63 protein-coding genes (1 of these 63 only partly in view) are annotated in these 57,005 nt (G+C 31.2%); 51 read left to right on the top strand and 12 right to left on the bottom strand.

What is annotated here, in order from left to right; all coding sequences use genetic code 11:
• The first annotated feature begins 13 nt into the window (after positions 1 to 13).
• Genes AC5SLN_RS06385 through AC5SLN_RS06375 form a run of 3 tightly spaced genes read left to right on the top strand, consistent with a single transcriptional unit; the run spans position 14 to position 1,603 of the window.
• Complete coding sequence (locus AC5SLN_RS06385; RefSeq protein ID WP_018413652.1) at positions 14 to 622, top strand: MarC family protein; 609 nt, start codon at positions 14 to 16, stop codon at positions 620 to 622.
• Positions 623 to 665: 43 nt separating this feature from the next.
• Positions 666 to 1,385: a type 1 glutamine amidotransferase gene (locus tag AC5SLN_RS06380; RefSeq protein WP_011281613.1), complete on the top strand. Its 720-nt coding sequence runs from the start codon at positions 666 to 668 to the stop codon at positions 1,383 to 1,385.
• On the top strand, positions 1,382 to 1,603 hold the full coding sequence (locus tag AC5SLN_RS06375; RefSeq protein WP_011281612.1) for a hypothetical protein: 222 nt from the start codon (positions 1,382 to 1,384) through the stop codon (positions 1,601 to 1,603). The genes AC5SLN_RS06380 and AC5SLN_RS06375 overlap by 4 nt, the downstream gene beginning before the upstream one ends.
• Here AC5SLN_RS06375 and AC5SLN_RS06370 read toward each other — a convergent pair.
• The 7 genes from AC5SLN_RS06370 to AC5SLN_RS06340 are packed head-to-tail and all read right to left on the bottom strand — an operon-like array spanning position 1,600 to position 6,992.
• Entirely contained in the window at positions 1,600 to 2,742 is a 1,143-nt protein-coding gene (locus AC5SLN_RS06370) for an FAD-binding domain-containing protein (protein WP_271616705.1), read from the bottom strand. The genes AC5SLN_RS06375 and AC5SLN_RS06370 overlap by 4 nt on opposite strands.
• 6 nt (positions 2,743 to 2,748) lie before the next feature.
• A complete protein-coding gene (locus AC5SLN_RS06365; RefSeq protein WP_027306873.1) occupies positions 2,749 to 3,129 on the bottom strand; it encodes a phosphate-starvation-inducible PsiE family protein in 381 nt (126 codons plus the stop codon).
• Positions 3,129 to 3,587 (bottom strand): membrane protein, encoded by a 459-nt coding sequence (locus AC5SLN_RS06360; RefSeq protein ID WP_011281609.1) that lies wholly within the window; start codon positions 3,585 to 3,587, stop codon positions 3,129 to 3,131. The genes AC5SLN_RS06365 and AC5SLN_RS06360 overlap by 1 nt, the downstream gene beginning before the upstream one ends.
• Before the next feature lie 56 nt (positions 3,588 to 3,643).
• Entirely contained in the window at positions 3,644 to 4,261 is a 618-nt protein-coding gene (locus AC5SLN_RS06355) for a DsbA family oxidoreductase (RefSeq protein WP_271627300.1), read from the bottom strand.
• 4 nt (positions 4,262 to 4,265) lie between these two features.
• Positions 4,266 to 5,453 carry an argininosuccinate synthase gene (locus AC5SLN_RS06350; protein WP_018413648.1) on the bottom strand — a complete coding sequence of 396 codons (1,188 nt, stop codon included), beginning with the start codon at positions 5,451 to 5,453 and terminating at the stop codon, positions 4,266 to 4,268.
• Between the two features lie 4 nt (positions 5,454 to 5,457).
• Positions 5,458 to 5,964: an invasion associated locus B family protein gene (locus tag AC5SLN_RS06345; protein ID WP_011281606.1), complete on the bottom strand. Its 507-nt coding sequence runs from the start codon at positions 5,962 to 5,964 to the stop codon at positions 5,458 to 5,460.
• A complete protein-coding gene (locus tag AC5SLN_RS06340) occupies positions 5,955 to 6,992 on the bottom strand; it encodes an aldo/keto reductase (protein ID WP_494593304.1) in 1,038 nt (345 codons plus the stop codon). The genes AC5SLN_RS06345 and AC5SLN_RS06340 overlap by 10 nt, the downstream gene beginning before the upstream one ends.
• Positions 6,993 to 7,052: 60 nt before the next feature.
• Here AC5SLN_RS06340 and AC5SLN_RS06335 point away from each other — a divergent pair, with 60 nt between their 5' ends.
• Positions 7,053 to 7,814: a Bax inhibitor-1/YccA family protein gene (locus AC5SLN_RS06335; protein ID WP_018413646.1), complete on the top strand. Its 762-nt coding sequence runs from the start codon at positions 7,053 to 7,055 to the stop codon at positions 7,812 to 7,814.
• A gap of 5 nt (positions 7,815 to 7,819) precedes the next feature.
• Here the strand turns inward: AC5SLN_RS06335 and AC5SLN_RS06330 are convergent, their stop codons facing one another.
• Together AC5SLN_RS06330 and AC5SLN_RS06325 are read right to left on the bottom strand one after the other, a co-directional pair.
• Positions 7,820 to 8,164, bottom strand: coding sequence for a DUF2794 domain-containing protein (locus AC5SLN_RS06330; RefSeq protein WP_011281603.1), 345 nt, complete (start codon positions 8,162 to 8,164; stop codon positions 7,820 to 7,822).
• A complete protein-coding gene (locus AC5SLN_RS06325) occupies positions 8,157 to 8,708 on the bottom strand; it encodes a septation protein A (RefSeq protein ID WP_006997623.1) in 552 nt (183 codons plus the stop codon). Before AC5SLN_RS06325 ends, AC5SLN_RS06330 begins: the two co-directional genes overlap by 8 nt.
• Before the next feature lie 78 nt (positions 8,709 to 8,786).
• On the opposite strand from AC5SLN_RS06325, the gene hspQ reads away from it, so the two are divergent.
• The 15 genes from hspQ (at position 8,787) to AC5SLN_RS06250 (ending at position 22,538) form a co-directional block, all read left to right on the top strand.
• Positions 8,787 to 9,107, top strand: a complete 321-nt coding sequence (gene hspQ / locus AC5SLN_RS06320; RefSeq protein WP_006997624.1) for a heat shock protein HspQ — start codon at positions 8,787 to 8,789, stop codon at positions 9,105 to 9,107.
• Between the two features lie 181 nt (positions 9,108 to 9,288).
• Positions 9,289 to 9,999 carry a heme ABC transporter permease CcmC gene (gene ccmC, locus AC5SLN_RS06315; RefSeq protein ID WP_494593302.1) on the top strand — a complete coding sequence of 237 codons (711 nt, stop codon included), beginning with the start codon at positions 9,289 to 9,291 and terminating at the stop codon, positions 9,997 to 9,999.
• A complete protein-coding gene (locus AC5SLN_RS06310) occupies positions 9,996 to 10,223 on the top strand; it encodes a heme exporter protein CcmD (protein WP_011281601.1) in 228 nt (75 codons plus the stop codon). The genes ccmC and AC5SLN_RS06310 overlap by 4 nt, the downstream gene beginning before the upstream one ends.
• A gap of 10 nt (positions 10,224 to 10,233) precedes the next feature.
• The gene (gene ccmE, locus AC5SLN_RS06305; RefSeq protein ID WP_494593300.1) at positions 10,234 to 10,653 is read left to right on the top strand and encodes a cytochrome c maturation protein CcmE; all 420 of its coding nucleotides are present in this window, start codon (positions 10,234 to 10,236) and stop codon (positions 10,651 to 10,653) included.
• Position 10,654: 1 nt separating this feature from the next.
• Entirely contained in the window at positions 10,655 to 12,532 is a 1,878-nt protein-coding gene (locus AC5SLN_RS06300) for a heme lyase CcmF/NrfE family subunit (RefSeq protein ID WP_494593299.1), read from the top strand.
• Positions 12,529 to 13,050: a DsbE family thiol:disulfide interchange protein gene (locus AC5SLN_RS06295; protein ID WP_494593297.1), complete on the top strand. Its 522-nt coding sequence runs from the start codon at positions 12,529 to 12,531 to the stop codon at positions 13,048 to 13,050. Before AC5SLN_RS06300 ends, AC5SLN_RS06295 begins: the two co-directional genes overlap by 4 nt.
• Positions 13,047 to 13,421 carry a cytochrome c-type biogenesis protein gene (locus AC5SLN_RS06290; protein ID WP_494593295.1) on the top strand — a complete coding sequence of 125 codons (375 nt, stop codon included), beginning with the start codon at positions 13,047 to 13,049 and terminating at the stop codon, positions 13,419 to 13,421. Before AC5SLN_RS06295 ends, AC5SLN_RS06290 begins: the two co-directional genes overlap by 4 nt.
• The gene (locus AC5SLN_RS06285; RefSeq protein WP_494593294.1) at positions 13,411 to 13,926 is read left to right on the top strand and encodes an acyloxyacyl hydrolase; all 516 of its coding nucleotides are present in this window, start codon (positions 13,411 to 13,413) and stop codon (positions 13,924 to 13,926) included. Before AC5SLN_RS06290 ends, AC5SLN_RS06285 begins: the two co-directional genes overlap by 11 nt.
• Positions 13,927 to 13,934: 8 nt before the next feature.
• Positions 13,935 to 15,086 carry an alpha-hydroxy acid oxidase gene (locus AC5SLN_RS06280; RefSeq protein ID WP_494593293.1) on the top strand — a complete coding sequence of 384 codons (1,152 nt, stop codon included), beginning with the start codon at positions 13,935 to 13,937 and terminating at the stop codon, positions 15,084 to 15,086.
• 72 nt (positions 15,087 to 15,158) lie between these two features.
• Positions 15,159 to 16,322 carry a pyridoxal phosphate-dependent aminotransferase gene (locus AC5SLN_RS06275; protein WP_006997633.1) on the top strand — a complete coding sequence of 388 codons (1,164 nt, stop codon included), beginning with the start codon at positions 15,159 to 15,161 and terminating at the stop codon, positions 16,320 to 16,322.
• A gap of 5 nt (positions 16,323 to 16,327) precedes the next feature.
• Positions 16,328 to 17,824: an FAD-linked oxidase C-terminal domain-containing protein gene (locus AC5SLN_RS06270; RefSeq protein WP_494593291.1), complete on the top strand. Its 1,497-nt coding sequence runs from the start codon at positions 16,328 to 16,330 to the stop codon at positions 17,822 to 17,824.
• Positions 17,778 to 19,058, top strand: coding sequence for an FAD-binding protein (locus AC5SLN_RS06265; RefSeq protein WP_494593289.1), 1,281 nt, complete (start codon positions 17,778 to 17,780; stop codon positions 19,056 to 19,058). Before AC5SLN_RS06270 ends, AC5SLN_RS06265 begins: the two co-directional genes overlap by 47 nt.
• A complete protein-coding gene (gene glcF, locus AC5SLN_RS06260; RefSeq protein WP_494576760.1) occupies positions 19,058 to 20,353 on the top strand; it encodes a glycolate oxidase subunit GlcF in 1,296 nt (431 codons plus the stop codon). The genes AC5SLN_RS06265 and glcF overlap by 1 nt, the downstream gene beginning before the upstream one ends.
• A 2-nt stretch (positions 20,354 to 20,355) precedes the next feature.
• Positions 20,356 to 21,309 carry a 2-hydroxyacid dehydrogenase gene (locus AC5SLN_RS06255; protein ID WP_494593287.1) on the top strand — a complete coding sequence of 318 codons (954 nt, stop codon included), beginning with the start codon at positions 20,356 to 20,358 and terminating at the stop codon, positions 21,307 to 21,309.
• 20 nt (positions 21,310 to 21,329) lie between these two features.
• Complete coding sequence (locus tag AC5SLN_RS06250; protein ID WP_494593285.1) at positions 21,330 to 22,538, top strand: MFS transporter; 1,209 nt, start codon at positions 21,330 to 21,332, stop codon at positions 22,536 to 22,538.
• 2 nt (positions 22,539 to 22,540) lie between these two features.
• On the opposite strand, the gene AC5SLN_RS06245 is transcribed toward AC5SLN_RS06250, so the two are convergent.
• Complete coding sequence (locus AC5SLN_RS06245; protein WP_494576754.1) at positions 22,541 to 23,623, bottom strand: GAF domain-containing protein; 1,083 nt, start codon at positions 23,621 to 23,623, stop codon at positions 22,541 to 22,543.
• Positions 23,624 to 23,784: 161 nt separating this feature from the next.
• Here AC5SLN_RS06245 and AC5SLN_RS06240 point away from each other — a divergent pair, with 161 nt between their 5' ends.
• The 13 genes from AC5SLN_RS06240 to AC5SLN_RS06180 all read left to right on the top strand — a co-directional run bounded on the left by AC5SLN_RS06240 (position 23,785) and on the right by AC5SLN_RS06180 (position 36,681).
• A complete protein-coding gene (locus tag AC5SLN_RS06240; protein ID WP_494593284.1) occupies positions 23,785 to 24,846 on the top strand; it encodes an NAD(P)-dependent alcohol dehydrogenase in 1,062 nt (353 codons plus the stop codon).
• Positions 24,847 to 24,867: 21 nt separating this feature from the next.
• The gene (locus AC5SLN_RS06235; protein ID WP_494593282.1) at positions 24,868 to 26,403 is read left to right on the top strand and encodes a type 2 periplasmic-binding domain-containing protein; all 1,536 of its coding nucleotides are present in this window, start codon (positions 24,868 to 24,870) and stop codon (positions 26,401 to 26,403) included.
• A 63-nt stretch (positions 26,404 to 26,466) separates the two neighbouring features.
• Positions 26,467 to 27,327, top strand: coding sequence for a carbohydrate ABC transporter permease (locus AC5SLN_RS06230; RefSeq protein ID WP_168606992.1), 861 nt, complete (start codon positions 26,467 to 26,469; stop codon positions 27,325 to 27,327).
• A gap of 2 nt (positions 27,328 to 27,329) precedes the next feature.
• A complete protein-coding gene (locus AC5SLN_RS06225) occupies positions 27,330 to 28,178 on the top strand; it encodes a carbohydrate ABC transporter permease (RefSeq protein WP_168606993.1) in 849 nt (282 codons plus the stop codon).
• Positions 28,178 to 29,257 (top strand): ABC transporter ATP-binding protein, encoded by a 1,080-nt coding sequence (locus AC5SLN_RS06220; RefSeq protein ID WP_494593280.1) that lies wholly within the window; start codon positions 28,178 to 28,180, stop codon positions 29,255 to 29,257. The genes AC5SLN_RS06225 and AC5SLN_RS06220 overlap by 1 nt, the downstream gene beginning before the upstream one ends.
• Positions 29,250 to 30,323, top strand: coding sequence for an ABC transporter ATP-binding protein (locus tag AC5SLN_RS06215; protein ID WP_494577965.1), 1,074 nt, complete (start codon positions 29,250 to 29,252; stop codon positions 30,321 to 30,323). The genes AC5SLN_RS06220 and AC5SLN_RS06215 overlap by 8 nt, the downstream gene beginning before the upstream one ends.
• Positions 30,324 to 30,450: 127 nt before the next feature.
• Entirely contained in the window at positions 30,451 to 31,608 is a 1,158-nt protein-coding gene (locus AC5SLN_RS06210; protein WP_494576746.1) for a TRAP transporter substrate-binding protein, read from the top strand.
• A gap of 92 nt (positions 31,609 to 31,700) precedes the next feature.
• Positions 31,701 to 32,285, top strand: coding sequence for a TRAP transporter small permease subunit (locus tag AC5SLN_RS06205; RefSeq protein ID WP_011281580.1), 585 nt, complete (start codon positions 31,701 to 31,703; stop codon positions 32,283 to 32,285).
• Positions 32,275 to 33,636 carry a TRAP transporter large permease gene (locus AC5SLN_RS06200; RefSeq protein ID WP_271564573.1) on the top strand — a complete coding sequence of 454 codons (1,362 nt, stop codon included), beginning with the start codon at positions 32,275 to 32,277 and terminating at the stop codon, positions 33,634 to 33,636. The genes AC5SLN_RS06205 and AC5SLN_RS06200 overlap by 11 nt, the downstream gene beginning before the upstream one ends.
• A 10-nt stretch (positions 33,637 to 33,646) precedes the next feature.
• Positions 33,647 to 34,984: an amidase gene (locus tag AC5SLN_RS06195; RefSeq protein WP_494593279.1), complete on the top strand. Its 1,338-nt coding sequence runs from the start codon at positions 33,647 to 33,649 to the stop codon at positions 34,982 to 34,984.
• Positions 34,974 to 35,153: a hypothetical protein gene (locus tag AC5SLN_RS06190; RefSeq protein WP_271625844.1), complete on the top strand. Its 180-nt coding sequence runs from the start codon at positions 34,974 to 34,976 to the stop codon at positions 35,151 to 35,153. The genes AC5SLN_RS06195 and AC5SLN_RS06190 overlap by 11 nt, the downstream gene beginning before the upstream one ends.
• Positions 35,154 to 35,165: 12 nt before the next feature.
• Positions 35,166 to 36,059, top strand: coding sequence for a DMT family transporter (locus AC5SLN_RS06185; RefSeq protein ID WP_011281578.1), 894 nt, complete (start codon positions 35,166 to 35,168; stop codon positions 36,057 to 36,059).
• 58 nt (positions 36,060 to 36,117) lie between these two features.
• Positions 36,118 to 36,681: a hypothetical protein gene (locus AC5SLN_RS06180; RefSeq protein ID WP_494593276.1), complete on the top strand. Its 564-nt coding sequence runs from the start codon at positions 36,118 to 36,120 to the stop codon at positions 36,679 to 36,681.
• Here AC5SLN_RS06180 and ftsY read toward each other — a convergent pair.
• On the bottom strand, positions 36,674 to 37,591 hold the full coding sequence (gene ftsY, locus AC5SLN_RS06175; RefSeq protein ID WP_494593274.1) for a signal recognition particle-docking protein FtsY: 918 nt from the start codon (positions 37,589 to 37,591) through the stop codon (positions 36,674 to 36,676). The two genes, AC5SLN_RS06180 and ftsY, sit on opposite strands and share 8 nt — an antisense overlap.
• Positions 37,591 to 38,415, bottom strand: coding sequence for a diaminopimelate epimerase (gene dapF, locus AC5SLN_RS06170; RefSeq protein ID WP_494593272.1), 825 nt, complete (start codon positions 38,413 to 38,415; stop codon positions 37,591 to 37,593). Before dapF ends, ftsY begins: the two co-directional genes overlap by 1 nt.
• A gap of 159 nt (positions 38,416 to 38,574) precedes the next feature.
• On the opposite strand from dapF, the gene ffh reads away from it, so the two are divergent.
• The 19 genes in view from ffh to sucC are tightly spaced (at most 26 nt apart) and all read left to right on the top strand, a layout consistent with a single transcriptional unit that may run on beyond the window.
• A complete protein-coding gene (gene ffh / locus AC5SLN_RS06165) occupies positions 38,575 to 39,933 on the top strand; it encodes a signal recognition particle protein (RefSeq protein WP_494593270.1) in 1,359 nt (452 codons plus the stop codon).
• Positions 39,934 to 39,947: 14 nt separating this feature from the next.
• On the top strand, positions 39,948 to 40,472 hold the full coding sequence (gene rpsP, locus AC5SLN_RS06160) for a 30S ribosomal protein S16 (protein WP_494593268.1): 525 nt from the start codon (positions 39,948 to 39,950) through the stop codon (positions 40,470 to 40,472).
• An 8-nt stretch (positions 40,473 to 40,480) separates the two neighbouring features.
• A complete protein-coding gene (gene trmD / locus AC5SLN_RS06155) occupies positions 40,481 to 41,167 on the top strand; it encodes a tRNA (guanosine(37)-N1)-methyltransferase TrmD (RefSeq protein WP_494593266.1) in 687 nt (228 codons plus the stop codon).
• 16 nt (positions 41,168 to 41,183) lie between these two features.
• Positions 41,184 to 41,708, top strand: a complete 525-nt coding sequence (gene rplS / locus AC5SLN_RS06150) for a 50S ribosomal protein L19 (protein ID WP_494593264.1) — start codon at positions 41,184 to 41,186, stop codon at positions 41,706 to 41,708.
• A gap of 11 nt (positions 41,709 to 41,719) precedes the next feature.
• Entirely contained in the window at positions 41,720 to 43,123 is a 1,404-nt protein-coding gene (gene leuC / locus AC5SLN_RS06145) for a 3-isopropylmalate dehydratase large subunit (protein WP_494593262.1), read from the top strand.
• 1 nt (position 43,124) lies between these two features.
• The gene (gene leuD / locus AC5SLN_RS06140; protein WP_011281572.1) at positions 43,125 to 43,736 is read left to right on the top strand and encodes a 3-isopropylmalate dehydratase small subunit; all 612 of its coding nucleotides are present in this window, start codon (positions 43,125 to 43,127) and stop codon (positions 43,734 to 43,736) included.
• Positions 43,723 to 44,829: a 3-isopropylmalate dehydrogenase gene (gene leuB / locus AC5SLN_RS06135; RefSeq protein ID WP_006997659.1), complete on the top strand. Its 1,107-nt coding sequence runs from the start codon at positions 43,723 to 43,725 to the stop codon at positions 44,827 to 44,829. Before leuD ends, leuB begins: the two co-directional genes overlap by 14 nt.
• A 26-nt stretch (positions 44,830 to 44,855) precedes the next feature.
• Complete coding sequence (locus AC5SLN_RS06130) at positions 44,856 to 46,619, top strand: acyl-CoA dehydrogenase C-terminal domain-containing protein (RefSeq protein ID WP_494593261.1); 1,764 nt, start codon at positions 44,856 to 44,858, stop codon at positions 46,617 to 46,619.
• Position 46,620: 1 nt separating this feature from the next.
• Positions 46,621 to 48,249, top strand: a complete 1,629-nt coding sequence (locus tag AC5SLN_RS06125; RefSeq protein ID WP_494593259.1) for an acyl-CoA synthetase — start codon at positions 46,621 to 46,623, stop codon at positions 48,247 to 48,249.
• On the top strand, positions 48,246 to 49,022 hold the full coding sequence (locus tag AC5SLN_RS06120) for an alpha/beta fold hydrolase (protein ID WP_494593258.1): 777 nt from the start codon (positions 48,246 to 48,248) through the stop codon (positions 49,020 to 49,022). The genes AC5SLN_RS06125 and AC5SLN_RS06120 overlap by 4 nt, the downstream gene beginning before the upstream one ends.
• A complete protein-coding gene (locus AC5SLN_RS06115) occupies positions 49,019 to 50,128 on the top strand; it encodes a dimethylsulfoniopropionate demethylase (protein WP_494593256.1) in 1,110 nt (369 codons plus the stop codon). The genes AC5SLN_RS06120 and AC5SLN_RS06115 overlap by 4 nt, the downstream gene beginning before the upstream one ends.
• 20 nt (positions 50,129 to 50,148) lie before the next feature.
• A complete protein-coding gene (locus AC5SLN_RS06110; protein WP_271564582.1) occupies positions 50,149 to 51,150 on the top strand; it encodes an aspartate-semialdehyde dehydrogenase in 1,002 nt (333 codons plus the stop codon).
• Positions 51,143 to 51,526, top strand: a complete 384-nt coding sequence (gene sdhC / locus AC5SLN_RS06105; protein WP_494593255.1) for a succinate dehydrogenase, cytochrome b556 subunit — start codon at positions 51,143 to 51,145, stop codon at positions 51,524 to 51,526. The genes AC5SLN_RS06110 and sdhC overlap by 8 nt, the downstream gene beginning before the upstream one ends.
• 1 nt (position 51,527) lies before the next feature.
• A complete protein-coding gene (gene sdhD, locus AC5SLN_RS06100; protein WP_018413620.1) occupies positions 51,528 to 51,854 on the top strand; it encodes a succinate dehydrogenase, hydrophobic membrane anchor protein in 327 nt (108 codons plus the stop codon).
• A complete protein-coding gene (gene sdhA / locus AC5SLN_RS06095; protein WP_494593253.1) occupies positions 51,854 to 53,626 on the top strand; it encodes a succinate dehydrogenase flavoprotein subunit in 1,773 nt (590 codons plus the stop codon). Before sdhD ends, sdhA begins: the two co-directional genes overlap by 1 nt.
• A complete protein-coding gene (locus tag AC5SLN_RS06090; RefSeq protein ID WP_011281565.1) occupies positions 53,626 to 54,399 on the top strand; it encodes a succinate dehydrogenase iron-sulfur subunit in 774 nt (257 codons plus the stop codon). Before sdhA ends, AC5SLN_RS06090 begins: the two co-directional genes overlap by 1 nt.
• 24 nt (positions 54,400 to 54,423) lie before the next feature.
• The gene (locus AC5SLN_RS06085) at positions 54,424 to 55,917 is read left to right on the top strand and encodes a CoA-acylating methylmalonate-semialdehyde dehydrogenase (RefSeq protein ID WP_494593251.1); all 1,494 of its coding nucleotides are present in this window, start codon (positions 54,424 to 54,426) and stop codon (positions 55,915 to 55,917) included.
• Positions 55,918 to 55,925: 8 nt separating this feature from the next.
• A complete protein-coding gene (gene mdh / locus AC5SLN_RS06080; protein WP_494593249.1) occupies positions 55,926 to 56,888 on the top strand; it encodes a malate dehydrogenase in 963 nt (320 codons plus the stop codon).
• A protein-coding gene (gene sucC / locus AC5SLN_RS06075; RefSeq protein ID WP_494593247.1) for an ADP-forming succinate--CoA ligase subunit beta crosses the window boundary here: on the top strand, positions 56,888 to 57,005 show its 5' end (the start). Its footprint extends 1,043 nt past the window's final position; only the first 118 of its 1,161 coding nucleotides appear in the window; its start codon is at positions 56,888 to 56,890; its stop codon lies off the right edge, out of view. Before mdh ends, sucC begins: the two co-directional genes overlap by 1 nt.

Raw genomic sequence — 57,005 nt, 5'->3', positions numbered from 1 at the left:
GCTAGAAAAGTGAATGCTTGAAATATTTATTCAAACTTTCTTTTTATATTTTATTGTTATTGATCCACTAGGAAATACACCATTATTCTTAGCAGTAACTCAAAATATGAGTAGCCAACAAAGAGTTAAAACTGCATTGAGTGCAACAATAATTGCATCAATCATATTGCTATTCTTTGCATTTCTTGGAAGCACTTTATTAAGTTATTTGAATATATCTTTTCCAGCATTTACAATTGGTGGAGGCATCATTTTATTAATAATTTCGATGGAAATGTTGTTTGATAAAAGACAACAACGAAAAGAAGATGACATTGATTTCAATTCTGAAAATGTAAGTGTGTTTCCTTTAGCAACACCGATTATAGCAGGACCGGCTGCAATCACATCTGTTATTGTTTCTGTTTCAGATATGGGAAGTAATTTTACAAACCAATCTGTCGGAATGATTGCTTTGGCTTCAGTTTTACTTTTAACTTTTATATTTTTTTTTACTGCTTCAAAATTTTCTCAGATAATAAATAAAAAAGTTATTAGTGTAATTTCAAGAGTAATAGCAATTATTCTAGTTGGATTAAGTGTTCAGTATATTTTAGACGGAATAAAAACCTTTTTAGCTTAAAGTATTGTTCAGTAGACTATTTTAAAATGCTATAAATATAGTAATGAACATAATTGTCTTACAGCATATAAAGATTGAAGACCCAGGCTATATCAAAGATTTAATGTTAGCTGATGGTTTTAACTTAACCACTATAGAGCTAGATGAAGGTGAAAAAATCCCAAGTGATCTAAGAAAATTTGATGGAATGTTTTGTATGGGTGGTCCAATGGATACTTTTATGGAACAAGAATATCCATGGCTAATTGAAGAAAAAAAAGCAATTAAAGAATTTGTTGTTAATTTAAAAAAACCTTATTTAGGTTTTTGTCTTGGGTGTCAGTTATTAGGTGAGGTAATAGGTGGTAAGGTAGTTAAATCAAATCCAGCAGAAATTGGAATAATGGATATAAATTTTACTAAAGAAAAAAAGGAGGATATTTTATTTTCAAAATTTCCAGATCAAATTAAAAGTTTGCAGTGGCATTCATATGAAGTGCAAGGAATAGATAATAATAAGGATGTAACTTTACTAGCATCATCTCCTATTACTAAATATCAAATTTTCAAATACCAAAATCACGCATATGCAATTCAATTTCATATAGAAATTAAAGACACAACAGTTAATGAGTGGGGGTGTGTGCCTGAATATAAAAAAGCTCTTGAAAGTCAATTAGGTGAGGGAGCTTTAGATAAATTTGATCAAGCTGCAAAAAATAATATGCCTGATATGAATAATTATTCTAAGATACTTTATGAGAATTTTAAAAGGCTATTATGAATAATAAATTTTTTGAATGGGCAGGGGTTATTACGGCAATCCTTTATTCTATGTTTGTAGCCTTAAACATTGGAATAGAGTTTTTAGGATTTTGTTTGTTACTGTTGTCTGCCATTTTAATTGGTATCTGGGCATATAGAGGAGGTCACAAGGGAATACTTGTGTTGCAATTTTTTTATGCAACAGCAGGTATAATTGGAATGATACGTTGGTTTTAATTAAAATTAGCAATAATTTTTGGAATATAGTTTTTAAAATTAAAAAAACCTTTATTACAATATTGCCAAGAAAACTGATCCAACTTTCTATATAAAAATTTTATATTTTTTAATTGATTATTTTGAATAAAATTTAAATTTTCACCAACAGTTGGATAAAGCGCATAAACTTCTTCGGTAATATTTTTTAAATCATTAATGTTAATAGTTTCACAATTTATTGATTTTTGTTTCAATCTTATTTTATGATCCTCTAAAAGATTTGCTTTAAATTTCAACACCTTTTCACTTAATTTGATAGTTCTATCTGTATTATTTGAGACTAACAAAATTTTTTTAAACTTATGTTCTTTAAAATCAGACAATTCAAATGTCATATTATTTTCAAATATTAATAAAGTTTTATCTTCCAAAATCTCAGAATTTTTAAAGCTTTTGTTAATAACAGAATATATCTTATCATTGGATATAGGTTTGGCATTTTCATTTAGTTTTATGTTTTTAAATCTATTATTTGTAAATTTATTTATATTCCATTCACTTACGAGGTAATGCTTGCCTTGAGTTTGAATGCCAGCAACCCATCTCCAACCAAGGGTATTTGATGCAGCATCCCCATCATATAGATGTTGCATAAAAAACTCAGCCCCCAACTGCCATGGTAATTCTAGTGTAAAAATCCAAATGCTAGCAAACCACATTCTAGTGTGGTTATGAAGATAATTGCTTTCTTTAAGTTCAATTACCCATTGATTAAAACAATCTACATTTGTTTTTCCTTCAATTGCATCCAAATAACTTTGATTGTTTTTAAATTCTTTTTTAATTTTATCTAATTCTATTAAGTAATCTGACCAAACATCAGGTCTTAATTCTAGCCAACCTTTCCAATAAACACGCCAAAGAACTTCCTGAATAAATTTTTCATTTTTTGCAAATGAAAACTTTTTAAGAGATTTATTAATTACTTCTAATTCATTAATTATTCCGTGAGTTATATAGGGGGATAAACAAGAAACATTAGATCTATTACTAGGCCCAAAATCAAAATTTCTTAGTTTTGAATAATCTGAAAGATTTTGTTCAACAAAAGTATTTAATTTATCAACGGCTTTAGCCCTTGAAGCTTCAAAAATCATTTTAAACTATTTAGATTTTCTTTTCTTTAGACCCAATTTATCACTGTGTCTTAATCTTAAAATAACTATTGCAGATGCAATTAGAACTATAGCTATAGCTTCATAGACTAATGCTGATGGATCCATTTCTTTTCCTTGTAATATAATAAATCGTGCGAGAGCTGTGATGGCAATTAAAAGAGGCAAAGTTATACTGATTGATTGCTGATTCCAAAAAACACGAACCATTGCTAAGACTTCTAAATAAAGAAACATTAAAAGTAAATCTGCTAGCATTACAGATTGATTTAGGAACATATTATTAATTTCCATACCAACAGCAATTACAGTGCTCACTAAAATAATGCACATTAGTGCAAGCTGTAAATTTTTTGCTATTTTATCCATTACTTATCTTTACTAAATGGTAGCCATTTTTCAAACACTGATTTTACTGGTCCATCATATGGAATTGAATAAGAGCTAGGGTTTGGACTTGTTAAAATTTCTATTCCCTTAGAAAATACAAAGATGAATACAATTACAAAAACAATAACCATAATCTTAAATGGATCAAAGTTTTTAGTTTTGAATACACTGCTAGATTGCGCCTCTGCTTTATGAAAATGTTTGAATGTCATATAAACTGCAAATATCAATCCAATATGAGCAACGTATAAACCGGCCCAACCAAATGCAAAAGTTGTATAAGAAAATATGTATAAACTAAAAACAGTTGTCCAAACGAAACTCAGAACTAATAAAATTTGCAATCTAACAGATCTTGGTAAAGACCTTAGATCATTTTTGCTATCATCAAATAAAATGTTAGCAGCATCTTTCATCCAATTTTTTAGTGCTTCCATATAGCTAGAATAGATATTTATATGTTAAAGGCAAAGGATAAAGTGTCCTTTAATTTTTAGCTTAAATTGGACTTTATTACACTTTCTAAATTTGCAGAGCTTTGAGCGCCTGAAATAAAATCTGTTCCTATTTCAAAGAAGGGTACTCCATTAATTTCTTTCTCTCTTGCGACTGAAATATATGAATTAATTTCTTCAATATTTTTTAAATTAAAAAAATTATTGATTGTATCTCCATTAATATTAAATTCTTTGCCAATATTAATTAAGATTTCTTTATCTCCAATATCAAGACCTTCAATAAAGTATGATTGATATATTTTTTCTTTAATTTCGTTGTGTACATTAGATTGTTCGGCTAATTTTATTAATAAGTGAGAAAATACTGTATTAGGTGTTTTCTTTATCTTATCTAGATTAAAATTAAGATTTTCTTTATTCGCCTCTTCCGTCATTCGATCATACATTGGTTGAGCAAACTCTTTTCCACCAAACTTTATTTCTAAGTACTTGTTTCTTTCAATTCCTTCTTTAGGCATGTCAGTATTTAGTTGAAATGGAACATGCTCTATCTCAAACTTAGTCTCAGGAAAATTTTTTAATGCTTTATTTAATCTTGTCTGACCAATAAAACACCACCCACAAATTGTGTCAGCAAATACTTTTATTTTCATTAATTTATGAACGAAGCTTTTGTTTATGAAAGTTAATAAATCTTTCTACATTTGATTTATTAAAGGTTTTATTTTCTTCAAAAGAAACTTTTTTCATTGAGTAAGCATTACTTTTTGTCTGTCTAGACATTATAGTGATATTGCCTTTGTATAATTTAAGCTTAACAGAGCCATTAACTTTATTCTTTTTAAGATCGACAATTTTTTGAAGTTTAAATCTTGCTTTTGAGTACCAGTAACCATTGTAAATAAGTTCAGCATATTTAGGCATAATTTCATCTTTTTTATGCATAGTTTCTTTGTCCAAAGTAACAGACTCAATTGCTCTGTGCGCTGACATTAAAAGTGTTCCACCAGGCGTTTCATAAACACCTCTAGATTTAATCCCAATAAATCTGTTTTCAACTAAATCAACTCTACCTATTCCATTTTTGCCGGCAACATTATTAAGTTTTTCTAACAAATTTCCAGGCGATAGTTTTTTACCATTAACAGTTATGGGGTCTCCATTTTTAAATCCTATAGTTACAAATGAAGCTTTGTTAGGTGCTTTTTCAGGAGATACTGTTCTTTGAAAAAGAAACTCAGGAGCTGAATTTTTTGGGTTTTCTAAAACCTTACCCTCAGTTGATGTGTGGTATAAATTATCATCAATAGAGAAAGGAGGAGCACCTTTTTTATCTGTTGGAATTGGAATATTGTTTTTTTTTGCATATTTAATTAAATCTGTTCTAGAGTTTAATTTCCATATTCTCCATGGTGCAATAATTTTTACTTTTGGACCAAAGTAATGATATCCTAATTCAAATCTCACTTGATCATTTCCTTTGCCAGTTGAACCATGAGAAACTGCATAAGCTCCAAATTTTTTAGCGGCAGCAATTTGACGTTTTGCAATTAAAGGTCTTGCAATTGAAGTACCCAATAAATAAACACCTTCATAAATTGCATGCCCTCTAATCATTGGAAAGACATAGTCTTTTACAAATGTATCTTTTAAATCTTCAATAATGATATTTTTAACACCTAGTCTTTTGGCATTTTTTATAATTTTTTTTCTATCAATTTCTTGCCCAACATCTGCAGTATAACAAATAACTTCTGCATCATAATTTTCTTGAAGCCATTTTAAAATAATAGAAGTGTCTAGTCCGCCAGAATATGCGAGTACAATTTTCTTTTTAGATTTCATTTAATTAACTGCAGCTAGTTTTTGCAGCATTATAGGCTTTCGTAAATCCTAACAATGAATAATGGTCTATAGTTTGAGAGCCTTTTTGATTATGACCAGTGATCATAATTCTTGATCCTTTCTTCATGGTCTTAATCATTTTGTTTTCAAGTTTGTTATCAGCAATCCAAGCAAAACCTTCTTGAGCAATATCAAATTTGTATTTAGATTTACCTGAAGTAGCTATAATTGAGTTTTGATTATTAAATTCATAGCCACCAGTAACGCTTATTTCATCATTTATTTTTTCGGCAGGTCTAAATGAAACAAACATTCTTGCTTCTCTAGGGTTAGATTTTGGGGCCTGCAACACAGGAACTGATTGAGCAAAACAAACTTTACCGGTTTGTTCAGTTATAATAATTGTTTCCCAGTCTTTAAATTTACCAACTTTTTTTACTTCTTGTGAATTTACGCTAACAGCAAATAAGCTTACAAGAATTAGAATTATAAAATTTTTAATTATGGACATGGGTTAGGGTAAATTTTTTGTACTTCATTTATTTCTTTAATTACGTCTTCACTTAAATCTATACCTATACTTTCTATATTAGTTTTCAACTGTTCCATTGTCGTTGCACCAATGATAACCGATGTTACAAACGGCTGAATTTCTAAAAATTTTAAAGACATTTGAGCTAAATCCAGATTGTGTTTCTTTGATATTTCATAATATAATTCAATAGCTTTTTCAGCATTTTGATTATTATATCTAGACCAAAAATCACCATCTCTTTCCATTCTAGAATTTTTTGGCAATTGTTTATTTCTGTATTTTCCAGATAAATAACCACACGCGAGAGGAGAGTAAGCTAGCAATCCGGCTTGCTCCCTAATAGACATTTCTGCAAGTCCAATTTCATAAGTTCTATTTAATAAATTATAAGGATTTTGAACTGAAAGCATTCTTGGTAAATTTTTATCTTTTGAAAGCTCTAAATATTTAGATAATCCCCACGGTGTTTCATTCGATACACCAACGTATTTAATTTTTCCTTGATCAATAAATTTTTTTAAATTTCCTAGAATATCTTCAAACCTAGTCCACTCATTGCTATCATCATGTTCATAACCTAGTTTGCCAAAAAAATTTGTTTTTCTTTCTGGCCAATGTAATTGGTACAAATCAATACAATCCGTTTTTAATCTTTTTAAACTTCCTTCAAGTGCTTCTGTAATATTCTTTTCTCCAAATTGATTTCCACCACCTCTTACATACTCTCTCATTGGGCCACAAACTTTTGAAGCTAAAATTACTTTGTCTCTCTTTTTTGTTTTTTCAAACCAATTACCAATAATAGTCTCAGTATGACCAAACGTTTCTTGTCTTGGTGGAACAGAATAAATTTCCGCAGTGTCCCAAAAGTTTACACCCTGATCTAAAGCATAATCCATCTGCTCAAAACCTTCATTTTGGGTATTTTGTTCACCCCAAATCATAGTACCGAGACAAATAGTGCTTACTTTTAAATCTGTATTTCCTAATTTTTTATAATTCATAATTATTTAATCTTATTAAGACATCTTGAAATAATAGTAAAAGGCTATTATATATGTGTCATGGAATTCAATAAGCAAAACATATTAAATAAAGTAAAAGAAGCTCAGCAATCAACAGTAGTAATGGATGAGGGCTTAAGAGCCTACATGCTAAAAGTCTACAACTACATGGCTTCTGGTATTTTGTTAACAGGACTTATATCTTTAATATTTTTCAAACTATCTGTAGTAACAGATGCTAATGGATCAATTACAGCATTAACAAGCTTAGGAAATACAATATTTCTTTCAGGTTTTAAATGGATTGTAATGCTTGCTCCACTTGGAGTAGTTTTTTACATGAGTGCTAGAATTAATAAAATGACAGCTTCAACCGCTCAAACAACTTTTTGGGTTTTTGCGTCTTTAATGGGGTTATCACTATCCTCAATATTCTTAGTTTATACTGGAGCGAGTATCACTAGAGTATTCTTTATTACCTCTATTACTTTTGGTGCAATGAGTTTGTATGGTTACACAACTAAAAGAGATCTTACAAAATTAGGATCATTTTTAATGATGGGCTTAATTGGAATTATTGTTGCATCAGTTGTTAACATGTTCTTAAAATCTTCAATGATGGATTTTGTAATCTCAATTCTAGGTGTTTTAATTTTTGTAGGTCTTACTGCTTATGACACTCAAAAAATTAAAAACATGTATGTATCAAGCGATACGGGTGAGTTGATGGGTAAAAAAGCTGTAATGGGTGCTTTAACTCTTTACCTAGACTTTATAAATTTGTTTATAATGTTGTTAAGATTATTTGGTCAAAGACGATAGTCTTTTTATTTCTTAAGGTTCTTCCAATTAGTATTTTTAAGTAAAATTTCTAGATCAAAGGAATTTTTTAAAACTTTCCCATTAGAATCTGTAATTAAATACTTTAAATTTTTATTGCTAGGTTTAAAGTTTTTACAAATTTTATACAAAGCATTCTCTGCTGCATTTTTAAAGACACTAAAACTAACCTGCCTGTTAGAAATGTTTAGACCATAGTCTTTCCATGATCCTTCAGAGACCATTTTTGCATATAGATCTAAAATGATTTTAAGTTCATTTTTTTCAAAAAATTGTCTTTCTTCTATTTGTTTGTGAGGATTATTTACAACTAGCTTTAAGTTTCTATTCATCAAGCTTGTATTTATTAATCAATGATATTTGAAATGCTGTAAAGACAAGGGTTATTGGTAACATGCCCCATACCTTAAAATTAACCCAAAACTCTTCTGTTTGCGTTCTCCAGACACATTCATTAAGGATTGCAAGGAAGAAGAAAAAGTACATCCATCTTTTGTTTAATAATTCCCAACCCATATCAGTTAGAGCAATTGACTTACCCATAATCTTTTTAAGGACAGGTTCTTTTGTAAAATATTTTCCAAAATATAAAGCAAGGGCAAATAAAATATTAATGATCGTTGGCTTTACATAAATAAAAACTGGATCATCAAAATAAATTGTTAGACCCCCAAAAAATGTAATTAAGATACCACTTATTAATGGCATCATAGGTATTTTTTTTTCAAAAAACCAAACAACAGCTAGCGCAGTTAATGTTGCAACTATGAGTGGAGGAATCGCAACTGCTAGATTCTTATCATTATTATAATAATAATAAAAAAAAATGGCTAAAGGCCCAAAGTCAGTTGCAAATTTAAGAAAAGATTTATTCACTTGACAGATATTAACATAATAAAAAAAATATAAATGTTTTTTATTGATTTTTGTTCTTAAACCCCCATATTAATAGTAATGGCAATTCAAAAAGCAAAATTTTCAATAGGAGACATTGTAAAACATAAACACTTTGAGTTCAGAGGTGTAATTTATGATGTTGATTTCGAATTTAATAATTCTGAAGAATGGTATCAATCTATTCCAAAGAATGTTCGTCCTAGAAAAGATCAGCCTTTTTATCATTTGTTAGCCGAAAATGATGAAATTACATATGAAGCATATGTTTCAGAACAAAATCTATTAATGGACGATTCAGAAGATCCAATTAAACATCCTTTAATTGAAGAGATTTTTTCTGGCAAAAGAGGCTCTAGCTACTTTAAGCCCTCTAATTAATTCTTTTTTTAAACACAATTAATTCAAATCTTCGACATATATAGTTGCTATCTATATTTATGTTCTGATCAAGAGTGTTAAATAACGTTTTTATCATTATTGACTCCCTCTGCATTCTTGATCAGGATGATCTTCCATAAAAAAAATTAAATTATCTTTTTTTAATATATATAATTTAAAAATGTTTAAATATTTTGAACCTAATAAAATTTTTGCAATAACCTCTAAAGCACCAAAGTACGTTTTATTTTTATTTATTATTGTCTTAACAATCGGTTTAACAGAAGCGCTTATACTTTCACCTGAAGATTATAAACAAAGTGATGCAGTAAGAATTATGTATGTTCATGTGCCAGCTGCATGGACATCACTTGGAATATTTACAAGTTTAGCTTTTTTGTCTGTTGGAAGTTTTGTTTTTAAAAATAAAAATTTTGCATTAATTGCTAAAAGTTTAGCACCTTCTGGATTCATCTTTAATATTATAGCATTAGTTACAGGATCAATTTGGGGAAAACCAACTTGGGGTACTTGGTGGGCTTGGGATGCAAGAATAACTTCTATGTTAATTTTAGCTTTGTTTTATGGAATGTATTTATTGGCTTGGAGAATTTATGAGGACAAAGAACAAGTAATAAAGGTTACGTCTTTAATTGCAATTTTAGGAGTGGTAAATGTTCCCATCATTAAATTTTCTGTAGACTGGTGGAACACGTTACATCAACCAGCTTCAATTAATATTTTATCAACCAACACAGCAATTCACCCATCAATGTTAGTCCCATTGGGTATTATGACTGCGGCATTTGCTCTTTTTTCATTACTCATTTTTTTGATGAAATATAATACCGAACTGATAAAAGTTAAGAATAAAGGATTAGATAGATTATGATAAATGAAATAATTTCAATGAATGGATATGGAGCTTACGTTTGGTCAGCTTTTTCATTTACATTGATTAGTTTTACAGCCCTGTACTTTGTAACTAAATTACAACTTTCAAAAGAGCAAAAAAGATTTGCTTCTAAATTTGGTTCTCTAAATGTTGAGAAAGCTAGAGCTGCAAGATCACAAAATATTAATAGAGAAATATTATCCAATACATCAAATATTTAACTAATAAACCATGTATGGTAAAAAGGTTAAATTACGATTTATATTCTTAGCTTTAATCTTAACCTCAGTAATTTTAACAGTTTTTTTAGTTTTACAATCATTAAAAGAAAACGTTGTATATTTTCAGTCTCCGTCTGAAATAAAATCTTTAATAGAATTAAATAAAAAAAAAATAAGAGTGGGTGGGATGGTTAAAGAACAATCAATTTTTATAGATTCTGATAAAGTTAATTTTGTTATTACTGACTTTCAAAATGAAATTAATGTTGTCTATACAGGGGCAGTCCCCAATTTATTTGCCGAAGGAAAAGGAGTAGTTGCTGAAGGTTTTTTAAAAGATAAGAATTATTTTACAGCTACTAAAATTTTAGCAAAACATGATGAAAATTATATGCCCCCAGAAGTTAAAGAAGCCTTAGGAGATAAATAAATTGCTAGCTAATCAGATAGGTTATTATTCTTTAATTTTAGGGTTGTTACTTTCGGTATTGCTTTGTGGAGTTTCGATTAAAGACTTTAATAAAACTAATAAGCAAATTAACCAAACTATATTATCTCTATCATTTCTACAGTTAGTTTTTGTAATTGTGAGTTTTTTGAGTTTGATTATATCTTTTATAAATTCAGATTTTAGTAATGAGACAGTTTTTAATAATTCTCACACAACTAAACCATTATTCTATAAAATCTCAGGAACTTGGGGAAACCATGAAGGAAGTTTATTGTTATGGTTGTTAGTATTAACTTTGTTTATTTTTTTGTTTTTAATTAAATCAAGAGAGCAGCCTAAAAAATATAGAATTTTAACTTTATTATTTCAGCAAATAATAATTATTGGGTTTTTCTTATTTGTATTAATGACATCTAATCCTTTTAATTATTTATTTCCAATTCCCAATGAAGGTCTTGGTCTTAACCCAATTTTACAAGATCCAGCTTTGGCAATTCATCCCCCAATTTTATATTTAGGGTATGTTAGTACCTCTATAATATTTTCATCATCCCTTGCTGCAGTTACACAAAATTATGTCACCAAAGAATGGGGGCAGCATATTAAAAAATGGGTTTTAGTTTCTTGGATTTTTCTAACTATTGGAATTATGCTTGGATCAATTTGGGCATATTACGAACTAGGATGGGGAGGTTTTTGGTTTTGGGACCCAGTTGAAAATGTTTCTTTAATGCCATGGCTAACACTAACAGCATTGTTGCATTGCATTGTAGTGTTAGAAAGAAGAGCATCACTAACATCTTGGGTGGTTATACTGTCTATTACAACATTTACCCTAAGTATGTGTGGAACTTTTTTAGTAAGATCCGGAATATTAAATTCTGTACATACATTTGCTAATGACCCTGCAAGAGGTATTTTTATATTAATATTTCTATTTGCACTAATTGTCTTATCGTTAGGAATATTTTTTATATTTCACAAAGAAAATAATAAAAGCTCAAATAATTTTTTTTGGCTTAGTAGAGAAACTTCTATCTTAATAAACAATTGGTTTATGATGTATTTTTTAGCTGTTGTTTTAATAGGTACGGTATATCCAATTTTTCTAGATGTAATATCTAGTGAAAAAATATCAGTAGGGCCTCCTTTTTATCATAAATTAATTGTTCCTTTTTTAATACCATTTCTATTATTCATGTCTCTTGGACCAAGACTTAAATGGATTAAATCAAAAATTGAAAATAAAAACTCACTTATTATCACATTTACAATTTCGGTAATGTTAACTTTTTTTATTATTAAAAATTTAACTGCTGACTTACTTTTTTATACAGTTTTAATTTCAGCTGCTTTTTTTTTATTCTTTACAACTTTAAAAGAATTATTTATTAAAAAATTTAATAATATTTCTCAAACGATTTCACACTTTGGTTTTAGTATATTAATATTAAGTATTCTGTTTAACAGCATTTTATCCTCAGAAATTATAACCAACATAAAAATTGGCGAAAGATATGATTATAATAAAGGTGAAATTTTTTTTAAAAAGATAGAAGAAAAAAAAGAAAGTAATTTCAACTCCATCATTGCTTCTTTTGAGATAAAAGACAAAAATGGAAAAACTATTGAATTAAAACCTGAGATTAGAATTTATAATCAGCCTGTAATTATTACCAGTGAAGCAGATATAAGAACAACACTATTAGAAGATAAATTTTTAGTAATGAACCTTGTAAAGGATAATGAGTATTTTAATATCAGATATCAAGTAAAGCCATTTATGGTTTGGATATGGATCTCAGTTTTACTATTATGCCTTGGTGGATTAATGAGTTTATTTAAAAGAAAGATATGAAAAATAAGTTTAGCTTATTTGTTGTAGTTATTTTTTTAAGCTTTTGTTTTGTTATTTTTTATAAAGGATTAAATACTCCAAACACTTATACCCCAAAGGTTAATGAGAAAAAAAATATCCCAACTTTTAAAGCTAAGGACTTTTATTCAAATAGCTATATAAACTCAGATAAAATTTTTGAAGATAACACATTTTATATTGTAAATATTTGGGCATCCTGGTGTGTGCCTTGTAGAACAGAGCACCCCTTATTAATGCAACTAAGTAAAAATCAATCGATTAAATTAATTGGATTGAATTATAGAGACAATTTTAATAATGCAAAAAAATTTATTGATGACTTTGGCAACCCATATTCTAGAATTTTAATTGATAAAGATGGAACCTTAGGAGTTGAATTTGGAGCATATGGAGTTCCAGAAACTTTTTTAATAGATAAAAATAAAAATATAATTAAAAAATTTGTTGGTCCAATCAATCAAGAAATTGTTAATGAGATTAAATTAATTATTAAATGAAAATTTTAAAAATATTTATAATCCTATTTTTAGCCACAAGCCTTTTTGAGTTAAAATCAGATGAAGTAAATGATGTTTTAAAAAATAAAATTTTAAAAAATATTCGTTGTTTAATTTGTCAGGGTCAGTCAGTATACGATTCTGAATCTGAATTTGCCTCCAGTATTAAACTAATTGTTGATAGAAAAATTAATGAAGGATTAAAAGAAAAGCAAATATATCAATTTTTAAGAGAAAAGTATGGTGATTGGGTTATTTTTGATCCTCAATTAAACAAAAACACTTATGTTTTATGGTTATTACCATTATTGTTATTTTTATTTGGTGGTGCAATAATGTATAAAAAAATTCAAAAAAAAAATGAAAAGTAACTTTTATATTAAAATTTTATCAGCAGTAATTTTAACACTATTTTCTTTGACTGTTAGTGCTGAGGAAAATGTTAGTGAACATCAATATAATTTTTATACTGGCAATTTTGATTTCAGTGATGATAAACAAAAAGCTATACTTTTTGGATTTCAACATCAAAATGAAAATTTAGAAAGAAATACTTTCCTTGGAAATGCATCTCCTATCACAGGAGGATTTATAACTGAAAACTCAGCTGCTTATGTGTATACAGGTGTTGAGTGGAACTACGCAATGGGAGACAAAATTAAATTTACTCCAAGTTTTGCCCCAGGATTTTACCATGAAGGTGATGGTAAAGACTTAGGTCATGCTTTAGAGTTTAAAACTGAGGTGCAATTGTCTTATTCAATTTCAGAAAGTACAAATTTAGGAATGTCATATAATCATATATCAAATGCAAGTTTAGGAGATAAAAATCCTGGTGCCAATAGTTATATGTTTAATCTTCTTAAGAATTTTTAATTTTAGTTATGAACTTAAAGAATTGTCATAATTTTAATGACTTTAGAAAATTAGCAAAAAAAAGATTACCTTCTCCAATTTTTCATTATATCGACGGTGGTGCAGATGATGAAAAAACTTTAAAAAGAAATACAGATTCCTTTGATGATTGTGATCTAATTCCAAATATTCTTGCTAGTGTTGGTAAACCAGATCTTTCAACGACTGTTTTTGGAAAAAAAATTGATATGCCGATCTTTCTTTCCCCAACTGCCATGCAAAGACTTTACCATCATGAAGGTGATAAAGCTTCAGCAAGAGCTGCAGAAAAATTTGGAACCTTTTATAGCATGTCTACTATGGCCAATAATACTATTGAAGAGGTTGCTGATATTTCAAATGGTCCAAAGTTATTTCAATTATATGTGCATAAAGATCAATCAATTACTGATGATCTAATAGATAGATGTAAAGTGTCTGGTTTTAATGGCATGTGTTTGACAGTTGATACATTGGTTGCTGGAAACAGAGAAAGAGATCACAGAACTGGTTTTACTACTCCTCCAAAATTGACACTTCAAAGTTTAATTAGTTTTGCTATGAGACCTGAATGGGTATTTAATTATTTTACTCATAAAAAATTTGAACTATCCAATGTTAAAAATAAAACAGATAAAGGAACAAATATTTCAAAATCAGTTATCGAATATATTAATGAACAATATGATCCAGCTATGAATTGGAAGGATGCCGAATACTGTGTAAAAAAATGGAACGGCCCATTTGCTCTTAAAGGTGTAATGTCAGTTGAAGACGCAAAAAGAGCAATAGATATTGGCTGTACAGCAATAATGATTTCAAATCATGGGGGTAGACAATTAGACGGTTCAAGATCACCCTTTGACCAAGTTAATGCAATTAGAGAGGCTGTTGGTGATAAATTAGAAATTATTTTAGATGGCGGTGTAAGACGTGGAACTCATGTTTTAAAAGCATTAGCAGCTGGGGCAACAGCATGTAGTTTTGGAAAAATGTTTTTATTTGCTTTAAGTGCTGGGGGTCAACCTGGTGTTGAACGTCTATTGCAAAACATGCATGATGAAATCAATAGAAATATGGTATTAATGGGCTGTAAGACTTTAAAAGAATTAAATAAATCAAAATTAATTTATAGAAAATAGTTTTACTTATCAAAATTATATATAAAAAAAATAAATTAAATTATAAAATATTGATATTAGAATTAAGTTATTATGAAATTAGCAAAAAATTTACAAAGACTAGGAACTGAATCTGCATTTAGTGTTTTAGCTGAAGCAAAAAAATTAGAAGCACAAGGCAAACCAATGATCCACTTAGGTCTAGGTCAGCCTGATTTTAAGACACCCCAACACGTAGTAGATGCTGCAAAAAAAGCATTAGATGAAGGTCATCATGGATATGTTTTATCAAACGGAATTTTAGAGTGCAGACAAGCTGTTACTAGAAAAATTAAAAAACTTTATAATAAGGATATTGACCCTGAAAGAGTATTGATAATGCCAGGTGGGAAGCCAACAATGTATTATGCGATACAATGTTTTGGTGAACCAGGTGCAGAAATTATACATCCAACACCAGCATTCCCAATATATGAATCAATGATTAATTATACAGGTTCAACACCAGTCCCTTATGACTTAACAGAAGACAAAGATTTAAAATTTGATCCAGAAAAAATTCTATCTTTAATTACAGATAAAACTAGATTGTTAATATTAATTAACCCGAATAATCCAACGGGAAGTTTTGTTGAAAAATCTGCAATAGATGTTTTAGCAGAAGGGTTAAAAAAACATCCTCATGTAGCAATCCTTAGCGATGAAATTTATAGTAGACAAATTTATGATGGAAAAGAAATGCCAACATTTTTTAATTATCCCGATCTGCAAGATAGATTAATTGTTTTAGATGGTTGGAGTAAAGCTTATGCAATGACAGGATGGAGAATGGGATGGAGTGTGTGGCCAGAAGAATTAATACCACATGTAAATAAACTAATTATTAATAGTGTTTCATGTGTTAATGCTCCGTCACAATTTGCAGGAATTGCAGCTTTAGATGGACCAGATGATGCAATTCATGAAATGATGGTAAAATTTGACCAAAGAAGAAAATTGATTCACGAAGGTTTAAATAGTTTACCAGGTGTGGAATGTAGCCTTCCAGGAGGAGCCTTTTATGCATTTCCTAAAGTTATTGGAACAGGAATGAATGGTTCAGAATTTGCAAAAAAATGCATGCATGAAGCAGGAGTAGCAATAGTTCCAGGAACAGCTTTTGGTAAAACTTGCCAAGATTACGTAAGATTTAGCTTTGCAGCTTCACAAGACAACATATCTAACGCATTGGAAAATATCAAAAAAATGCTAGGCTAAGACTAATGAGTGAATTAGTTCTGCCAAAGATTGACAAAGAAACGATCAATAAAAAAGAATATATTTTTAAAAATCTTGCAAAGATTATCTATCCAGAAAATGTTTTAAGTCATGCAGATGATATTAAACCATATGAAACTGATGCATTAGCAGCTTACACGCAAACACCACTAGCTGTTGTGATGCCAGAAAACACTGAAGAAGTAAGTAACATTTTAAAGTTTTGTCACAAAGAAAATATTAAAGTTGTCCCAAGAGGGGCAGGCACTGGTCTTTCAGGGGGAGCTCTACCTTTAAATGATGCAATCTTATTAAGTCTTGGAAAATTTAACAAAATTATAGAAATTGATTTTGAAAATAAATGTGTAGTAACCCAACCGGGTGTAACAAATTTGGGAATAACACATGCCGTACAACATAAAAATTTTTACTATGCGCCAGATCCATCAAGTCAACTTGCATGCTCAATAGGGGGCAATGTTGCTGAAAATTCTGGAGGCGTCCATTCTCTAAAATATGGAACGACAACTAATAATATTTTAGGTGTTGAAATGGTAATGATGGATGGAACAGTTTGTAGAGTTGGTGGAAAAACTCTTGATCAAGAAGGGTATGATCTAATGGGATTAATTTGTGGTTCAGAAGGATTATTAGGAGTGATTACTGAAGTGACAGTAAAAATTTTAAAAAACCCTCAAGTAGTTAAAGCAGCGCTAATAGGCTTTCCAACAATTGAAGAAGGTGGAAACGCAGCATCAGAAATAATTTCAAGTGGAATTGTTCCAGCAGGTATGGAAATAATGGATAAAGCTTTGATAGAAGCAACAGATAATTTTAGTAAAGCAGGTTATCCACGAGATGCGGAACTTTTATTAATTGTAGAATTAGATGGAACTGAATCTGAGGTAGATGAATTATTAAAACAGGTGAGAAGTATTTGTGAAAAAAATAATTGCTCAAGTTTAAAATTAAGTAAAAATGAAAAAGAAAGACTATCATTTTGGGCGGGAAGAAAAGCAGCATTTCCAGCGTGTGGAGCTATGGCACCAGATTATTATTGTATGGACGGATCCATACCAAGAGGAAAACTTGCGGAAGCTTTACTTGAAATAAAAAGACTTTCTGAAAAATATGAGTTGCCAGTAGCAAATTGTTTTCATGCAGGAGATGGAAATTTACACCCATTAATAATGTTTGATGGAAGTGATAAAGAGCAATTAAGAAAAACAGAAGAATTTGGAGCTGAAATACTAAAGACGTGTGTGAGATTAGGTGGAGTGATCACTGGAGAGCATGGAGTTGGAGTTGAGAAAAGAGAACTAATGTGTGAGATGTTTAATAATACAGATATTCAACAACAATTAGATATTAAAAAATCGCTAGATGAAAAAAACTTACTAAATCCTGGAAAAGTTTATCCAATATTAAGAAAATGTGCAGAGGAAGGAAGGGTACATGTCCATAGAAATGAAGAAAAATTCCCAGATCTTCCAAGATTCTAATAATACTTATTATCCAGAAGATGAACTTCAAGTTTCAAATATAGTTCAAGAGCTTTATAAAAAAAACCAACCAACAGAAATAATTGGTACAGGATCAAAAAATTTTATTGGTAATAGAATACAATCTGCGAAAAAATTATCTCTTTCTAAGGTATCAGGAATAGTCGAATATTTACCTGAAGAACTCTACATTAAGGTTAAAGCCAACACTCCATTAGAGATAGTTGAAAAGGAGTTAGAAAAAAATAATCAAGAACTTGCTTTTGAGCCTATTGATTTTGGATTTATTGAAAATGGAAAATCAAACAAGGGCACTATAGCAGGTCATTTAGCTTGTAATTTTGCTGGCTCTAGAAGATTTAAAGTTGGAAGTATAAGAGATCATATTTTAGGATTTAGAGGTGTGAATGGTAAAGGAGATATAATTAAATCAGGTGGCACAGTTGTAAAAAACGTTACGGGTTACGATTTATCAAAGCTAGTTACAGGGTCTTTTGGAACTTTAGTTGCTTTAACAGAAATAACTTTAAAAGTTTTACCAAAGAAAAAATCATCTAATACAATTACAATTCACACTGATGATAAAAAATTAATTAAAGATTTATTCGAGAAGATATCTAGTTCAAGCAGTGAAGTCTCTGGTGCTGTTTATATTCCTGATGAACCCAAAGATGAAAGTTATGACCAAAATAAAGAAATGGTTTTTAAGTTTAATGATCTAAAATACAAAGGTTCATTTTTAGCGTTAAGAATAGAGGGAGATAAAATTGCAATAGATGAAAAAATAAAAGCTCTAACAATTGAGCTTGAGCTTAGTAAGCTGAACACAACAGTTTTAGATGTTCATCAATCAACACCATTTTGGAAAAAAATAAATAACCTTGAATTATTCAAACAAACAAAAAATAATCTTTTAAGAGTAGTAGTGCCCCCTTCAAAAGGCCCTAAGTTGATACAATTTCTAGGCAATAAGTATAAATATTATATTGACTGGTGTGGCTCATTATATTGGATAGAGGTTCAATCAAAGAAGAACTCTAAGGTTAGTGATATTAAAAAATTAACTAAGGAATTAGGTGGTTATTTAACTATTATAAAGACATCGGATGAATATGATTACGAAGAAACAATTTTTACAGTAGATGATACAAGACTTTTAATATCAGAAAAGATCAAAAAAAGTTTTGACCCTAAAAGAATTTTTAATCCTGGAAAAATGTATAGAGGAATTTAATGCAAACAAATTTTACAGAAAAACAATTAAAAGACAGTGATAACGCTGCAACAGAAAAAATTTTTAAAAAGTGCGTTCATTGTGGTTTTTGTAATGCAACTTGTCCAACTCATCAAATATTTGGTGATGAATTAGATGGACCACGGGGAAGAATTTATTTGATTAAAGACATGTTGGAAAATCAAAAAAAGCCAACAGCAAAGACAGTAAAGCACATAGATAGATGTTTATCTTGCTACAGCTGTATGACCACTTGTCCTGCTGGAGTAAATTATATGCACATCATTGATCATGGTAAAAAATATATTGAAAAAAACTATGAAAGATCTTTTTTTGATAGAACAATTAGAAACTTTTTATCAGTAGTATTACCGAATACTGGATACTTTAGATTAGCAAGTTATATGGTTAAATTAGCTAAACCCTTTCAGTTTTTAATGCCAACAAAAATAAAAGATATGATCAGCTTGATGCCAACAAGTTTTCCTAAAAAAACTATAAAACAAAAAGAAGTTTATTCTGTAAGTGCTAAAAATAAAATCGCAAGAGTTGCTCTTTTAACTGGCTGTGTTCAAAAAGAAATTTCTCCTCAGATTAATGAGGCAACCATTAGACTTTTAAACAGACATGGAGTTGAAGTGGTTGTGCCTAAAAAGATTAGATGTTGTGGATCATTAAATCATCATTTAGGAAAAGAAGATGATGCCCACCAAGATTTTAGAAATAATATTAATACTTGGTATGATGAACATCAAAAAGGTAATTTAGATGCTATTTTATCTAACACTTCTGGCTGTGGAACCACCATGAAAGATTATGGTTTCATTTTTAAAGATGATGAAGAAATGAAAAAGAAAGCAAAAGTGATTTCTGATTTAACAAAAGACGTTTCTGAATATTTAGATACCAATTTAAAATTAAACTTTAAAACAAAAGAAAAGAAATATAAAATTGCTTATCATTCTGCATGTTCAATGCAACATGGACAAAAAGTACACAGTCAACCCATGTCATTACTTTCAAAAACAAATAATGAAATTATGGAAATTCCAGAAGGACACATCTGTTGTGGGTCTGCTGGAACTTATAATATTTTGCAAACTGAAATTGCCAAAGAACTATTAAGTAAAAAAGTAAAAAATATTGAAAGTTTGAAACCAGATTTTATATCAACTGGAAATATAGGTTGTATTACCCAAATTTCTAATGGAACCAAAACTCCAATTTTACATACCATTGAGATATTAGATTGGTATACTGGTGGTCCAAAACCAAAAATATTACAAAAGAATTAACTATGAAAAAAATTATAATTACACGAAGATTGTTAAAAGAATCTGAAGACAAAGCTTCTAAAACATTTGATGCAAAACTTAATGGTAATGATGAATTATACTCTCAATCTAAACTTGTTGAATTAAGTGAAGGCCATGATGCAATCTTAACTTCTTTAACTGATAAGATGGATGAAGATACTATAAGTAAACTACCAGATAGTATTAAGGTAATTTCTAATTTTGCAGTTGGTTTTGGAAACATTGATTTAGATGCAGCTAAAAAAAGAGGAATAGCTGTAACTAATACACCAGAGGTTTTATCTGATGCTACTGCAGAGATTGGAATTTTATTAATTCTTGGAGCATGTAGAAGAGTTCCAGAGGGTATTCAAGCTGCAAAAGAAAGTAGCTGGAAGTGGTCTGCAGATTACTTGATCGGAAAACAGTTAACAGGTACGAGGCTTGGAATTTTAGGAATGGGAAGAATAGGTCAAAAGATTGCAAAAATAGCAAAATCTTTAGGAATGATAATTCATTACCATAATAGATCAAAACTAAGTGAAGAAAAAGAACAGGGTGCCATTTACCATGATGATATTAAAAGTCTTTTTGGGGTTTCAGATGTATTGTCAATTTGTTGTCCAGCAACAAAAGAAACAGAAAATTTAATTAATAAAGAAACATTGGAATATTTTCCAACAGGTGCGGTTATAACAAATGTAGCACGTGGAGATATTGTTGATGATGAAGCTTTAATAGATGCATTAAATAGAAGAAAAATTTATGCAGCAGGTCTTGATGTTTACAAAGGGGAACCAAATTTAAACCCAGGTTATTTAAAAATTAAAAGTGTTTTTATTTTACCTCATCTTGGAAGCGCTACTAAGCACACAAGAATTGCTATGGCCAATCTAGCTATAGACAATATTGATGAGTTTTTTAAAACAGGAAATTGCAAAAATAAAGTAAATTAATTTCTTTATAATTTTAGATTATGAATAAAGTTATTTTACCAAAACAAAAAGCAATTAGTATATTTTTAGTATTTGCCCTTGGTTATTATATCTCTAATTTATTAAGAGCAATTACAGCAACTATTTCGCCCAATCTTGTATCTGAATTTAATCTATCAGCTGGTGAGTTAGGACTTTTGGGTGGTGGATATTTTTTAGGTTTTGCTTCTGTTCAAATTCCACTTGGCTATCTATTAGACAATAAAGGCCCAAAAAAAATAGTTTCATACTTTTTATTAATTGCAATTGTAGGAATAATTTCATTTTCTTTGTCACAAAATTTTACTTCTCTTTTAATTTCAAGAATTTTAATTGGAATAGGAGTTGGAGCATGTTTGATGGGACCGTTAACTGCTTATAGAGTTTGGTTTCAAGACGAGACCCAACAAAGAGCAAATTCGTGGATGTTAATGACTGGTGCAATAGGAATGTTATCCTCTAGTTTGCCAGTACAATTTTTTTTACCAATAATAGGATGGAGATTAATATTTGGAATTTTAGCAATTCTAACTTTTTTTAGCATTGTTTTAATTCTTATTTTTATTCCCAATTGGGACAAAGAAAATATAGATAATGAGAAAGGCTCCTTAAAAGAAGTATGGCAGAATGAATTTTTTAAAAGTTTAGTGCCAATGGGTTTCTTTAATTACGGTGGTTTATTTGCTATCCAAACTTTATGGGCAGGGCCATGGATGGTTAAGGTGTCTGGATATACTCCAGAAGAAAGTGCAAACGGTTTGTTTATTATTTATCTTTCCTTACTTTTTTCTTTTTTAACTTGGGGGTATTTTGTACCAAGATTTTCTAAAAATGTTTCTGATGCAATAAGGTTATTAAAATTTGGTGCACCATTAAACTTAATGGTATTAGCCTTCATAATTTATCTAGGTCCAAAAGCAGGAGCATTTCATTGGGCATTTTTCGCAGTAAGTTCAGTATTTTTATCATTAAGTCAGCCTGCTGTTGGGATGGCTTTTTCACTTTCAAATGCTGGAAAAGCACTGACTTCTTTTAATTTACTTCTTTTTATTGGGGCATTTGCACTTCAATGGATTATTGGTATCATTATTGATATCACAATGAATTTTGGCTTTTCAGAAATTTCAGGTTTTAGATTTGCAATGATATTTTTTTTATTAACCTCTTTATTTTCTTACCTATTTTTCTTAATAAAAAATTTAAAGAATTAATTCTATTGTAAGTGTTTGTAAATTGTAGTTCGCGAAACACCAAGTCTTCGAGAAACTGCACTAATATTTCCGTTTTCTAAAAAAGTAGATTTAATTAAAATACATCTATCTTCTTTAAATTTTGATCCCTTACATTTTTTACATGCATAATTTTTTATTTTTATTTCTTTAGATATTTTTTTCTTAAAATTTTGACTTTTTATTACAAAAACAGATGAGCCTAAATGATCAGAAATTTTCATTATTTTATTTTGTAAAAGTTCATTTGCTATTGAAGAAAATGAAGTTGTAAAAATATTATTAAAATTTTCATTCTTTAATGTTACGAGTCCATGCAACATTATTCTTGCATTAGAATTTGAGCCAACAACAAATCCGTCACCATTAATTGCAAGTAGACCAACACTATTGGTACTTAAGTATTCTTGACGTGGATGGAATGATAAAATTAATTCATTATTAAATTGATTTAAAAATAATTTTGTTTCAATGCTTTTTGTAGCAAGCTTAACTAGTGCTAAGGTGTGCTGTTCTCTTGAATGCACATCAGTAGAGGCATCTATTATACCAATAGTTTTTCCCTCATGATTTAGTATTGGACTTGCAAAACAAGATAACTTTCCATGTGACTCAAAAAAATGTTCCTTACCTGAGACTATGGAATCTTTATTCAGAGTAACAACTTGTCCCAATCCATTTGTACCTCCAATTTCTTCTCTCCAAATTGAACCTGGTATTACAATTTTTCCAACATCAGTTCTAAGGCAGGTTTTATCATAAATAGTATCCATAACTGATCCAGTGTTGTCAGAATATGCTACCATAAAATTTGTCCCTGCTATTTGTGAATATAGAAGTTCAAGTTCAGGGTTTACTAGTCTTCTAATATATTCATTTTTTTCTTTAAGCTCTTCAAGCTCTTTAGAAGTAAGAATTGTTCTCTTTGGGTTTTTAAGTGGATCTAGTCCAGTTGAAATACATCTCTTCCAGCTATCAGATATATCTTTATCAATCAGAGAAGGTAAAAAGCCTCTTCTCTTAGTTAGGTCAGAGAATTTTTTTTCAACAGAAACTAAATTTGACATATCTTATTTTACGAGTTTATTAAAAATGAACAACCAACCAGGAGTTGTATTTTGTTAACTTTATGAACACTTTTTTGCGCAGTTGACTCTCTGTTGACCTCAATATTGGATAGGGTTTGTTATTAAAAAATATTAACAAACTAAAAAAATAGAGAGAAATTATGAAGGCACAGGTTTTACATAAGTACAATCCAAAAATGGATGAAAAAGTTTGGGTTACAGAACAAGAAATGCCAGATCCAAAATTAGAAAAATCATCAGATGTTATTGTTAAAATTGGTGCTGCGGGAGTTTGTAGAACTGATTTACACATTATCGAAGGTGTTTGGGAACATATCCAAGATCCTAAAGGAGATTTATTACCTATGGTTATGGGTCATGAAAATGCAGGTTGGGTTGAAGAAGTAGGCAAGGATGTTGTTGGATTTAAAAAAGGTGATCCAGTAATTTTGCACCCAATCATTTCTGGAACAGATGGAACTTGTTTAAGTTGTCGTAGAGGCTTAGATCAGCATGCTGAAGAAGGTGCTTTTCCAGGACTAAACATTAAAGAAGGTGGTTATGCAGAATTACTTAAAACAAGTGTTCGTAATTTAATTAAACTACCAAAAATATTAGCGCCAAAAGATGTGGCACCATTTTCTGATGCAGGACTTACCGCTTATAGAGTTGTTAAAAAAGCTACTAGACATTTATTACCAGGTCAGACTTGTGTAATTATTGGAGCAGGTGGACTGGGTCATATAGCAATTCAATGTTTAAAAGCAATGTGTGCTGCAAATATTATTATCGTTGAAAAATCTGCTCAAGCCTTAAAACATGCAATGGATTTAGGTGGTGATGAAGGAGTTTTAATTGATGGAAATGAAGTTGAAAGAGTTCTAGAGCTTACCAAAGGTAAAGGTGGTGAAGCTGTAATCGATTTTGTTGGTGAAAAAGGATCCACTGCAATGGGTATTAAAATGACAGCAGGAAGTGGATATTATTATATCGTAGGTTATGGTGAAGAAATCAGAGTTCTAGCTGTTGATGTAATTATTTCAGAAAAAACAATTGTTGGAAATTTAGTGGGAACGTGGTCTGAGTTATATGAGCTGATGGAGTTAGCTAACAAAGGGTTAGTTACACTTTCTATGCAAGAATATAAATTAGGTGATGCTAATAAAGCGCTTCATGATCTTAACGAGGGTAAAGTTAAGGGAAGAGCCGTTTTAGTTCCATAATAATAAATAAAGGAGAGAGTAATGAAAATAATAAAAACTTGCCTAAGCGCTATGATATCAGGAATTTTGATATTTAGTCCAGCTTATGCAGATAAGTGGAGTGATCAATTTCCACATATCAAAGCAACAGGAGATATTTCTGGTGACTGTTCTTATGAAGAGATTTCAAAAAAGAACTACAAAGGAAAAACTCTAAAAATAAATACGCATGCCGTTCCAGTAATCGGACAGCCTACAGCTCTTCATGCTGAACAGTTTGCAAAACTAACGGGCGCAACAGTTGATGTAACACATACACCTGCAGGTGATTTGTACGCAAAAGCTATGGTTCCTTTTAAAGCTGGTCAAGCTCCATACGATATCGTATTTGGTTTTTCTAACTTTATAAATGACTGGAGACAGTATTTAGCACCAGTTCCAAAAAAATACATGAACACAAAAGAGATGAAAGACGTTACAAAATCTCATGTGGGTGTTTCTTCTTGGGATGGAACTATGTACCAATATCCAGTTGATGGAGACAGACATTATCTAAAATACAGAAAAGACGTAATAGATAATCCTGAAATGCAAAAAAAATATAAAGAAGCTACAGGGAAAGAGTTAAAAGTTCCTACGACTTGGAAAGAGTATGGCGAAATGGCTAAATTCTTTAATGGTTGGGACTGGGATGGAGATGGAGAAAAAGAATACGGTTCAGCTGAAGTTATGAAAAAAGACGACTTAATGTTCGCAGCTTTTTTCAGTAGATCAGTAGCGTATGCTAAAAATCCTAGAACTCCAGGTGGTTTCTTTTTTGATTTAGAAACTATGAAACCAAATGTTAATAATCCAGGGTTTGTTGAAGCTTTAACTGATTGGGTAGAAGCTACTAAGTATGTTCCTCCAGGAGGAATTAACTTTGGACTAGGTGATGAAATTGGATCATTTGGTGGTGGACAAACTCTATTTAGTTTTTCATGGGATGATGCTTTTATTGCAGCGATGCAAGATGATAGTCCTATTAAAAATAAAGTAGGTACAGCTCCTCTTCCAGGTGCAGATAAAGTTTGGAATAGAGTATCTGGAAAATGGGATAACAAATATAACCAAGCACCGTACATTGTATGGGGTTGGGCAGTAGGTGTTGCTAAGAAAAGTAAAGTGCAAGAGATGGCGTTTGATTATCTTTGTTTCTTTTCTAATGGAGCAAACCACCAAGCTGACTTAGCTATTGGTAACTTTGGTGTTAATCCATTTAAAAACTCTGATTTCGATCCAAATCTTTATATAGATACAATGGGTTGGGATGCAGACATTGCAAAATCATACACTAAGACACTTAAAGATATGGAAAAAAGTAAAAATAGAGTTTTCCCTTTAAGAGTTCGTGGTGTGTTTGAATTCACTAGTGCAGTTGCAACTGGAACTTCTAAGGCTTTAGCTGGTCAGCTATCTCCTCAAGAAGCTTTAGATGAAGTTGCTAAAGAGTGGGAAGCAATTGTCAAAAGAGTTGGTAAATCAGCAGTACAAGAAGACTATGCTGTTGGTGTCAAAATGGAAGACAACAAGTTATAAAAATAACTTTATGTGGCCACTTTTAATTAGTGGCCACATACATTATATTCAAAATCCAATTACATGAACTTTAAACATAAATACGTTTTTTTATTCCCAGGTTTATTTGTTCTTATAGGTATCTTAATTTTCCCAATAATATTTGTAGTTCGTTTAAGTTTATCAGGCTGGAATAGTTATAATGGTTTAAACTTTATAGGTCTTGAAAATTACATAAGATTATTTACTGATGATCCACGGTTTTGGGAATCATTTTTTAGATTGAGTTTTTTATCAGTTACAACTGTTGTTCTTCAATATGTAATTGGCTTTGCACTGGCTCATATGGTTTGGAAAGAAATTAAATTTCAAAGATTTTTTAGAGTTTTGTTTTTAATTCCTATGATGACTACTCCAGTTATTATGACTGTTATTTGGAGAACTTTTTTTCATGAGTCTCTCGGCCCAGTAAATGATATTTTAGGGAATTTTGGTTTTTCACCAAAATGGCTTACAGATCCTACCTTAGCTAAATTCACAGTTATTATTGTTGAGGTTTGGCAGTGGACACCATTTATGTTTTTACTATTGTTAGCAGGTCTTTTATCACTTCCAAAAGAACCCTTTTTGGCAGCTGCAATTGATGGAGCTAGCCCAATTAGAAAATTTATTTATGTAACATTTCCATTAATGGCACCTATATCTATTGGTGCAATTATTATCAGATTGATTGAAGCCTCAAAGATAATGGATACGGTTTACGTATTAACCTCTGGTGGTCCAGGAACTTCAACTGAGACTTCAAGCTTTTATATTTTTATTAAGGGATTGAGAGAGTTTCAAATGGGCTATGCAGCTTCAATGTCATTCACATATTTAATAATAATGATCATAAGCTTAACTGTTATTGCAAAAGTATTAACTAAATTATTACTCAAAGATTAGATATGGGAAAATTATACACATTCTTAAAATATTTTTTTATAACAATTTGGACAGTATTTGTTGTGGCACCTTTTCTTTGGGCGCTTACAACTTCCTTTAAAGACTTTAATTCAGTTAATGGAGGTGTTACTTATATTCCATGGGTTGATTTTGAACCTAACCTAGAAGGTTGGAGGGTCTTAATTAAATCACCAGCACAAGGAGGGGTAGATATTGTTGAGCCTTATTTTAATAGTCTGTTTGTAACATGTACTGCTAGTTTAATAAGCATAATCCTTGGAACTTTATCTGCCTATGCACTTTCAAGATATACTTTTAAAGCAGGTCCCATAAAAAATAACGACATTACTTTCTTTTTTATTTCTCAAAGAATTATGCCACCAATTGTTTTATCAATACCTTTCTTTTTATTTTTAGGAGCGGTCAATTTATTAGATAGTCTAATCGGGTTGATAGTTGTTTATATTGTTTTGTTAATGCCTATAGCAGTTTGGATTATGGTTGATTTCTTTAACAAGGTACCGAGAGAAATAGATGAAACAGCATTAATAGATGGATGTAATCCTTACCAAGCATTTTTTAAAGTTGTATTACCAAATTCAATACCAGGTTTAATTGTTGCTGGAATGTTTTGTATAATATTTGGTTGGATTGATTTCTTTTTTGCATTCATTTTAACTTTTACTGAAGTACAATTACTACCAGTTAAAATAGTTGCCTTAAACTCTTCAATTACACCATGGTGGAGTTTATCTGCTTCAGCATTAGTTTCTGTTGCACCATTAATTGTAGTTGCATTTATTGTTGAAAGATATTTGTCAAAAGGAAATTTGTCTGGAGCAATTAAATAATGAATTTAGTTGGAGAAAATTTATCATACAAATTAACTGAAGAGCTACAGTTGCGAAAAATCTCTTTTAACTTTGAAAAGGGAAAATTATATACGATTTTAGGAAGAACACTTTCTGGGAAAACTACCTTATTAAAAACAATAGCTGGACTACTTATGCCAGACAGTGGAACAATTAAATTTGAAGGTAAGAATTTTTTAGAGATACCAGTGTGGGAAAGAAATATTGCTATGGTTTATCAGCAATTCATTAACTACCCTCACTTAAATGTTTTTGAAAACATAGCTTTTCCATTAAAACAGAGAGGTTTAGCTCCTCAAAAGATTAATGATGAAGTTTTTAATTCTTTGAAATTAGTAGGGTTAGAGGGCTATGAAAAAAGAAAAATTCAAGAATTATCAGGCGGTCAACAACAAAGAGTTTCAGTTGCAAGATCACTGGTAAAAAATGCAAAAATTTTATTATTAGATGAACCACTAGTTAATTTAGATTACAAGCTAAGAGAACAGTTACGTGAAGAGTTTAAAAATATATTCATTAATGGCCTATCAGAAGAGAGTATTGTAATTTTTTCAACAACTGATCCTAGAGAGGCAATGGAACTCAATGGTGAAGTCATTGTTCTTGATGAGGGTAGAGTACTCCAAGTGGGAGCTGCAAAAGAAATATTTGAAAACCCTAAAAATTTAAAAGTTGCAGCTATTTCAAATGACCCACCAATGAACATTTTAAATGCTGACATAGACTCTAATAAAATAAAATTTGAAGATATTGAAATAGATATTCCAGATCATTTATCTAAAATAAAAAACAAAAATTTTAATTTTGGTATAAGAGCATCAGATGTTGAACTAAATAATAACGGGTTTGAGTTTGAAGTAGAGCTTGCAGAAATTAGTGGCTCAGAAACCTTACTCCATCTTACTAGAGGAAATGCAAAAATTATAACCAGTATAGAAGAAGTTATGGATTTTAAAATCCACGATAAAGTTAAAATTAATTTTAAATCAAATAAAGCTTACGCATTTGATGAAACTGGAAATTTAGCTTCATCTCCATTTGGGGGCAGTAATGTCTAAAATTAATTTAAATAAGATATCTCATTCATATAATCCAAACGATGCTAACCCAACTTATGCACTAAACCCTTTTTCAATGACTTGGGAAGATGGAAAGAGATATGCAATTTTAGGCCCATCTGGATGTGGTAAAACAACAATGTTAAATATTGTATCAGGCCTAGTAAGGCCTTCATCTGGCAAAATATTATTTGACGACAAAGATGTTACAGATCTTAAAACTGAAAGTAGAAATATTGCTCAAGTTTTTCAATTTCCAGTGATTTACAATACTATGACAGTATATGATAATTTAGCTTTTCCACTTAGATGTAGAGATTTTTCTAAAGAAATAGTTGAGGAAAGAGTTAATTCTGTTGCAGAAACATTAAATTTAAAATCTTTCTTAAATTTGCCTGCTAGAAAACTTACCGCCGATCAAAAACAATTAATTTCTCTTGGTAGAGGACTTGTAAGAGAAGACGTAGCTGCAGTTTTAATGGACGAGCCATTAACAGTTATAGATCCTGATTTAAAATTTAAATTAAGAAGAAATCTTAAAGAAATAAATGAGCAATATAAAACAACTTTAGTTTATGTAACTCATGATCAAAATGAAGCGATGACTTTTGCAGATAATATAATAGTTATGAGTGAAGGTGAAGTGGTTCAAACAGGAACTCCCAAAGAATTGTTTGAAAGACCAAATACTACTTTTGTTGGATACTTTATAGGATCTCCTGCAATGAATTTATTTGAAACAGAAGTATCATCTAATAATAGTGTTAAAATTAATGATACTTTAATTAAAACAACAACAGATCTAACAAAGTTAAAAAATAAAAATGTTAAATTGGGAATAAGATCCGAATATATAAAATTAGCAGAAAAACAAAAAGACAATGTGTTATCTGCAAAGGTGGATAAAGTAGAAGATCTTGGAAACTATAAACTTCTAACGGCTAAAGCTGGAAATCTTACAATCAAATCTAAAATCAATAGAGAAACTGAAGTACCTTCAGACAGTATAAGCTTACATATTCCTGCTGAAAGATGTTGTGTATATGAAGATGAAAAATTGATTTAAATTTAGCATTATTTTTCTATCTCAGATTGTAAAATTACATTAAAGCGTCATTTTCTCCCTAGACTCCTAAGCTCAATTATAATTAAGTTCACATTGTTAATTAACAAATACTAATAGAGGAGAAATAATGATTAAAGATAAAAAATCTTTGAAGGCTACAACACCTTCAAGACGTAAGTTCTTTAAGGCAGCAGCAGTTACAGGTGCAGCAGCAGCCACAGCTGTAGCAATGCCTAATATTGCAACTGCAGACGGACACGTTACATTAAAGATGCAAGCAGCTTGGCCTTCAGGCGCAAACATCTTTTTTGAAATGGCGCAAGACTACTGTAACATGGTTAGCGATATGTCAGGTGGATCACTTAAAATTGATCTTCAGCCTGTAAACGCAATCGTTAAAACTTCAGAAATCGGAGCAGCGGTAAGTGATGGAATCGTTGATATGGGTCACTGGGTGACTGCATATTGGTACGGTAAAAACGCTGCAGCTTCACTTTTTGGAACTGGTCCTTCATACGGAATGTCATCTCAAGAAGTTATGGGATGGATGGAGTATGGTGGAGGAAGAAAACTATATGAAGAAGCAGTAGCTAGTGTTGGATTTAACTACACAGGTTTCTTTCATATGCCTATGCCAGCACAACCTTTTGGTTGGTTCAAAAAGAACGTAACTAAAGTATCTGATGTTAAAGGTATGAAGTATAGAACAGTTGGTCTAGCGACTAACGTTTTAACTGCTATGGGAATGGTCGTAAGACAATTACCAGGTGGTGAGATTCAACCAGCAATGAAAACTGGTTTGATTGATGCTGCTGAGTTTAACAACCCAACATCAGACTCACAGTTTGGAATGCAAGATGTCTCTAAACACTATCACTTAGGAAGTTTCCACCAATCTCAAGAGATGTTTGAAATTCCTATGAACACGAAGAGACTGAACAGCCTTTCACCTGCTCATCAAGCTATCTTAAAAAACGCTGCTTATGCTGCGAATACAGATAACTACTTCAAAGCGCTTGTTAGATATTCTGACAGTTTAGCTGATTTGATGAACACACATAAGGTTAACGTTTACCAAACGTCTGATGCCATTTTAGCTGAACAGTTAAAAGGTTGGGATAAAATTGTTGGAGAATTCTCTGCAAAAGATGCATTCTTCAAGAAGGTAATCGACTCTCAAAAAGCATATGCTAAGAAAGTAATGAAGTACTTGCTGATGAATCAGCCTAATTACAAACTAGCTTATGAAAATGAGTTTGGACCAATTGGAAAAGTTAAAATCTAATTAACTTTTTAATAATTTAAGAAGGGGGTTTCGGCCCCCTTTTTTTTATAGTACAGTTTTTAACAAAATTAGAGTATCCTATTCAAATCATGATGAGAGCCTACATAAAATTAGCTGACACGTTAAGCACCTCAATAGGTAAGGCTTTTTCTTGGTGTATAGTTATTTTGATGGGTGGAACTTGTTATGAAGTTATGATGGCCTATGTATTTAATAAGCCAACACTTTGGAATTTTGACTTTAGCATGCAGATGTATGGTGCAATATTAATGATGTCGGGTGCTTATTGTTTAGCAACTGAATCTCATGTTAGAGGAGATGTAATTTACAGATTATTTAAACCAAGAACACAAGGCTATATTGATTTAGTACTTTATTTTATTTTCTTTTTTCCTGGTGTCGTGTCTTTAGCATTTTATGGTTATGAATATGCTGCACTTGCTTGGAAGATAAAAGAAACTAGTTGGAGTAGCCCAGCACAAATTAATATTTATATGGTAAAATCCTTAATACCAGCTGCGGGAGTATTTTTAGTTATTCAGGGAATAGCTGAAGTATTTAGAGCAATTATTTGCATTAAAACTGGACATTGGCCAGCAAGAATGGTTGTTGCAGAAGAAACAGAACAAATTTTAATGAGAACAGCGCAGGACGAGGATCAAAAAGATGTTATTTAGTTTAACAAATCCAGAAGTTGCCATCTTCATGATGGGGTTATTTTTATTTGCTGTGCTATTAGGTTTTCCAATTGCCTTCACCTTAATGGCTATGGGAATAGGTTTTGGATATTATGCTTATTACGATCCTGCTTTAATGGATCACATATTTGATAATAGGATATTTTCTTTATTTGTAAAAAATACTTATACCGTTATGGATAATAACGTGCTCACCGCCGTCCCACTATTTTTATTTATGGGGTATCTAGTTGAAAGAGCTGGAATTGTATCAAAATTATTTTTTGCAATAAGACTTGCAGCTCACAGATTGCCAGCTTCGATGGCAGTAGCTGCTCTAATAACATGTACTTTATTTTCTACAGCCACAGGAATTATTGGAGCCGTTGTAACCTTAATGGGTCTACTTGCTTGGCCTGCAATGGTTAAAGCAGGATATGATAAAAAATTTGCTTCAGGAGTAATTTGTGCGGGTGGATGTTTGGGTATTTTAATACCACCTAGTATTATGTTAATTGTTTATTCAGTAATAGCTCAGTTGTCTCCTTTGAGATTATTTGCTGCAGCGATTTTTCCAGGACTTTTACTTGCAGGACTTTATATAGTTTATGCAGTAGGTAGAGCTTGGCTCCAACCATCAATTGCACCTAAGCCAAGAGCAGAAGATATTCCGCCACGAGCTGAAATTTTAAAAGAAGTATTAGTTTCTTTTGTTCCTCTTTTTGGATTAATTATGTTAGTTCTTGGAACAATCTTAGCAGGTATAGCAACGCCAGCAGAGGCAGCAGCAGCAGGAGCATTTGGTGCTATATTGTTATCTTGGTTTTACAAAACACTTAAATGGCAAAGTTTTAAAGAGTCTGTTTTTCTAACAGCAAAAACTACAGCAATGATTATGTGGTTATTCATTGGTTCTTGGACTTTTTCGTCTGTATTTTCTTATCTAGGTGGTCATGAAATTTTTGAACATTTTTTTACATCAATTGAAATATCAACTTGGCAATTTTTAATTATTACTCAAGTAATAATTTTCCTTTTAGGATGGCCATTAGAATGGACTGAAATTCTAATTATATTTGTTCCAATATTTTTACCCTTACTTGAGGTGTTTGATGTTAATCCATATTTCTTTGCAATGTTAATCGCTCTAAATTTACAAACATCATTTTTAACGCCTCCTATGGCAATGTCAGCCTATTACTTAAAAGGTGTTCAAAAGAAGAATGTTGAATTAATGGAAATATTTGCAGGAATTATGCCATTCTTAGGAATAGTAATATTTGCAATGTTTTTAATGTACATGTTTCCAGGCATTGCTCTTTGGCTGCCAGAAACATTATTTGCAAACTAGATAAATTTAAATGCTAAATATATTTACAGTCACAGCTAATAAATTGGCTGAACACTTAAAATCTGGTCAAATTTCATCTGTGGAAGTTTGTACACAATATATTGAAAGAATTGAAAAATTTGAAAAAGATGTAAAGGCTTGGGAATATTTTGATAAAAAAAAGCTCTTAGAAAAAGCGGCAGAGGCGGATGAATACAGAAAATCAGGAAAACCATTGGGATCTTTGCACGGCCTACCAATTGCAGTTAAAGATATAATAGGTACCTTTGAAATGCCTACAGAATGTGGCTCTCCTGTTAGAAAAAAAATGCCAAGCTCACAAGATTCTGAAGTTGTTAATCTACTTAAAATTGAAGGTGCGATTGTTATGGGAAAAACTGTAACAACTGAACTTGCATATTTTCACCCAGGTAAAACTACTAACCCACATGATAATTCAAGAACACCTGGAGGATCTTCAAGTGGATCTGCGGCTGCTATAGCAGCACATATGGCGCCACTATCAATTGGATCACAAACTAATGGTTCAGTTATTAGACCCGCTTCCTACTGTGGAGTTGTTGGTTATAAGCCATCTTATGGATTGATTTCACGAAGCGGAGTGATGAGACAGTCTGATAAATTAGATCACATTGGAGTATTTGGAAAAACAGTTGAAGATGTTGCCCTGTTTGCAAAATCATTAATTAAAAAAGATTTATACGATTCATCAACTATTCATTATGCGGCAGATGAAATGTTAAATGTTTGTAAAAAAGGACCACTATATGAGCCAAAATTTATTTTTTATAAAACTAAAAACTGGAAAAATATTGATAAAGAATCACAAAACTCTTTTGAGTTCTTTTTAAAAACTTTTAAAAAAAATATTGAAGTATTTGATACCCCCTCTTATTTTGATGACATTCCAAAATACCATAAAATAATTCATGAAACAGATATGGCAAATAATTTTCAAGGTTATTATAAAAAATCAAAAAAACATCTTTCTAAAGAAATGGTCAGTGCAATTGAAAGAGGACTAAAATACTCAGCCAAAGAATATGCTGAAGCGATAGATTTTATGAAGAGAAGTTATGAGTCTTATAAAGAGGTTTTTGAAGATTATCATGGGGTGTTAACTCCATCATCAGCAGGGGTTGCACCTAAGGGTCTTAAGAGTACTGGAAGTCCAGAATTTTGCACTGTTTGGACTTATATGGGTCTACCATCTATTTCATTACCTTTACTTGTTGGAGAAAATAATTTACCATTAGGTGTACAGTTAATTGGAGACAAGCTAGATGATTTAAGATTTCTAGGTGTAGCTAACTGGCTAGAAAAAAATTGTAAAAAATATGCTAAATAAAATAACAACTCTATTAGGATCAGGTCTTGCAACATTATTTCTTATAGGTCTTGCAACAACTTTAACTAGATCTTCAATGATAGGATTTTGGGATATATTACCAGTATATATTTTAATGGCAGTAGCAATTTTTATGATGTTCTACGAAGCTTTTTTCGATAAGAATTAAATCTTCCTTTAAGTGAATAATTCTAAAAATAGCTATTTACCTTTTTTATTATTATTTATTCAACCAATTTTTATGGCTAGCAACTTAATCGTTGCAAGAGGTGGGGTTGAGTATGTTCCTCCAATATCTTTAGCTTTTTGGAGATGGACTGCAGTTTTTTTAATATTACTACCATTTACCTACAGTTCTTTAAAAAAAAATTTTAAGTTTGTAAAACAAGAATATAAAAGAATATTTTTCATTGGATCGATGGGTTGTGGAGTTTGTGGAGCTTTTCCATTTTTAGCTGGTCAAACAACCACGGTTACCAACATGGGAATTATATATTCCTCTTCTCCAATTTTTATAATCATAATCTCAAGTTTATTTTTTAAAGAAAAAATCAATCTTCTTAGGATTATTGGACTAGTTTCATGTTTAATAGGTGTTTTTGCCATTATTATTAAAGGTGATTTATCTTTATTAATTAGTCTGAAATTCACAATTGGTGACCTCTGGATGCTAGCTTCTGCAATAGGTTGGGCTCTTTATTCTATCTATCTATTTTATTGGAAAACTAATCTAAAAATTTTTGATAGATTTACTTTGATTGCATTTTTTGGAGTGGTTAGCTTGCTCCCATTTTATCTAATCGAAGAGGCTTTTTTTGTAAGAACTGTATTTAATTCTGATTTTTTTATGTGGGTCTTATTTGCAGCTATTTCACCGGGAATTATAGCTTTTACCTTGTACACAATGGCGCAAAAAAAACTTGGGGCATCTATAACTGGTTTTACTCTTTACATTTTTACAGTTTATAGTGCCATTTATGGAGTTTTATTCTTTAATGAGCAGCTCGAATATTATCATTACATAGGGACAGCCCTTGTTTTTGGTGGGGTATATATAGTTAAGAGAAAAGTTTAAATAAATTAAGCCACAATCTAAACAAATAATTTACAAATTTCATATTTATACAATAAGTATGAAAAAAATTGTTAGGACTTTATTTATTATAATCTTTGTAGCTAATTTTACTTATGCAGACGAAAAAGATTATTCTGCAGATAATTTTTTTCATATAGGTCAGATGAATTCACATGATGAAAATTTTAGTCTTTATTTTAAAACTAGAGAAAAACCTATTTTAGCACGAGGTGAAGAATCTAATTATATAACTGATTTTCCTCAGGATCTTTATATCTATAACTATAAAACAAAAACTTCACTTCCTCTAATTTCATACGAGTGGTTTCCTTCAAAGGCTAAATTTTTTTTAGAAGAGTATGATTTTCCAGTGTTCCCAGAAGATTTTGCTTATTATTTATTAAAAGATAATAATACACTAATTATGATTAGTGCTATTAAAAATATTAATAAAAATTTTCAATTCGATATTACTAATAAAAAGTTAAATCAATATCCTTCTAGTGGAAAATTTGAATTTATAATTTCATCGATCGCAAAAAACTGTGGTCACTCACAATTAAAAGAAAATTATAAATGTAATTATTATAAACCTTTAATCTCGAATAATTTAATCAATTAATTTGAGTAAATGCTTCTGCAAATTTTTTTGCATTAAAAATTTGTAAATCATCTTCTTTTTCACCAAGTCCAAGAGCGATTATTGGAAGTTTATATTTTTTAGCAAGGGCTAATAAAATTCCTCCTTTTGCAGTACCATCTAATTTTGTCATTATCAAACCAGTAAGAGGTATAATTTTGTTAAACTCTTCAACTTGACTGATAACATTTTGGCCAGAGGTTGCGTCAAGTATTAGGATTACATCGTGAGGAGCATCTGGATCTATTTTTTTTGTTACATGGGCAATTTTTTTGTATTCTTCCATTAAATTTTTTTTATTTTGTAATCTCCCTGCCGTATCGATCAAAACATGGTTAAAATCGTTCTTTAATGCCTCTTCTATTGCCTTGTAGGCAACTGATGCTGGATCAGATCCTTGAGTAGATTTTGTAATTTGCACATCAATTTTAATAGCCCAACTTTCTAATTGTTCTATAGCAGCTGCTCTAAACGTATCACAGGCAGAAAACATAACCTTGTTACCATTAGATTTTAAAATTTTACCAACTTTTCCAATAGTTGTTGTTTTTCCAACCCCGTTAACTCCCGATACTAGGACTGCATTAAGTTTTTCTTTTTTATTAAAAAAATTCTCATTTTCCAAAGGTTTCATTAAAGCAACTATATAGTTTCTAAGAATTAAGTTTACCTCATGCATAATATCTTTTTTGGGGTCAATTTTTTCTTGAGCAATAATTTTTTTAATTTCTTCAGCCGCACCAAGACCGACATCTGATTGAATCAAATATTCCTCAATTTGATCTAATGTTTTGTCATCTATTTCTTTTTTTACAATTATATCTCTTAATCCAGATGTAAATGCAGAAGCACTTTTCTTAAAACCAATTTTAAATTTATCAAAAATTCCCATTATAACTTAATGTTGATATTTTTAATATCAGACACAGGTCCTTTCATATGAATGCTATTTCTTTCATCAATAGAAATTGTTAAACTACCTAATGCAAACTCTATATCTGTAGTTTTTTCTACTAGATTATTTATATTAGCTGCAACAGCTGTTGCACAAGCTGCCGTACCACAAGCCTTGGTAAGTCCAGCTCCTCTTTCCCAAACTTTTACTTTTATTAAATTTCTATTTATAACTTTGGCCAGGGTCACATTACATTTTTCAGGAAATAGAGGATGATTTTCAATTTTCGGACCAATATTTTTTAAGTCAAATGCTTCAATATCATCTACAAAAAAAATTATGTGCGGATTGCCTACATTTATGGCTATTCCACCAATATGTTTGGTATTATTTCTATTTATAATTTCAATTTTTAAGTCTTGAGTATCTAGCTGCTTACTTAATGGAATTTCTTGCCAATTAACTTTTGGTATACCAATTTCAGTCTCGACTAAATTATTTCCTAAAATTTTTGATTTTAGTGAGCCAGAAGTTGTTAAGAGCGTTATTTCTTTTTTACCACTTTCTTTTGATAGAAGATCTGCCACACACCTAGTGCCATTTCCACAAGCGCCAGATATGCTTCCATCTGAATTAAAAAATTCTATATTTGCATCTATTTCTTTATTTTTCTTAATTAGGATGAGTTGATCGCATCCAATAAAACTACGATCACATATCTTAATTATTTGATCTTTATCTAAATTAAAATCTTGGCTTCTTTGATCAATAATTACAAAATCATTGCCTAAACCATCCATTTTAAATGCTTTAATATCCATATACAGATATTTAACTTATTTATTGACTTTTTGAACCTCTATTATAGGTTGATTTAGTTTCCACAAAAACGTTAAATTTGTGGTGTCTTTGGAAACAAAGAGATCAACACTAGTCAGCGATATTCGCCCACTAGTGCGAAACTGCTGTGCGTAATAAATATGTTTGAAAACTTAACAAATAAATTCGAAGAAATTTTTTCTTCTTTAAAAAAAGCACCTTCACTTGATGAAAAGCAAGTAGATGAGGGTTTAAGGGCTATTAGGCAGGCCCTCTTAGAAGCTGATGTCTCTTTAGATGTAGCTAAAGATTTTATAACAAAAGTTAAACCTAAAGTATTAGGTCAAGAGATAATCAGATCAACTTCACCAGGAGATATGGTTATTAAAATTGTTTATGATGAACTGGTAAGCCTTTTAGGCGAAAGCAACACAGATATTAATTTAAATGCAGTTCCGCCAGTTCCAATGATGCTAGTTGGTCTTCAAGGTTCTGGTAAAACTACAACAACAGCAAAATTAGCCAAATACTTAGAAAAAAATAAAAAGAAAAAGATAATGATGGTTAGCCTTGATGTTTACAGGCCTGCTGCCCAAGAACAATTAAGATCTTTAGGAGAACAAAATAATATTTTAACACTTCCTATAATTGAAGGACAATTACCAGCAGACATTTGTAGAAGAGCAGTTAGTGCTGCAAGCTTAAATGGAGCAGAAATTATATTGTTTGATACAGCTGGTAGAACTCAAATTGACCTTCAGATGATGAGCGAAATTAAACAAATAGAGAATATAATCAATCCAACTGAAACATTTTTAGTTGCAGATTCTTTAACAGGGCAAGTTGCTGCAGAAGTTGCAAAAGAATTTAAAAATACGGTAAACTTAACAGGTATTGTTTTAACTAGAGCCGATGGTGATGCAAGAGGTGGAGCAGCTCTTAGTATGAAATATGTTTCTCAAGTGCCAATTAAGTTTTTAGGGGTAGGAGAAAAAATAGAAAACTTAGAAGTTTTTCATCCAGATAGAATAGCAAATAGAATACTAGGAATGGGAGATATTGTTTCCCTTGTAGAAAAAGCAGCAGAAGATCTTGGTGAAGAAAATTTAAAAAAAGCCGAAGAAAATTTGAAAAAAGGACAATTTTCTATGGAGGACTATCTATCCCAACTAAGACAAATGAAAAAAATGGGTGGTATAGAAGGAATAATGTCATTTATGCCAGGTGTTTCAAAGATGAAGTCACAGATGGATGCTGCGGGAATTGATGAAAGTATTATTACTCAAAACGAAGCAATAATTTTGTCTATGACCAAAAAAGAAAGAGGAAATCCTAAAATCATAGATGGTTCTAGGAAAAAAAGAATTGCTAATGGCTCTGGAACAGATGCGGCCACTATCAATAAATTGCTTAAGCAATTTAAAATGATGTCTGAAATGATGAAGAAGATGTCAAAAGGAAACCTGAAGGGTATGTCTGATAAAGGAATACCTCCAGAGCTACTAAATCAACTTAAATAAAAAAAGGAAAAAAAATGATAAAAATAAGACTATCAAGAGGTGGAACAAAGAAAAGACCAGTATATAAAGTAGTTATAGCTGACAGTCGTCGTGCAAGAGATGGAAGATTTATTGAGAAGGTAGGATTCTTTAATCCACTTTTACCAAAAGATAAAAAAGAAAGAGTAGGACTAGAAGCAGAAAGAATTAAATATTGGTTAGGTCAAGGTGCTCAACCAACTACTAGAGTTGCAAGAATTTTAGGTGAAAATGGTATTATAGCAATGCCTGCAAACGGTAGTAATCCAAGTAAAGCTATTCCTAAAAAAGAAAGAAAAAAAGAAGGAGACGAAGCAGCACCAGCAGCAGCTCCTAAAGCAGAAGCAGCACCAGCAGTAGAAGCTCCAAAGGAAGAAGCTCCTAAAGCAGAAGCAGCACCAGCAGCAGCAGAAGCTCCTAAAGCAGAAGCAGCACCAGCAGTAGAAGCTCCAAAGGAAGAAGCTCCTAAAGCAGAAGCAGCACCAGCAGCAGCAGAAGCTCCAAAGGAAGAAGCTAAGTAGTTAGATTCATGTGGCAAGCTCAGATATTCACACTCTATCCTGATTTTTTTCCTGGCCCTTTAAATAAAGGGCTATATGGAAAAGCTTTAACAAATAAAATTTGGGATTTAAAAGTTATAAATATTAGAGAGGCCGCTGAGGATAAACATAAAACAGTAGACGACACCCCTTTTGGAGGTGGATCTGGAATGTTGTTGAAAGCTGACATTTTAGCAAAATCTCTTGATGAAAATAAAAAAGAAGGAGAAAGAATTTTTTATTTATCACCAAAAGGAAAAAAGCTTGATCAGAAATTAGCACTAGAACTGTCTAAAGAAAAATCTATTAGTTTAATTTGTGGTCATTTTGAAGGTGTTGATGAAAGGTTGTTATCTACAAGGAATATAGAAGAACTTAGCATAGGAGATTTTATTTTATCTGGAGGTGAAACAGCAGCATTTGTTGTACTAGATAGTGTTCTAAGATTGCTTCCAGGTGTCTTGGGAAATGAACAATCAAAGACTGATGAGAGTTTTGAGAACGGACTTTTGGAGTATCCTCAATACACAAAACCTCAAATTTGGGAGGAAAAAAGTGTTCCAGAAGTGCTATTATCAGGAGATCACAACAAAATTAAAGACTGGCGTTTATCACAATCAGAGGCTATAACACGCGTCCGAAGACCAGATTTATGGGAAAAATATAAGAAAAATTAACTTGATAAATACTAATATGAAAACAATTGAAGAAATAAATCAACTAAACGTTAAAAAAATACTATCTGAGAAGAAAATCCCAGATTTTTTTCCAGGAGATGTAATAAAAGTTGGTGTTAGAATTACAGAGGGTAAAAAAGATAGAATTCAATATTTTGAAGGTGTGTGTATAGCTAGAAAAAACAGAGATATAAATTCTTCATTCACAGTTAGAAAAATTTCATTTGGTGAAGGTGTTGAAAGAACATTTCCACTATATGGCACAGTTATAGATACAATTACAGTTATCCGTCATGGTAAAGTTAGAAGAGCAAAATTATATTACCTAAGAGACAGAACAGGTAAATCAGCTAGAATTGCAGAAAAAATTAGAAAAAAAATTGGTATAGAAGTTGATGTTAAACCAGAAATGGTAACAGAAGAAACTTTAGCACCAGTAGCTGTAGAAGCAGAAAAGCAAACAGAAGTTCAAGCAGAACCTGTAAAACAAGCAGAAGTTCAAGCAGAACCAAAAATAGAAAAATCAGAAGAAAAAAAATAATTTTTTTTTCAATGCCTTTAACTCTTTACGATAAAATTTGGAATGATCATTTAGTAGATCAACAAGATGATGGCACCACACTATTATTTGTTGATCGACATTTAGTACATGAAGTGACAAGTCCACAAGCTTTTGAAGGATTAAGAAACTCTAATAGAAAAGTTAGACAACCTGGCTTAACACTAGCAGTTGCAGATCATAACGTTCCAACTACTGACAGATCTAAAGGAATAGCGGATGCAGAGTCTAAAATTCAAGTAGATACCTTAGAAAGCAATTGTAAGGAATTTGGAGTTCAATATTTAGGAATGAATGACAAGAGACAAGGAATTGTTCACATAATTGGTCCAGAACAAGGTTTTACACAACCTGGTACAGTAATTGTTTGTGGAGATAGCCACACAGCAACACATGGTGCATTTGGTGCTTTGGCATTTGGAATTGGGACCTCAGAAGTAGAACATGTTCTAGCAACACAAACATTAGTACAAAAAAAAGCAAAAAATTTTAGAATCAATGTTAACGGAAAACTTCCTATTGGAGTTACCTCTAAAGATGTAATCTTACAAATTATAGGAAATATTGGAACTGCGGGAGGAACAGGATCAGTTATTGAGTATGCCGGCAGTCTAATTTCATCTTTAAGCGTAGAGCAACGAATGACTATTTGCAATATGACTATTGAAGGAGGAGCAAGAGCAGGGTTAATTGCTCCTGATGAAAAAATATTTGAATATTTAAAGGGTAAACCGATGTCTCCAAAAAATGAAAATTGGGATAAGGCTATGAAATATTGGGAAAGTTTAAAAACTGATGATGGAGCTAAATTTGATAAAGAAATCAACTTAGTTGCAGAAGATATTTTACCGATGATTACTTGGGGAACCTCTCCACAAGATGTAATCACTATAGATGGCAAAGTTCCAAATCCTAAAAATGAACAAGATGAAGATAAAAAGAACTCTTTAAAAAGATCATTAAATTATATGGGCTTAAAAGCTGATACACTAGCTACAGATATTAAGATTGATAAGGTTTTCATAGGAAGTTGCACAAATGGTAGAATTGAGGATTTAAGGGAAGCTGCCAAAATATTAAAAGATAAAAAGAAAGCGTCACATGTTCAGGCAATGGTTGTTCCGGGCTCAGGTTTGGTTAAAGAACAAGCTGAGCAGGAAGGTTTAGATAAAATATTTATAGCTTCAGGTTTTGAATGGAGAGAACCAGGTTGTTCAATGTGTCTTGCCATGAATGCTGATAAATTAAAACCAGGAGAAAGATGTGCCTCAACTTCAAACAGAAACTTTGAAGGAAGACAAGGTAGAGGTGGAAGAACACATTTAGTAAGTCCTGGAATGGCAGCTGCGGCTGCAATTTCTGGAAACTTAGATGATGTTAGAAAGTATCAAAACTAAAATGCAAAAATTTAATTCACTTACTAGTATCCCAGCATATTTACCAATAGTGAACATTGATACAGATATGATTATTCCAAAACAATTTCTTAAAACGATTAAAAGAACAGGGTTAGGAAAAAACTTATTTTTTGAAATGAGATATGATGATAATGGAAATGAAATTAAAGATTTTATTCTAAATCAAAAACCTCACAATCAATCAAAAATATTAATTGCAGGAAAAAATTTTGGCTGTGGCTCATCAAGAGAACATGCACCTTGGGCACTTCTAGATTTTGGAATAACATGTGTGATAAGCTCTAGTTATGCTGATATTTTTTACAGCAACTGTTTCAAAAATGGAATTTTACCAATTACTCTGCCAGAAGAAAAAATAAAAGAATTATCAGAGTATTCAAAAAGAAAAGAAGAAATTTCAATAGACTTAAATGAAGAAAAAATAATTTTTGGAAATAGTGAAATCAAATTTGATATTGATCCTTTTAAGAAAAAATGTTTGTTAGAAGGACTTGATGATATTGCACTATCGTTAGCCAAAAAAGAAAAAATTATAACTTTTGAAGAAAATCTAAAAAATAATAAACCATGGATATTTAATGATAAAAATTAAAAAAAGAAAAATTTTACTTCTTCCTGGGGATGGTATTGGACCTGAGGTTATTCAAGAAGTTAAAAAAGTTATTTTATGGTTGAATTCAAATAAATCTCTAGATTTTGAAATTGATGAAGATTTAGCTGGAGGTTGTTCTTATGACAAACATGGGACACCAATCACGGATGAAGTTTTTTACAAAGCTCTAGAAAGTGAATTTGTTATGTTAGGTGCAGTTGGTGGACCAAAATGGGATAATTTAGAGTTTTCAAAAAAGCCTGAAAGAGCCTTATTAAAATTAAGAAAAGAATTAAAACTATTTGCAAATTTAAGACCTGCAATTTGTTTTGAACAATTAGTTGATGCCTCAACCTTAAAACCAGAAATCGTGTCTGGATTAGATATTATGATAGTTAGAGAATTAACAGGTGGAATTTATTTTGGTGAACCAAGAGGAATTAAGCCAATAGAAAATGGTGAAAGAAAAGGGATTAATACCCATTCATACACAACTAGCGAAATAGTTAGAGTTGCAAAAGTAGCTTTTGATTTAGCAAGAAAGAGATCAAATAGAGTTACTTCATGTGAAAAGTCAAATGTAATGGAAGCAGGACAACTTTGGAAAGAAGAAGTTCAAGAACTACACGACAAAGAATATAAAGATGTAGAATTAAGTCATATGCTTGCTGATAATTGTGCAATGCAATTATTAAAAAACCCAAAGCAGTTTGATGTAATTGTTACGGATAATTTATTTGGAGACATGCTTTCCGATCAAGCCTCAATGTTAACGGGATCTCTAGGTTTATTACCATCTGCTTCTTTAGGTGCAAAAAATAAAGATGGAGAAATGAGAGCTATGTATGAGCCTATTCATGGTTCTGCACCGGATATTGCTGGAAAAGAAATTGCAAACCCAATAGCTTCAATTTTAAGTTTTGCAATGGCTTTAAGATACTCTTTAGATTTAGATAGTGAAGCTGATGCTTTAGAAAAAGCTGTGCAAGATGTCTTAAATGATGGTCTTAGAACAAAAGATATTCTTTCTCAGGGAAAAAAAGAAGTATCAACATCAGCTATGGGTGATGCAATCATTTCAAAATTGCAATAATTAAATAATTATTCTAGAGTTCTGGAATGCCAAATTATACTGCTCCAGTCGAAGACATGATGTTTCTTTTTGATAAATTAAGAAATAATAAAAATTATAATGATCTTGAAAAGTATAAAGAGGTTAATTCAGAATTAGTAAAAGATATTTTAGAAGAAGCAGCCAAGATTAATCAAAACTTAATATTACCATTAGCAAAATCAGGTGATGAAAATCCAACAGTTCTAGAGAATGGTGTGGTTAGAACACCGCCAGGCTACAAAGAAGCTTATTCTAAATATATAGAAGATGGTTGGACTTCACTTTCTTGTGATCCAAAATATGGAGGACAAGGAATGCCAAAAACCGTAAGTGCTTTTTTTGACGAAATGTTATCATCTGCAAGTTTATCATTTAAACTTTATAGTGAGTTAAGTATTGGTGCATATAATTGTATTTCTCATCACGCTACAGATGAAATAAAAGAAAAATACCTTCCAAAAATGGTTGAAGGAAAATGGAGTGGTACGATGTGCCTTACTGAACCAGTTTGTGGAACTGATTTAGGTCTTTTAAAAACTAAAGCTATTGAGCAATCTGATGGAACTTTTAAGTTAAGTGGACAGAAAATTTTTATTACATCAGGTGATCAAGATTTAACTGAAAATATTATCCACTTAGTTATTGCAAGAGCAGCTGACTCACCAGCAGGCACGAAAGGAATAAGTTTATTCTTAGTACCTAAATTTTTAGTAAATGAAGATGGATCTATTGGAGCTAGAAATGGAGTTTCTACAGGGTCTATCGAAAGTAAAATGGGAATTAAAGGTTCTGCTACATGTGTATTAAATTTTGATGATGCAACTGGTTATATGATCGGATTAAAGAATAAAGGCTTAAACGCAATGTTTACTATGATGAATTTAGAGAGAATTGTTGTAGGAATTCAAGGCTTGGGGATTTCTGAAATTGCCTATCAAAACTCTTTGAGTTACGCAAAAGAACGAAAACAAGGAAAAACAAATAATACAAAATCAACTAATGGAGCAGATTTTATAATTGAACATGCAGATATTAGAAGATCTTTGCTTAATATGAAATCTATTATTGAAGGCGAAAGAGCTTTATGTTTTTGGCTGTCTCAACAAACAGAAGTTAGCCTTTATCACCCAGATGAAAAAATTAAACAAGAAGCTTCAGATCTTGTGTCGTTAATGACACCTGTGGTTAAAACGATGTTTAGTGATATGGGAATGGAAATAACCAGTGAGGCTATGCAGGTTCATGGTGGTTATGGCTATACGAAAGATCAAGGTATAGAGCAATTATATAGAGATAATAGAATCACCCCAATTTATGAGGGAACAAATTCTATCCAAGCAGCTGATCTAGTTTTTAGAAAATTGGTAAATAAAAATGGTGATATAGTCGATAAATATTTGGAACTGATCAAGAATGATTGCAGTACTGAAAATGAAAAATTAAAACCTTTTATAAAAGAATTAAAAACGCATCTAGAGATATTATCTACTTTTACTGATTGGATTAAAGAAAAAGTGCAAAACTCAAAAGACGATGCAAGCGCAGCATGCAATGACTATTTAAAAGCATTGGGGTTTGTGTCCATAGCACATGCGTGGATAAAAGTTTTAGAGGTAAGTTTTAAAGATTATGAACAAAACAAAGACTTTTATGAAGATAAAATACAGACTGCAAATTTTTATTTTAAAAGAGTTTTACCAAGAGCCGAAAGTCATTTTAAAACAGCCACATCAGGAAGTGACTATATAATGAATTTTAAATTTAGTTAATATGAGTCATTACGATACAAATTTAGATAAAAATGAGGCTAATTATGTTCCTCTTTCTCCTTTAACATTCTTAGAAAGAACTAAAGATATATATCCAAATTATGAAGCCTTAGTTTATGAAAGTAGGTCGTATACTTGGGAAGAAGTTTATAAAAGATGTGTTAAGTTTGCTAGCGCATTAGATAAATTGGGTGTGAAAATTGGAGATACAGTTTCTATAATGGCTTTCAATACACCAGAAATTTTTGAAGCACATTATTCAATACCTATGGTGGGGGCAGTAATTAATGCAATCAATACAAGACTAGACCCCAATACTATAAGTTATATTTTACAACATAGTGATGCAAAGGTTTTAATTGTAGATAGACAATTTCATGATGTAATTGAGAAGGCTTTAAAAAATGTTAAAAATAAAATTACAATTATTGATATTGACGACCAGGACATAGACACAAGTTCTTTTAAAAAAATAGGTGAACTTGAGTATGAAAGTTTCTTAAACACAGGTAATGAAAATTATGAATGGAAAAAACCAAAAGATGAATGGGAAGCGATTTCATTAGGGTACACGTCAGGAACTACTGGAAACCCAAAAGGAGTAGTTTATCATCACAGAGGCTCATATTTGATGGCAACAGGTAGTGTTACAGCTTGGAATATGCCTAACAAATTAAATTTTTTATGTGTTGTCCCAATGTTTCATTGCAATGGTTGGTGTTATCCTTGGACATTAGCAATGCTGCACGCAAGAGTAATTTGTTTAAGAAATATTGATGTTAAAAAGATGTTTGAACTAATTGATAAATATGAAGTAACACATTTTGGTGGAGCTCCAATAGTTTTAAATATGATTGTTAATGCTCCTAAGGAAGATCAAAAAGCCTTAAAAAGAAAAGTCAATGTTTTAACTGCAGGTGCACCTCCACCTAGTATTATTTTTGAAAAAATGGAAAATCTTGGCTTTGAGGTTATGCATGTTTATGGATTAACAGAAACTTATGGTCATATGTTGCAGTGTGCGTGGAATGATGATTGGAATTCTTTAGAAAAAGATAAAAAGAATGAAATCAAAGCAAGGCAAGGTGTACGTTACCCAAACACAGAGGGCGCTATTGTAATGGATCCAGAAACAATGAAGCCAGTACCTAAAGATGGAAAGACTATGGGTGAAATTATGATTAGAGGGAATATTGTAATGAAGGGATATTACAAGGATAAAGAAGCAACAGATAAGTCAATGGCAGGTGGATGGTTTCATTCAGGAGATTTAGCTGTGACCCATCCTGATGGATATATAAAAATTCAAGATAGATCTAAAGATATTATTATCTCTGGAGGAGAAAATATTTCTTCAATAGAAATTGAAAATGCAATTGCAAAACACCCTTCAGTTTCTTTAGCAGCTGTAGTTGCTAAACCAGATGAAAAATGGGGAGAAACACCTTGTGCTTTTGTTGAATTAATTAAAGATAAGCCAGCAACAGAAAAAGAAATAATAGATTTTTGTAGAGAAACATTGGCAGGATTTAAACTTCCTAAGAGTGTTATTTTTTGTGATTTACCAAAAACTTCAACAGGAAAAATTCAAAAATTTGAACTTAGAAAGAAAGTTAAGGAATTAAGTTGATCTTTCAAGTAGACAACAAAAAAGTCTTTGCATCAGATTCAGGCCAAGGTATTGATAAAAAAAAATCTACAATAGTTTTGCTGCATGGAAGTGGTCTCTCACACATTGTTTGGTCCTTAACAGAACAGTATTTATCAAATCAAAATTATAATGTTTTAGCAATAGATTTACCTGGACATGGAAATTCTGAAGGTGATTGTTTAAAATCAATAGAAGAAATTTCAGATTGGTTAGAAAAAGTTTTTAAAAAACTTAATGTTTCTGAATTAACAATAATAGGTCATTCCCAAGGATGTTTGGAAGCATTGGAATATTCATTAAGGCATTCTAAAAGAGTTAAAAATTTAATATTTATAGGTGGTTCTTACAGAATGCCTGTTAATCAAGATTTAATTGATCTTGCTGAAAATGGAGATGATAAAGCAGTTCAGTTAATGATGAAATGGAGCTATGAGAATTATAAAAAATTCATTGGAGGTAATCCTGTGGAAAAAATTATTAATTCTCCAAGAAATATTAGAGAAGTTTTAGCCATCGATCTTATAGCTTGTAATAATTATAAAAATGGATCTGAGGCTTTGAAGTCAATCAAGTGTCCCACATTATTTATCTTTGGTGAGCTAGATAAGATGGTCAATATTGAAAAAGGTAAGAAATTTGCAGAGCTCGTTCTTAATTCAAAAACTCATATAATAAAAGATTGTGGACACATGATTATGTTTGAAAAAGCTTTTGAAATGAGAGAAAAGATCTCTGAATTTTTAAAAAAATGAAAAATTTTTCAATAGCAAAATCAAGAAGATTAAGAAGTACTCCTTATACCTCAAGAATAGAGAAGCAAGGAGTTACAGCATACACAATATATAATCATATGTTGTTACCTGCTGCATTTGGATCAATAGAGAATAGCTACAAACATTTAAAAGAACATGTTCAGATATGGGATGTCGCTGCAGAAAGACAAGTAGAAATATCAGGAAAAGACTCGGCAGAGTTAGTACAATTGATGACATGTCGGGATCTATCAAAATCTAAAATAGGCAGATGTTATTATTGTCCAATAATAGATGAAAATGGAAATTTAGTTAATGACCCAGTTGTTTTAAAACTTGATGAAAATAAATGGTGGATATCAATAGCAGATTCGGATGTAATCTTTTTTGCCAAAGGCTTAGCATCAGGACACAAATTTGATGTTAAAATTGTAGAACCAGTAGTTGATATTATGGCAATACAAGGTCCAAAATCCTTTGCGTTAATGGAAAAAGTTTTTGGAAAAAAAATTACTGAGCTAAAATTCTTTGGGTTTGATTATTTTGATTTTGAAGGCACAAAGCACCTTATAGCTAGATCAGGATGGTCTAAACAAGGAGGATATGAAGTATACGTTGAAAACACACAGTCAGGACAAAAATTGTATGACCATCTTTTTGAAGTTGGAAAAGAATTTAATGTAGGGCCAGGATGTCCGAATTTAATAGAGAGAATTGAGAGTGCACTGTTATCTTATGGTAATGACTTTGATAATAACGACAATCCATTTGAATGTGGTTTTGATCAATATGTTAGCTTAGATAGTGATATAAATTTTTTAGGAAAAGAAAAATTGAAAGAAATAAAATTAAAAGGACCCCAAAAAAAATTAAGGGGAGTTAAAATTGATATAAAAGAAATTAGTCTTACTGGATCAAAAAACATATATGATGAAAATGATAATGTGATTGGTGAATTAAGATCGGCTTGTTATTCACCTCATTTTCAAAAGGTTATAGGCATAGCAATGATCAAGAAATCCCACTGGGAAGCATCTCAAGGCTTTAAAATTCAAATAAACGATAGTACCATTAATGGAAACGTTTGTGATTTACCCTTCATCTAGTATAAAAGTAAAATAATATCATGAATATAGCAATTGTAGGAGCCACAGGTAATGTTGGAAGAAAAATGCTCGAAGTATTAGAGCAGAAAAAAATTTCAATAGACCAATTATTTTTAGTTGCCTCTCCAAGGAGTGCTGGTCAAAAAGTAAATTTTAATGGTAAGGAGCATGAGATTTTTAACTTAGAGACTTATGATTTCTCAAAAGCTGAAATTACCTTTTTTGCAGCTGGTGGAAAAATATCAGAAAAATATGCAGAAAAAGCAGCAAAACATACTACAGTAATTGATAATTCTAGCTTTTTCAGAATGGATCAAGATGTACCTTTAATTGTTCCACAAGTGAATCCAGAAGCAATTAATGTTTTAAAAAAAAATATTATTGCTAATCCAAACTGTTCTACAGCACAATTAGTAATAGCTCTAAAACCTTTACATGATGAATTTAATATAAAAAGAGTAGTTATATCAACTTATCAATCCGTATCTGGTGGTGGTAAAGCATCAATGGATGAATTGATTGAACAAACTAAATTATCATTAGATAAAAAGAAAATAAATTCTAAAAATTTTACTAAACAAATTGCATTTAATGCAATTCCTCACATAGATGTTTTTGCAGATGATGGTTACACAAAAGAAGAATTAAAGATGGTTAACGAAACAAAAAAGATTTTAGATGACAAAATTGAGCTAACTGCAACATGCGTAAGAATTCCAGTGCTAGTTTCTCATGCTGAATCTGTAAATATTGAATTTGAAAAACCATTTAGCTTACAAACAATACACTCTTTATTAGATAGTGCAGAGGGATGTGAGGTGTATGATAAAAGAGAAGATGGAGGCTACATTACTCCTTTAGAGGCAGAAGGTAAAAATGAAACTTATATTTCTAGGATTAGAGAAGATAAAACAAAAAAAAATACACTCAATATGTGGATAGTATCAGATAATTTATTAAGAGGTGCTGCACTGAATGCAGTAGAAATAGCTGAGCTTTTAATTAGGAAGAATAATGGATAATAACAACCCTTTATCACCACACATTCAAATTTATAGATGGCACATATCTTCTTTGGTTTCTATTTCTCATAGGATTACAGGAATAGTTAATATATTTGCAATAACAGTAATTTGTTTGTGGATATTTTCTTTGTTGTTAGGAGAATCTAGCTACGATCTAACAAAATTATTTTTGCAATCTATTTTTGGAAAATTTATTATTATTTGTTTAACTTGGTCTTTTAGCTTTCAGGTATTGAGTGAAATAAGACATTTAGTAATGGATCTTGGTTATGGTTTTGAAATAAAGACCACAAAGATTACAGGTTTGTTGGTAATTTTTGGATCTATTTTTTTTACAATTCTATTTTATCTATTAGGAAGGAATTTTATTTAAAATGAACTCTGTAACAAAAAAATGGCTGTTCATGAAAATTAGTTCAGTAATTTTAGTACCTTTAATGATCTGGTTTATTCTAAATTTAGTTTCAATTTTTGATAAAGATTATATTGAGGTTGTTAATTTCTTTACCACTCAACCATCTAAAATTTTAGTTTCTTTAACACTAGTATTTGCTTACTTTTTTTCTGCCCTAAGTATTAGCGAGGTATTTGAAGATTATATTCAGAATGAAAAAATCAAAAATGCCGCAAACAAAGTACTTAATATTTTTGCTATAATAATGCCAATTATAACAATAACTGTAATATTGAATTTAAACTAATGAGCTCATATAAAATAATAGACCATGAATACGATGTCATCGTACTTGGTGCTGGAGGATCAGGTCTAAGAGCTGCTGTTGGTTTAAGTGAAGCTGGTTTAAAGACAGCCTGCATTTCAAAAGTATTTCCAACAAGAAGTCATACCTCAGCTGCTCAAGGAGGAATTTCTGCATCTTTAGGGAATATGGGTGAAGATGATTGGCGTTGGCATATGTATGATACTGTTAAAGGTGCTGACTGGTTAGGTGACCAAGATAGTATTGAGTATCTTTGTAAAGAAGCTCCAGCTGCTGTTATAGAGTTAGAAAAATATGGAGTTCCATTTAGCAGAACTGATGATGGCAAAATTTACCAAAGACCTTTTGGTGGAATGACAAAAAATTATGGTAATGGAATTGTTCAAAGAACATGTGCAGCTGCAGATAGAACTGGACACGCAATACTTCATACTCTTTATGGACAAGCTTTAAAACATAACACTGAATTTTTTATTGAATATTTTGCTTTAGATTTATTAATGAAGGACGGTGAATGCAAAGGTCTTATTGCTTGGAATTTAAATGATGGAACAATTCATAGATTTAGAGCACACAGCACAATAATTGCAACAGGGGGTTACGGAAAAGCTTATTATTCTGCAACTTCAGCACACACTTGTACTGGAGATGGAAATGCAATGGTTTTAAGAGCATGCTTACCATTACAAGATATGGAATTTGTACAATTTCACCCAACAGGAATTTATGGGCACGGAACTTTAATTTCTGAAGGTGTTAGAGGTGAAGGTGGATATTTAGTTAATTCAAAAGGTGAAAGATTTATGGAGCGTTACGCACCAAAAGCTAAAGACTTAGCATCTAGAGATGTAGTAAGTAGATCAATGTCAATTGAGATTAACGAAGGAAGAGGTGTGGGTAAAGAACAGGATCATGTTCATTTACACTTAAGTCATTTAGACAAAAATATTATTGAAAGTAGACTTCCAGGAATAACGGAAGCAGCAAGATTATTTGCAAATGTTGATGTAACTAAGGAGCCAATACCAGTAGTGCCCACTGTTCATTATAATATGGGAGGTATCCCAACAAACTATAAAGCTGAAGTATTAACAGGAAATGATTCTGAAACAGTTCCAGGATTAATGGCAATTGGTGAGGCTGCCTGTGTTTCTGTTCATGGAGCAAATAGATTGGGATCTAATTCTTTAATTGACCTGGTTGTATTTGGAAGAGCTGCAGCCAAGAGAGCTGCAGAACTTGTAAAACCAGGAACTCCACACGAGGATATAGGAGAGACTGAAACAGAAAAATGTTTAGAAAGATTTGATAAATTAAGAAACTCTAATGGTGAAAATAGTACTGCAGAACTTAGACTTTCAATGCAAAAAACTATGCAATCAAAGTGTGCTGTTTTTAGAACAGAAAAAACGCTTAAAGAAGGTGTTGATAATATTAGAAAAGCATACGATGGAATGGAATCAATTTCTGTAAAAGATAAGTCACTTGTTTTCAATACCGATTTAGTGGAAACATTGGAATTTGATAATTTGATAAGACAAGCAATTACAACAGTGGATTCTGCTTATAATAGACAAGAGAGTAGAGGTGCGCATGCAAGAGAAGATTTCCCAAAAAGAGATGATGAAAAATTTATGCAACACACTATTGCTTGGTGCAATGGAAAAGATTCAAAAATTGGATATAGACCAGTTACTAAAACAACTTTAACAAATGAAGTTCAATACTTTCCACCTCAAGAAAGAGTTTACTAGTGGTTCAAATAAATTTACCTAAAAATTCAGAAGTTCAAAAAGGTAACTATTACCAAGATAAGACTGGGTCAAAAAATATTAGAAAAGTAAATGTTTACAGATGGGATCCCTCAAATGGAGAAAACCCAAGAGTAGATACCTATGAAGTGGATATGGATAATTGTCCTTCAAAAGTATTAGATATTTTAAATAAAATTAAAAACGAAATTGACCCATCATTAGCTTATCGTAGATCGTGTGCACATGGAGTTTGTGGATCTTGTGCAATGAATATGGATGGTAAAAATGGTTTAGCATGTACAAAGCCTCATTCAGAAATTGAAGGTGATATAAATATTTATCCATTACCTCATTTAAAAGTTAAAAAAGATTTAATTGGTGATTTAAGTGGATTATACAAACAGTATGAATCAATCGAGCCATGGCTAAAAACAAATACAAAAGTTGAAACCACTGAGATATTACAAACTAAAGAAGACAGAGTAAAATTAGACGGTGCATATGAATGTATCATGTGTGCATGCTGCTCAACATCTTGTCCAAGTTATTGGTGGAATGGTGATAAATATTTAGGTCCTGCAGTTTTACTTCAGGCTTATAGATGGATAGTTGATAGTAGAGATGATGAAAAAAAAGAGAGACTAAAAAAAGTAGCTGATGAGCTTAAACTTTATAGATGTCATACTATTATGAATTGTACTAATGCTTGTCCAAAGGGATTAAATCCAGCAAAAGCTATAGCTGAATTGAAAAAAATGCTTGCAACAAGCTAATTACCCCTTTAAATAACACCATTCATGAATTTATTAGAACATTTTGTTGGCGGAAAGCTAATTTCAGGCTCTTCTGACAGAAAAAGTAAAGTTTTTAATCCAGCAACTGGTGAACAAGAGTCTGAGGTAAGATTAGCCAGTAAAACTGATCTAGATAAAGCTGTAGAAGTAGCCCAAAAAGCTTTTGAAACTTGGTCTTTAAAACCTTCACTTCAAAGAGCAAGGGTAATGTTTAAATTTAAAGAGTTAATAGAAAAAAATGCCGATGAACTTACAAAGTTAATAGTCTCAGAGCATGGGAAAGTTTATGAAGATGCCAAAGGTTCTTTAACAAGAGGACTAGAAGTTGTTGAATTTGCGTGTGGGATTCCACATTTACTTAAAGGAGAATTTTCAGAAAATGTAGGAACAAATGTAGATAGTTGGTCTATGCGACAACCACTTGGAGTTGTTGCTGGAATTACACCTTTTAATTTTCCTGCAATGGTGCCAATGTGGATGTTTCCTATTGCTATTGCATGTGGAAATACATTTATTTTAAAACCGTCAGAAAAAGATCCATCTTGCCCACTAAGATTAGCAGAATTACTAACAGAAGCAGGACTACCAGATGGTGTTTTTAATGTTGTTAATGGAGATAAAGAAGCTGTTGATGCAATTTTAACAAACAAAGATGTCAAAGCTGTAAGCTTTGTTGGCTCAACACCAATTGCAAAATATATTTATGAAAACTCTGCAAAAAATGAAAAAAGGGTTCAAGCTTTAGGTGGTGCAAAAAATCATTTAGTTGTAATGCCTGACTGTGACCTTGATGGTGCGGTAAATGGATTAATGGGTGCTGCATATGGGTCTGCAGGAGAGAGATGTATGGCACAATCAGTGGCAGTTGCTGTAGGAGATGTAGGTGATGAGCTAGTTGCTCGTTTATCAAAAAAAGCTGAAGCATTAAAAGTAGGACCTGGTATGGATAAAACATCTGAGATGGGTCCACTAGTTACCAAAGAACATTTAGAAAAAGTAAAAAGTTATGTTGATCTTGGAGTTGAAGAAGGTGCTAAATTAGTTGTTGATGGAAGAAATATAAAACTTCAAGGATATGAAAATGGTTTTTTTATAGGGGGTTGTTTATTTGATCACGTTAAAAAGGATATGAGAATTTATAAAGAAGAAATATTTGGACCTGTTTTATCAGTCATAAGAGTTAAAACTTTTGAAGAAGCAACAAAGTTAATTAACGACCATGAGTATGGTAATGGAGTAAGCATTTACACAAGAGATGGTGATGCTGGAAGAACGTTTGCTAGTAAAATTCAAGTTGGTATGGTTGGAATTAATGTTCCAATACCTGTACCAATGGCATTCCATAGTTTTGGTGGATGGAAAAGATCATTATTTGGAGATAGTGCAATGCACGGAGCTGAAGGAATTAAATTTTATACAAAGCTTAAAACAGTAACATCAAGATGGCCTTCTGGAATAAGATCTAATGCAGAATTTGTCATGCCAACAATGAAATAAGGAGAGAAATGAAAAAAATATGTTTAATAGGAGCAGGTCAAATTGGGGGCACTCTTGCTCACTTAATAGGAACTAAAGAAGTAGCTGATGAGGTGGTACTTTTTGATGTTGCAAGTGGTATAGCTAAAGGAAAAGCTCTAGACATAGCTCAATCTTCCTCTGTTGATGGTTTTAATGTAAAATTTTCAGGTACAGACAATTATGAAGATATAAAAGATTCAGATGTAATAATAATCACTGCAGGAGTTCCAAGAAAACCAGGAATGAGCAGAGATGATTTATTAGGTATTAATTTAAAAATTATTAAACAAGTAGCAGAGGGTATTAAAAAAAATGCACCCAATGCATTTGTAATATGCATTACAAATCCACTAGACGTTATGGTGATGGCCTTTCAAAAATTTTCAGGCTTACCAGCAAATAAAGTAGTTGGAATGGCAGGAATTTTGGACAGCTCAAGATTTAAATTATTTTTATCCCTAGAGCTTAATGTTCCGGTAAAAGAAATTGAAGCAATGGTTATGGGAGGTCATGGAGACACAATGGTTCCCCTACCAAGATTCACAAAAGTTTCAGGTAAACCATTATTAGACTTAGTTAAAGAAGGAAAAATATCTCCAGAAAGGTTAGAAGAAATTAATCAAAGAACTAGAGATGGAGGAGCTGAGATTGTTAAATATTTAGAAAAAGGTTCTGCATTTTATGCGCCAGCAGCTTCAGGTGTACAAATGGCAGAAGCATATTTAAAAGATGAAAAAAAATTACTTCCATGTGCAGTTCATTTAAATGGTGAATATGGAGTTAGTAATGTTTATGCTGGTGTACCAGTAATAATTGGTAAAGATGGTGTTGAAAAAATAGAGCAAATAGATTTAGATGAAAAAGAAAAAAAAGAATTTATGCACTCTATAGATGCTGTGAAAGCATTATGGGAAGCTGCATCTAAAATAGATCCAGATCTTTCTAAATAATGAATATTCACGAACACCAGGCCAAGCAAATTTTAAAAAAATATGGAGCGGTAGTTCCTGAAGGAGTTTTTGCTTTTACAGTTGATGAGTTGATTGAAAAAGCAAAATCATTAAAAA

This window comes from Candidatus Pelagibacter sp. PS_31 (assembly GCF_059417865.1).
The sequence above is the reverse complement of the archived record's forward strand: the minus strand, read 5'-3'. Positions and strand labels throughout refer to the sequence as shown.

Bases quoted from the DNA above. Each gene is read 5' to 3' on its own strand.
- AC5SLN_RS06385 (WP_018413652.1), top strand. From the start codon at position 14: ATGCTTGAAATATTTATTCAAACTTTCTTTTTATATTTTATTGTTATT.
- AC5SLN_RS06380 (WP_011281613.1), top strand. From the start codon at position 666: ATGAACATAATTGTCTTACAGCATATAAAGATTGAAGACCCAGGCTAT.
- AC5SLN_RS06375 (WP_011281612.1), top strand. From the start codon at position 1,382: ATGAATAATAAATTTTTTGAATGGGCAGGGGTTATTACGGCAATCCTT.
- AC5SLN_RS06370 (WP_271616705.1), bottom strand. From the start codon at position 2,742: ATGATTTTTGAAGCTTCAAGGGCTAAAGCCGTTGATAAATTAAATACT.
- AC5SLN_RS06365 (WP_027306873.1), bottom strand. From the start codon at position 3,129: ATGGATAAAATAGCAAAAAATTTACAGCTTGCACTAATGTGCATTATT.
- AC5SLN_RS06360 (WP_011281609.1), bottom strand. From the start codon at position 3,587: ATGGAAGCACTAAAAAATTGGATGAAAGATGCTGCTAACATTTTATTT.
- AC5SLN_RS06355 (WP_271627300.1), bottom strand. From the start codon at position 4,261: ATGAAAATAAAAGTATTTGCTGACACAATTTGTGGGTGGTGTTTTATT.
- AC5SLN_RS06350 (WP_018413648.1), bottom strand. From the start codon at position 5,453: ATGAAATCTAAAAAGAAAATTGTACTCGCATATTCTGGCGGACTAGAC.
- AC5SLN_RS06345 (WP_011281606.1), bottom strand. From the start codon at position 5,964: ATGTCCATAATTAAAAATTTTATAATTCTAATTCTTGTAAGCTTATTT.
- AC5SLN_RS06340 (WP_494593304.1), bottom strand. From the start codon at position 6,992: ATGAATTATAAAAAATTAGGAAATACAGATTTAAAAGTAAGCACTATT.
- AC5SLN_RS06335 (WP_018413646.1), top strand. From the start codon at position 7,053: ATGGAATTCAATAAGCAAAACATATTAAATAAAGTAAAAGAAGCTCAG.
- AC5SLN_RS06330 (WP_011281603.1), bottom strand. From the start codon at position 8,164: ATGAATAGAAACTTAAAGCTAGTTGTAAATAATCCTCACAAACAAATA.
- hspQ (WP_006997624.1), top strand. From the start codon at position 8,787: ATGGCAATTCAAAAAGCAAAATTTTCAATAGGAGACATTGTAAAACAT.
- ccmC (WP_494593302.1), top strand. From the start codon at position 9,289: ATGTTTAAATATTTTGAACCTAATAAAATTTTTGCAATAACCTCTAAA.
- AC5SLN_RS06310 (WP_011281601.1), top strand. From the start codon at position 9,996: ATGATAAATGAAATAATTTCAATGAATGGATATGGAGCTTACGTTTGG.
- ccmE (WP_494593300.1), top strand. From the start codon at position 10,234: ATGTATGGTAAAAAGGTTAAATTACGATTTATATTCTTAGCTTTAATC.
- AC5SLN_RS06295 (WP_494593297.1), top strand. From the start codon at position 12,529: ATGAAAAATAAGTTTAGCTTATTTGTTGTAGTTATTTTTTTAAGCTTT.
- AC5SLN_RS06290 (WP_494593295.1), top strand. From the start codon at position 13,047: ATGAAAATTTTAAAAATATTTATAATCCTATTTTTAGCCACAAGCCTT.
- AC5SLN_RS06285 (WP_494593294.1), top strand. From the start codon at position 13,411: ATGAAAAGTAACTTTTATATTAAAATTTTATCAGCAGTAATTTTAACA.
- AC5SLN_RS06280 (WP_494593293.1), top strand. From the start codon at position 13,935: ATGAACTTAAAGAATTGTCATAATTTTAATGACTTTAGAAAATTAGCA.
- AC5SLN_RS06275 (WP_006997633.1), top strand. From the start codon at position 15,159: ATGAAATTAGCAAAAAATTTACAAAGACTAGGAACTGAATCTGCATTT.
- AC5SLN_RS06270 (WP_494593291.1), top strand. From the start codon at position 16,328: ATGAGTGAATTAGTTCTGCCAAAGATTGACAAAGAAACGATCAATAAA.
- AC5SLN_RS06265 (WP_494593289.1), top strand. From the start codon at position 17,778: ATGTCCATAGAAATGAAGAAAAATTCCCAGATCTTCCAAGATTCTAAT.
- glcF (WP_494576760.1), top strand. From the start codon at position 19,058: ATGCAAACAAATTTTACAGAAAAACAATTAAAAGACAGTGATAACGCT.
- AC5SLN_RS06255 (WP_494593287.1), top strand. From the start codon at position 20,356: ATGAAAAAAATTATAATTACACGAAGATTGTTAAAAGAATCTGAAGAC.
- AC5SLN_RS06250 (WP_494593285.1), top strand. From the start codon at position 21,330: ATGAATAAAGTTATTTTACCAAAACAAAAAGCAATTAGTATATTTTTA.
- AC5SLN_RS06245 (WP_494576754.1), bottom strand. From the start codon at position 23,623: ATGTCAAATTTAGTTTCTGTTGAAAAAAAATTCTCTGACCTAACTAAG.
- AC5SLN_RS06240 (WP_494593284.1), top strand. From the start codon at position 23,785: ATGAAGGCACAGGTTTTACATAAGTACAATCCAAAAATGGATGAAAAA.
- AC5SLN_RS06235 (WP_494593282.1), top strand. From the start codon at position 24,868: ATGAAAATAATAAAAACTTGCCTAAGCGCTATGATATCAGGAATTTTG.
- AC5SLN_RS06230 (WP_168606992.1), top strand. From the start codon at position 26,467: ATGAACTTTAAACATAAATACGTTTTTTTATTCCCAGGTTTATTTGTT.
- AC5SLN_RS06225 (WP_168606993.1), top strand. From the start codon at position 27,330: ATGGGAAAATTATACACATTCTTAAAATATTTTTTTATAACAATTTGG.
- AC5SLN_RS06220 (WP_494593280.1), top strand. From the start codon at position 28,178: ATGAATTTAGTTGGAGAAAATTTATCATACAAATTAACTGAAGAGCTA.
- AC5SLN_RS06215 (WP_494577965.1), top strand. From the start codon at position 29,250: ATGTCTAAAATTAATTTAAATAAGATATCTCATTCATATAATCCAAAC.
- AC5SLN_RS06210 (WP_494576746.1), top strand. From the start codon at position 30,451: ATGATTAAAGATAAAAAATCTTTGAAGGCTACAACACCTTCAAGACGT.
- AC5SLN_RS06205 (WP_011281580.1), top strand. From the start codon at position 31,701: ATGAGAGCCTACATAAAATTAGCTGACACGTTAAGCACCTCAATAGGT.
- AC5SLN_RS06200 (WP_271564573.1), top strand. From the start codon at position 32,275: ATGTTATTTAGTTTAACAAATCCAGAAGTTGCCATCTTCATGATGGGG.
- AC5SLN_RS06195 (WP_494593279.1), top strand. From the start codon at position 33,647: ATGCTAAATATATTTACAGTCACAGCTAATAAATTGGCTGAACACTTA.
- AC5SLN_RS06190 (WP_271625844.1), top strand. From the start codon at position 34,974: ATGCTAAATAAAATAACAACTCTATTAGGATCAGGTCTTGCAACATTA.
- AC5SLN_RS06180 (WP_494593276.1), top strand. From the start codon at position 36,118: ATGAAAAAAATTGTTAGGACTTTATTTATTATAATCTTTGTAGCTAAT.
- ftsY (WP_494593274.1), bottom strand. From the start codon at position 37,591: ATGGGAATTTTTGATAAATTTAAAATTGGTTTTAAGAAAAGTGCTTCT.
- dapF (WP_494593272.1), bottom strand. From the start codon at position 38,415: ATGGATATTAAAGCATTTAAAATGGATGGTTTAGGCAATGATTTTGTA.
- ffh (WP_494593270.1), top strand. From the start codon at position 38,575: ATGTTTGAAAACTTAACAAATAAATTCGAAGAAATTTTTTCTTCTTTA.
- rpsP (WP_494593268.1), top strand. From the start codon at position 39,948: ATGATAAAAATAAGACTATCAAGAGGTGGAACAAAGAAAAGACCAGTA.
- trmD (WP_494593266.1), top strand. From the start codon at position 40,481: ATGTGGCAAGCTCAGATATTCACACTCTATCCTGATTTTTTTCCTGGC.
- rplS (WP_494593264.1), top strand. From the start codon at position 41,184: ATGAAAACAATTGAAGAAATAAATCAACTAAACGTTAAAAAAATACTA.
- leuC (WP_494593262.1), top strand. From the start codon at position 41,720: ATGCCTTTAACTCTTTACGATAAAATTTGGAATGATCATTTAGTAGAT.
- leuD (WP_011281572.1), top strand. From the start codon at position 43,125: ATGCAAAAATTTAATTCACTTACTAGTATCCCAGCATATTTACCAATA.
- leuB (WP_006997659.1), top strand. From the start codon at position 43,723: ATGATAAAAATTAAAAAAAGAAAAATTTTACTTCTTCCTGGGGATGGT.
- AC5SLN_RS06130 (WP_494593261.1), top strand. From the start codon at position 44,856: ATGCCAAATTATACTGCTCCAGTCGAAGACATGATGTTTCTTTTTGAT.
- AC5SLN_RS06125 (WP_494593259.1), top strand. From the start codon at position 46,621: ATGAGTCATTACGATACAAATTTAGATAAAAATGAGGCTAATTATGTT.
- AC5SLN_RS06115 (WP_494593256.1), top strand. From the start codon at position 49,019: ATGAAAAATTTTTCAATAGCAAAATCAAGAAGATTAAGAAGTACTCCT.
- AC5SLN_RS06110 (WP_271564582.1), top strand. From the start codon at position 50,149: ATGAATATAGCAATTGTAGGAGCCACAGGTAATGTTGGAAGAAAAATG.
- sdhC (WP_494593255.1), top strand. From the start codon at position 51,143: ATGGATAATAACAACCCTTTATCACCACACATTCAAATTTATAGATGG.
- sdhD (WP_018413620.1), top strand. From the start codon at position 51,528: ATGAACTCTGTAACAAAAAAATGGCTGTTCATGAAAATTAGTTCAGTA.
- sdhA (WP_494593253.1), top strand. From the start codon at position 51,854: ATGAGCTCATATAAAATAATAGACCATGAATACGATGTCATCGTACTT.
- AC5SLN_RS06085 (WP_494593251.1), top strand. From the start codon at position 54,424: ATGAATTTATTAGAACATTTTGTTGGCGGAAAGCTAATTTCAGGCTCT.
- mdh (WP_494593249.1), top strand. From the start codon at position 55,926: ATGAAAAAAATATGTTTAATAGGAGCAGGTCAAATTGGGGGCACTCTT.